Below are 49,563 nucleotides of genomic sequence, written 5' to 3' on the forward strand. Positions count from 1 at the left end.
AACGCCTAAGCAAGTTAATGTTGCGCTGAAAACAGCTTTTCACATCGCTGCTTTTGCGGCTATCAAGACTAAATACCTCAGAGAATACTATGATCGTAAACGAGCAGAGAACAAGACACACTTACAGGTACTAAATGCTATCCGGAACAAACTATGTAGAGCGATCTACGCTTGCCACGAAAACAAAGTTATGTATGAAAGAAAGTTGCAAGCTTCTTTGGTTATCTCATAGCAATCGCAGGTGCAGGGTGCGTTTCTTGAGGAACAGGTATGGTCTTTAGTGATTTGCTTTACTTCCGCTTTCCTTCTTTCATCTCGAAGTTAAAACCTTCTTCTTCGAGTTCGCGGTAGCGTTTTTCGTCGAAACTGTAAAGCTTAGCCGGCCGGTGCGCGACGCCGGTCTGCGACCGGCCCAAATCGCGCAGCAAATTCATGGAAAGGAATTTCTTGCGGAAATTGCGCTTCTCCAGGTCGACTTCCCATACTGCCTCGTAAAGGTGTTGGAGGTCGGTGAGGGTAAATGCGGGGGGGAGCAACTCAAAACCAACCGGGCGGGTCCGGATTCTCCGTTTCAGGCGATTCAGGGCTACCTGGACAATGTCTTCGTGATCGAAGGCAAGCACACTGATGTCTTCAACGTTGTGCCACGCTACTTCTTCGGCGATGCTGGCGGCGTGGAGCTCGAAATCGGCCACTTTCACCAGGCTGTAATAAGCAACGGTTATTACCCGGCCGAACTCATGGCGGCCCGGTGCACCAAAGGAGCGTAACTGCTCGAGGTACACGTTTTCCAGTCCGGTCGTCTCCCGGAGAACACGTTGGGCGGCATCATCGAGATCTTCGTGTTGTTGGACAAAGTAGCCGGGCAACGCCCAGAAATCGGCGTAAGGGTCCTCGTTACGCCTGATGAGCAAGACCTTAAGCTTGCCATCGTCGAATCCGAATATTACATTGTCGACGGTGAACGCCGATTTGAAGAAGCTGTCAAAGCTTTTCTTTGCCTGAACCAAAGTATTGGGGGGTGTGTGAGTTGGAGGGCAAAGATAGTGCTGCCAGCCCAATATTAGTCCGCTTTCTGGTAACGGAGGTATTATCCGGCACGCAAAGCCCGGAGCGCAAAAATGATACTGCCCGAAGACCGGTCTTAAATTATGTTGTAGATTCTGCCGTGTATATCTTGTTGAGCACTTCGGGCGTTTACAGATAAAGTATAAGACGTATTCCTGTTTCAGAACATTGCTTCTCTTCCGTACGCTACAGATTTATCCTACTTTTAATCAGCTATCCAATGAACTCTCCCAAAACCAATGATCCTATCCTGACGGAACGCCAGCTAGCTGTTCCGGAACTGAAATGGATCGACGGATTCAGTCGCCTCCTCGATACCCGTTTTCGAATTCCCGGTACGGATATGCGTTTCGGTGTCGACTTCCTTTTGGGTCTTGTACCTGGTGCCGGAGATTTGATCTCTCTCGGTATGTCTGGCGTGCTGGTCGCAACGATGGCTAAAAACGGTGCCAGCGGTATGCTGGTAGCCCGCATGCTCTTTAACGTTGCGCTCGATGCACTCGTTGGTACCATCCCCGTTTTGGGGAATATTTTCGACCTGGTCTATAAAGCCAATTACCGCAATGCCGTGCTGATGCGCGAATTTTACGGAGAGGGCGAACACCAGGGCAGCGCCTGGCCAGTTGTGCTGGGCGTGATTGTTGCGATCATTGCCATTTTTGTGCTGGCCATATGGGCCACCGTAGAGGTTCTCGGATGGCTCTGGAGCTTGCTGTAGCAGGTTGCCCGCAACTACAGTTTAACGACCCGGAAGGTGCCACCCGCCACCCTCACCAGGTACACGCCGGCAACTCTGGTGTCAAGGCTGATAGTACCGCCTCCGGTAGCGAGCAGGCCTTTTTCCAGGATTCGGCCGTTGATGTCGATCAGCTCATAGGGTAAATCTGCATCTGCCCCCACGAGCCGGTACTGTATGTTCCCGGAAGTGGGGTTAGGAAACAGGTTTACCACATCTGATGATTCTCCGAAACGGGCGGTACGCACCTCGCTGTAGGTTACCCGTCCGTCGAGATCCTGCTGGCGAAGCCGGTAGAGGTAATCGGTATGAGGCAGTGCGGTACGGTCGTCGTAGCGGTAATCGGTTCCGGCCGCAACGAAGCCCAAAACGTCCCATGCACCTGCGTTCGCGCCCTGTTGGCTGCGCTCTACGAAAAAGCCGTAGTTGCCTGATTCCGATTCGGTCACCCAGTCAAGTGCGACGTAATTTTTTTTGCCCTCGGCGTTGAACTCAAGGAAGCTGACGGGTAGTGCTGCATTTTCGAGGCAGATTTTCACAGAAAATCCGTTTAGGAAACCGCCATCCCGGTTCGCATTGTCGGTAACGCTGAGCGTCCAGGTTCCGGCCGCGTCTTTATTGTCAAAGTCGGTCAGTGGATCAGCAGAGGGTGGGAAAAAACCGCCAGCCACCGGTGGGCAGGGGTAGGTGGTTTCGGTGCTTTCGTCGTCGAAGCTGATGAACATATTATTTTGTCCGTCACACTCTCTTGCCCATACGCGTACCTCGGTACCGTCGGGGTGGATAAGGTCTACGTTCAGGTCTTCAATGTAGGTGTGCTCAACGTCGAGTTGGTAGAGATCGACATCGGTGATGGTGCCGGCAACCGGCACGGTCAGATCCATTGTTGCGATCTGGACAGCGGGGCCATCGTCGATTACTGCAGGGGCGGCGGTACTGCCGAAGACCCGGCAGTCTGCGGTAACAAAGCTCGCCTCGGACCACTGGGAAATTCCACAATCGACCCTGGTCCGCACGCGCCAGTAGTAAACAGTATTACCTGACAGGTAATCAGGTATGCTCAGCTCGGGAGTAGTGGCATTGGTGACGCTGTAGAGCAGGGTACTGAAGTCAGGCGTATTCGCCAACTGGATATCGTACGTGGAACTGCCAACAACGGCTGACTGAAGCACGGGGCGGAGGTCTACGTCAGCACCAGTCGGAGCTATGGTCGTTGGGCCTGCTACGCTGCCGCCCGATGTTTTTTCGATAGTGATGGACTCAGACAGCTGCCCGTCGGTGCTGTTGCCGACCAGAGTCAGCTGCGATGTTCCGTTAGGAAGAGAGGAGAGTCCGTCGAGCGTAAGCGAAAACGAACCGCCGGGGCGAATGGGGTTGAGTGAGTAGCTTTGGCTGACGCCCGCCGGCAGGTTGGTTACCGACCAGGTGATTGGTGCAGTCGCACCACCAGCGGAGCTGGTGACGAAGTCGAAGGTTAATTCCTCACTGTCGGTAAAACACTCCGTGTAATTGAGCGGGCTGAGGCTGGTAAGGCCAATCGCGGGAGCCCCGGCACTGGAGACGATCGAGAAATCCTGCTGACTAACGTTGTAAAAAACATTGTCTTTACTCCGCACCATGATGCGGGCGTTGCTGCTGGTTTGAGCCGGCACCGTGACCTGGGCCAATCCGTTGTTGCTCGCATCAGTGAGGAGGGTTTGAAAGGTGGCTCCACCATCGGTGGAGAGCAGTACGTCAACGATCTGCGAGTTGTAAGGTGCGCCGTTGGTTTCGGCGACGTCCCATTGTACCTGAGCGGTTTGGCCCGCACTCCACTGGTTACCGTTGTTCGGGTCGGTAACCACGAAGGGGCGGTCTGAGGCGTCCACCGTGATGTTGATGTCGTCCTCGCTGGCGCAACCGTAGCTTGCGTTATAATTGATGACCGTTGCCCGGAAGCTCATGTTGCGGCTAACGGTTGGTGTGGCTTCCCAGGTAGGGTCTACGCCGTCGATTACGTCGGGAAGGTTGGGGAAGAAGCGCTCGGTGGAGGCTACCGGGTCGAAACTGCGGAACAACGGGCCTTCAACGTTGGTGCCCACCGGCGGCATCACATCGCCTTGTTCGGCATCGTATTGCTCCCAGTTGTAGCTCAGTGTTCCGTTTCCGGTAGCTGCTGACTTTAGCACGAAAGGCGTCCCGGCAGGAATGGTCTCGTCAGACTGCGCGGTTACTACCGGGTTGTTGAGGCTGGTATTGATGATGGTGCCACATCCGCCGCTGCCCAACTCAAAATGAGTGGTCATCTCCTCGATGCTGCGACCGTGAAAATAGTCGTCGCTCTGGTTCTGAACGTTCGGAGTACAGATACCGGCGTAACCCATGATCGAGCTGGCACTGCCGGGTTCCATGCCCGCACTGCTGCTGTAGTTGCAGCTGTTGTTCTGGGTGTGGTTGCCGCCAAAGTTGTGTCCCATTTCGTGGGCTACGTAGTCGATGTCGAACGGATCGCCTTCGGGGTTGGGGCGGCTGGTGGCACCAGCCGCTTTGCGGCTGTCGATGCAGGAAGCGCGGAGACTGGCAATACCGCCGCCGTTGGCCTGGGTTACGATGTGTCCGTAGTCATAGTTGTTATTGCCAATGATACCGGTCGTGTAGCTCGTATTTTGGTTGATCAGGCTGCTGACGTCGTTCACGGGGAATGGGTCCGTATCGGGGTCGTAATTGTACAGCAGGTCATTGTTGCCGACGAGGAGGAGGCGTAGAGAAATGTCGCGCGTGAAGACCTGATTGACGCGATTGACGGTGGTAACGATGGCGGATTGGACGAGTCCCGATTGTGCGGAGGAAGTTGCTCCGTGGTAGTTGCTGTATTCTCCGGTGGCCGTCATGGTGGTCCGGTACTGCATCAGTTCGCAGTCGCCGAGGGCTTTATTGGTTGTTTCGGGGAGGTCTTCTTCCACCAGGTTACCGTGCTCGGTATGGCAGGTAAAAGGGGCTACCTGATCGGGGTCGAAATCAGATTTGCGGTAAACCTGGTACTGATCGGTGCTTCGACGGTGCAAAGGGTCTACGAAAAAGGCTTCGGTGCCACCGCCGCGCACGGAGGCGTGGAAGCCGCGCTCCGTCCAGTCCAGGAAGATCGATTGAGCTGGATTGTCGACATTCAGGCCGTACCAGGTACGGATGTTAGGGTATTTGGCCAGGGCCGGAGCTTCGGCGATATCGTAGGCTACGATACGGTAGCGGGCTGACCCGCCATCGGGCAGTGGTAAAATGAGGGTGGCGTTACTGTTATCGGCGGGTACATTTCTTTCATGAGGCGCGTTGAAGAGGAGGTTGCGGAGTGCTTCGCCGTCGGTGCTCACGGTAAGTGAGGTCTTGGGGTGAATCCGCCGTTGACCGGAGAAGTTATCGGTTTTGAGAGGTTCCCATGTTTGGGCGAGGACGCAGGATGCAAGGGCCGCTGTAAAAAGCAGAGTTAAAAATAACCGCATGATTGAAGTAGTAACAGTGAAAAGTTCCAGATAGCAAGGACAAATATCGCAAAATCGGGCCACTGTCAAATCTATGTTTGGAGGAGTGTCTCCGGGGCGGCATTTCGTAAGGCGAGGTGCTGGTCTTTCGATCGGTTAGCTTAGTAACCGGGAATGCCTTGGTTATCAAGTCTCCATTGCACCTGCGTCTGCGCCATATGAGGTCGCAGCCGAAAAAACGAACATCTAAATTTTCGAACTATTTGACCGCCGGACTAGGTTACTGTTTGAGTTACTTCCGTACCTTTGCGCTTTCCTAAACAGGACCTCCCCTACATGAGCGATGCAATACACCACGAATGCGGCCTGGCGATGATTCGCCTCCGTAAACCGCTGAGTTATTACCACGAAAAGTATGGCACCAGCCTGCACGGCCTCAAAAGCCTGCAACTACTGATGCGTAAGATGCGTAACCGCGGCCAGGATGGTGCCGGAATGGCCACCATTAAGCTCGATCACCCACCCGGGAAGAAATTCATCAGCCGGAAGCGCTCGAACAAAACGGATTACCTCGACGACCTCTGGCGCGGCGTCTACCGCCGCTTCGATGAACTTACGCCCGAGCAACTCGCCGACGGCGAATACCTGAAAAGTAACCTCCCTTACACGGGGGAATTAATGATGGGGCATCTCCGCTACGGTACCCACGGCAGCAACGACATCGAAACCTGCCACCCTTTCCTCCGCCAGAGTAACTGGAAAACACGCTGCCTGATCGTAGCGGGTAACTTCAACCTTACCAACGTAGGGGAGTTGTTCGAAGAATTGGTGGAACTGGGACAGTTCCCGAAGGAAAAATCCGATACCGTTACCGTGCTCGAAAAGATCGGACACTTCCTGGACGACGAGGTGCAGCGCATCCACCAGTGGCACAAGCCCGACGGCTATTCGAACATCCAGATCAACGACATCATTGCCGAAGAGTTGGACGTACAGCGCCTGCTGAAGCGAGCCTCCAAAAAGTTCGACGGGGGCTACGTGATGGGCGGGATGATCGGCCACGGAGACGCATTTGTGATGCGCGACCCCGCCGGCATCCGTCCGGCCTTTTACCTGGAAAACGAAGAGTTTGTAGCGGTTGCTTCCGAGCGCCCTGCACTGCAAACGACCTTCAACGTTCCCTTCGAGTCTATCCGCGAAGTGGAGCCCGGGCACGCTCTCATTATTAAGAAGAACGGCGACGTAATGATGGAGCCGTTCATCAAGCAGTTGCCCCGGGCAGCTTGTTCCTTCGAGCGCATTTACTTCAGTCGCGGTACTGACCGCGACATCTACCTGGAGCGCAAAGAACTGGGTCGCCGCCTGGCTAAAGCCGTTACCAAGGCGATAGATTACGACTTCGACAATACCGTTTTTAGCTACATCCCCAACACCGCCGAAACCGCCTACATGGGTATGGTGGAAGGCCTGGAGCAGGAGCTGACTGAATGGAAGCGGAAAGCCATCAAGAAGAAGCAGAAAGCCGGTAAAAACGGGATAGGGAAAATCCTGAATACTAAAGTCCGCAACGAAAAGATCGTCGTAAAGGACGGTAAAACACGCACCTTCATCGCTGATACAACGAGCCGTGACGATATGGTTAGTCACGTGTATGATGTCACCTACGGTATTGTCCGCAATCACGTGGATACGCTCGTTTTGCTCGACGATTCGATCGTCCGGGGCACTACGATGCGCGACTCGATCATTAAGATTGTCAGCCGTTTGCTGCCCAAGCGGATCATCATTGTCTCTTCCGCTCCTCAGATTCGTTACCCTGATTGCTACGGCATCGATATGTCGCGGATGGGCGAGTTTGTTGCCTTCAAAGCGATGGAGGCGCTGCTGAAAAAGAAAGGGAAGCAGAAACTGATGAAGGTTGTCTACAAAAAAGCTCTCGAAGAGCTTAAGAAGCCGGTGGCGAAGCAGCGCAATGTAGTCAAAGAACTGTACGATCAGTTTGAGTACGAGGATGTATCGGACATGATTGCAGAGATCATTACACCCAACGGGACAAAGCCACAGGTGGATGTGATCTATCAGACCATCGAAGACCTTCGGCTGAGTTGCCCGGACAACAACGGGGATTGGTATTTCTCTGGCAATTACCCGACTCCGGGTGGTTTCCGGGTGGTCAACCAGGCCTTCGTTTACTACATGGAAGGGGTCGACAAGCGGGCGTACTAGACTAAACCCCCTTCCCGGTTTTTCCCATCGGGGAGGGGGTTAGTGAAAACGCTGCGCGTTTTGGAAGACCGAACGGATCATTGAGATTCTAATTGACTGGTAATGCTGTTTTGGCGGCCTTCACCTCCGGTGAGTAGTGGGGATGATGGACCTCTGGTCGCGGATTTGCCACGTAGAGGTTTAATCGGCGTGAAAATCCTCTTTCGGTGCCCGAGGACTGCGCTTCTTCCCGTTTTGCCCGTTCATTTTTTCTTGATAAAAAACGAACCAAAAAATCAAGGCTGTGCCACCGGCTGATCGTGGAATCCAATTCTTAAAGCCTAAAATGGAAAAACTCGCGTCGGCGTTGGTCGGGGTGTTTCCTGGCTTGTTGGTCCGTCGAAATCTGTGATGTTGATTTTTGGGCTTCGGGAACGCTCAGACAGTTTCCATTTTTAAACGGCTTCAAAAACCGGATTCCACTGCCGGTGCCAAGGCCGAAGGCGGAGGGACTGAACTCTGCGTTCTGCACTCTACACTTTGATTGCTGAGCGAATATTTAGAATCCCGATCCGGTCCGACTCTCCTGAAAAGTTGAAGTTCGGCAATGAAGGCCGCCGGCAGGCAAGGTGAGACGGGATGTAGCGCGGGCTCAATCGGAATGAAACTCCTCCACCGGTGCCCGAGGACTGCGCTTCTTCCCGTTTTGCCCGTTCATTTTTTCTTGATAAAAAACGAACCAAAAAATCAAGGCTGCGCCACCGGCCGATCGTGGAATCCAATTTCTGAAGCCTAAAATGGAAAAACTCGCTTCGGCATTGGTCGGGTCGCATCGGGATTTAATGGTCCGTCGAAATCTCTGGTGCTGATCCTGGGGCTTTGGGAATGCTCAGACAGTTTCCATTTTTAAACGGCTTCAAAAACCGGATTCCACTGCCGGTGCCAAGGCCGAAGCAAGAGTGTCGGAGCTCTGTGCGTTGCTTTCAATTACGGAAGTTGGAGCATCAAGGATAAGCTTTCAGTTCGGCCGCCTTCACCTCCGGTGAACAGCAGGGATTAGCGACTTACGGTCGCATAATTTTCCTGTTGAGTTCAGTCGGAGTAGAACTTATCTACCGGTGCCTCTGACTATTTTCATTGCGCAGCTACTTCGGCCTTGGCCCCGGCCACTAATGCGGTTGCTGGTGGCCGTTAAGAAAAGCAAGTTGTATGAGCCAACACAGAGTTGCTGCGTTTCCGAAGGGCTTCGACTCCCGACAGTTCCAGACTTCGAAGGATCAGTTTGAGGCGAGTTTTTGCTTTTTAGGCCAGCAGTGACCGTATTAGTGATCAGCCGGGGACACAGCCTGAGGGGTTTGCTTCTTTGCCCTGACAAAGAAGGCCGCCGGCAGGCAAGGTGAGACGGGATGTAGCGCGGGCTCAATCGGAGTAAGACTCCTCCTCCGGTGCCCGAGGACTGCGTTCCCTCCCGTTTTACCCGTTCATTTTTTTCTTGATAAAAAAAAACGAACCAAAAAATCAAGGCTGCGCCACCGGCTGATCGTGGAATCCGATTCTTGAAGCCTAAAATGGAAAAACTCGCGTCGGCGTTGGTTGGGGTGTTTCCTGGCTTGTTGGTCCGTCGAAGTCTTTGGTGCTGATCCTGGGGCTTCGGGGACGCTCAGACAGTTTCCATTTTTAAACGGCTTCAAAAATCGGATTCCACTGCCGGTGCCAAGGCCGAAGGCGGGGGGACTAAACTCTGCGCTCTGCACTCTATACTTTGATTGCTGAGCGAATATTTAGAATCCTGATCCGGTCCGACTCTCCTGAAAAGTTGAAGTTCGGCAATGAGGGCTGCCGGCAGGCAAGGTGCGACGGGATGTAGCGCGGGCTCAATCGGAGTAGAACTCCTCTACCGAGGCCTGAGGACTGCGTTCCCTCCCGTTTTGCCCGTTCATTTTTTTTTGATAAAAAACGAACCAAAAAATCAAGGCTGTGCCACCGGCTAATCGTGGAATCCAATTTTTGAAGCCTAAAATGGAAAAACTCGCGTCGGCGTTGGTTAGGTTGTTTCCTGGCTTGTGAGTTGCTCGAAGTCTTTGGTGCTGATCCTGGGGCTTCGGGGACGCTCAGACAGTTTCCATTTTTAAACGGCTTCAAAAACCGGATTCCACTGCCGGTGCCAAGGCCGAAGCCGGAAGGACTGAACTCTGTGCGTTGCTTTCGAATACGGAAGTTGGAGTATCAAGGATAAGCTTTGGCCCGGCCGCCTTCGCCTCCGGTCGCGTAATATTGAGAGAGAGAATTTGCCTGGAACTTTCCAGGCTTCTGAAAGACTGCGGAGCTGAACTGAATTAGCTATTCAACTGCTTGGCGAACAAGCGTGAGATATCCCGGAACGCTTTAAACTCCAGCGCATTGCCGGCAGGATCATAGAAGAACATCGTGTTCTGCTCGCCGGGCAGACCTTCAAAGCGGACGTAAGGCTCGATCTCGAACTTCACGCCGTGATCACGCAGTCGTTGGGCAAAATCTTCAAACTGTTGCCATTCCAGCACGACACCGTAGTGCGGTACGGGCACATGCTTTCCGTCAACTTCGTTGCGGTGATCGTCTTCCTGCTTTTTAGGGGCGAGGTGAGCAACGAGTTGGTGGCCGAAAAAGTCGAAGTCGATCCATTCGGTATCGGTGCGGCCCTCGGCGCAGCCGAGGACCGTGCCGTAAAAATGACGGGCGGCTTCGAGGTCGTCCACCGGGGCTGCAAGGTGAAATGGTTGAATAGGCATAAGTAATCGTTTAGTTATGAACTGGATTTGTTTGCAGTGGCAAAATACAGGTTTTGAGATTTATCCGGCTTCCGGGGTTTGTGCGACGGAGCGCAGGTGCAAACCAAGGTTCTTAAGAAAGCCTTAAAAGCGTAATGCCGTGGCCGCGAATGCCAGCTGTTTTCGTTGTCGATTCAAAACTACTAAAACCCTGAATATGCCTTATTTTTTTCTACTTGCTCTGTTGCTCACCGGAACCAGCAGCTATGCACAGACCGAACCCAAACCCACCTCTTTTCACTTCGAATTAGACTTCTTTCTTACCCGGCCGACAATGGTTAGGGCCGATAACGATCTCAAAAACAGGGTTGAAAAAGGAGGAGCCATAAGCTTTGCCATGCGCAGAAATCTCTCGCCACAACTTTCTCTGGAGGCAGGGTTAGGAGTTCAATTTCTGGGGCTCCGGCAACGGAAAGAGGATTTACTTTTTGGTTGTAACCTTCCCCCAGAGTTTGGCGGAGATAATGCTCCGTCCTCTTACCTCGACGCTACGGTTGCCCTGACGAGCGCGACTGTTCACGTAGCGCCAATCTTCCACCTTGAAGGTGACCGGGATGGCGTCTACCTTAAGCCTAAGCTCCGTTTCAACTATAACATCGGAGATACAGTAGATGGCGACTTACACGAGTGCGGCAGGGATGAAGGGACTGCAATCAACGTAGGCAGCGTTACGGCCCGTAAGCTCACACTATTCCCCGGGATCGGGTTCGGCTACCAGGGAGAAAACGAGAACGGTAAGTTCTCCTACATCGAGGTGAACTTCGCAATGTCGGCAGGGAAGACCTTCACTAAAGAGGCTGGCGGTCCCGCCGAACCGATAGGCTTCTGGCAGGAAGGCGGAGCCATGCTCGGTGGAGTAACCATCGGCTGGCAAATAGGGGGCGGAACGAAAAAGAAGAAACGGATGAAGAAAGTACAACCAGCACCGGAGCCGGGCTATTATTTTTTCCAGTAAGCTGCTGAAAACCTTGTCTGGATTTTGTCCAAATAGTATTAGCTTTGCGCCAACTGGTAATCAACAAACATTATGGACAACAAACGCCCCCTCTCCTTTAAGATGCGCATTATTCACCGTTACCTCGGCTTTTTCCTGGCCGGGATTATGGCGATTTATGCGGTTAGTGGAATCATCCTGGTTTTCCGTAGAACCAATTTTTTGAAGCAGAACGTCAAAACGGAGCGTGTAATCGCGGCCAATCTTGCGCCTGAAGCAGTAGGGGAGGCTTTGAAGATCAAGGACTTCGAAGTTAAAAAGACCGAAGGCGACGTCATCAGCTTCGGCGAAGCGAATACTTACAATCTTGCAACGGGAGAAGTGGTGACCTACAAGAAGCAGTACGGGTACGTGGTCGATAAGATCGTCCACCTGCACAAGGCAACAACCAACGACCCGATGTACTACCTCAACATCTTTTTTGGTTTGAGCTTACTGTTCTTCGTGATCTCCGCTTTCTGGATGTATCTCCCGGACGGAAAAATTCTGCGGAAAGGATTAATTTTTACCGCCGGGGGAATCATTTTGACGTTGATAATGTTGTTCGTATAACGAACGAACCTCCTGAGTTCAGTAAAGCCAATTTTTTTGGCTTCTTTGCCTGTGGTTCCTATTATTATCTACCCAATAAGCCCCGTAAGCCATCACAGTACTGACCCACTCCCAGATCGGCGCCCACCATACCGATCACAACGAAGACGCCTACGTCACCGCTGAGATTTCCGATCGCCACCTTCTGGTGGCGGTAATGGATGGTTGCTCGATGGGTAAAGACTCGCATTTTGCGTCTTCGCTGATCGCAAAGGTGCTCCGCCGAATCGCGAAGCAAACCAACCTGCGCAGCTTTGCCGAAAGAACGCAGCACACCACCCGTGATCTGCTTAAGGATACACTCCGCACTCTTTTCAGTGACCTGGTGCGCCTCAACGCCGATCTCGACCTCGACTACGACGAGCTGTTGAGTACGCTGGTGCTCGCTATTGTAGACACCCAGGAGCGCAACGCCGAAATTCTGGCAATCGGTGATGGTGTAATTGCCTGCGACGAGGAAATAGTAGAGTTCAACCACGACAACAAGCCCGATTATCTCGGTTATCACCTGCACGAAGACTTCGAGGACTACTGGAATGTGCTTACCCAGCGGGTCTCGGCGCAGGACTTTCAGGACCTCGCACTGGCGACCGATGGAGTACTTTCCTTCCGGGCCTTCAGCCACGATTCTTACCGGCCGGTTACCGATGATGAGTTGCTTACGTTCTTGCTCGTCGACCGGGAGGAAGGAGCAGAAGACACTGCTTACCGCAGGAAGGTGATTTACATTAAGAACACCTTCGGTCTGGAGGCCACAGATGATTTGACGGTGGTGCGTCTTTCGGTGTAGAGATACTTTGGTTTGTTGGGGTGGCGGTCACTTTTTCCCAAGTAACCCAACGGCCAAAAATCTGTCCGGATTAGACTGCATATGGCTCAACAGGCGCCCTACACGCTCTGATGCTTCGATATGTACTGCATGAACTTCTGGCGAAATGTGCCCGCAGTCTAAGGAGAAATCGAGCCAGGCTTGAGTTTCAATGTTCTCACTTGCGCAATCAGCAAGTTGAGATTGAAAGTGCGTGGGATATGCTCTACGCCCAAAACTCTCTGCAAGATTTGCAGTAACTGACCGCGAGGAACGACGAATTTGATCGGTAAGGCTGTAATCCTCTTCTTTGGGGAATTGATTGATCATGCGAAAAATGGAGCTGACCAGCTTAAATGAATGGTCGTATGCCTGCAGTCCTTGAAACGAGATCGTGCCATGGTACTATTATTGGTGAGCAGCAAAGTTGAGAATGGCCCAGCCAACTAGTCTTCATTTATACGTATATAAGCGTTTGAAAATGGATGGGGTGTTTAACTTGCTTACTTTCAATCAATTGCAAATTCGATGTTTCCCCTCCAACGCTCCAGAATTCCAACGAACTAACGAACCAACCTTCCAACGATCCAGTATACCATCATTCCCGCCGCAACGGCGACGTTAAGGCTGTGTTTGGTGCCAAACTGTTCGATTTCGATCGTCCCGTCGGCAGCATCGATGACGGCCTGGTTGACGCCGTTTACTTCGTTTCCAACTACAAGGACCAGAGGCTGACCGGCCGGAGGAGCGAAGTTTTTCAGCAACGTACTTTGCTCCGTTTGTTCCAGGCATTGCACCTGCGCGCCGTCGCCCTTCAGCTCCTTCACGAGCGCCAGCGCGTCATCGTGATGGCTCCAACTCATGGATTCAGTAGCGCCGAGTGCGGTCTTCAAAATGTCACGATGGGGCGGGGTTGCGGTGATTCCGCAGAGGTAAATGTGCTCGAGAGCGAAGCAATCTGCCGTCCGGAAAAGGCTGCCTACATTGTTGGCGGAACGTATGTCGTCGAGCAGGAGCGAGACCGGATTCTTCTTCGCGGCGGCAAATTCGGCAGGAGAGAGGCGGTTGAGTTCCGCCATAGATTTTTTCTTGTGCATGCTGAGCAGGGTAGGACGTCGTTTTTATTCATCCGCTTGAGGCGAACATGATTATGGGGCGCAAACGCAGGTGCAAAGAAACGCTTTTTGAAAAGCAACGTAACAACCGTATTGCAATGAATTGAGCTTCAGGGTGTAACAAGTGCTACCGTGCAGTGATAGAAGGATGAGTCTCGGAAATTGATCCGGGACCTGAAATTAACTCACCATGACCAACCGATCCACTTTCATACTGGCCACTTTTGGCTTCCTCCTCGTCCTGCTAAGTTGCGCCTGCGACCCTTGCGACGACCCCGGCACCATCGAAATCGACTACTCCGACCGTAGCGCACCAGACCTTTACTGGCAAATCGTTACCCGTACCACAACTCCATCCGGTCCGATCAGTGCGATCACTTTAGTTAGCGACCCGAACTCCTCTATTGGAATTACCAGCAATGACGTGGTGGAGGTTACTTTGTTTGGAGAAGACAACCAGAGCGGAATGAAATGGCTTAATCTGCAGGGTGGTTTTGGCTACTTATGCTCGGCCGCAGATGGTGCAATTGCCCTTGACGGCATTATCCCCGGCAACCGTATTTTCTTTGATCTTGCCGAAGGCGAGTGCGCCGTGGCTGAAGCGGAATATCCTGTTTTCGTTGTGGATGGAAGTAGTCTTTGCCCGGGGAACTTTCCTGGTCTGTCCAACGGAGGCTACGAACTACTGGGTTCAGGTGCTAATTCCAACGATTACATCAGGCAGAATTTTCGTCTGCTGATCAACATTCTGGATTCAGGCATTTAAGTCACAGACCGGCGCTCAAAAAGACAGCCACCGCTTCGGATCCGAAGCGGTGGCTGTCTTTTCAGTACTGTTTTCTGATTTTGAGACTCCTTAGTTACCCAGGTAGTTTTTCAGAAGCTTGGAGCGGTTAGCACCGCGGAGCTTATTGATGGCTTTATCCTTGATCTGGCGAACCCGCTCGCGGGTAAGGCCGAACTTTTCGCCGATGTCTTCGAGGCTCATGGGGTGCTCTACGCCGATGCCGTAGTAAAGCTTGATTACGTCGCACTGCCGTTCGGTAAGGGTTCCGAGGCTGCGATCGATTTCGCGGCGGAGGGATTCTTTGTACTCCAGTGCGGAGTCTGTTCCGGGGGTAGCGGTGTTAGCGAGTACGTCGAGAAGGCTGTTGTCTTCTCCTTCCACGAAGGGAGCATCCATGGATACGTGACGTGCGGCAACTCCGAGGGTGGTTTCTACTTCTTCGGGAGCGATTTCGAGCTGAGCGGCGAGTTCTTCGCTGCTGGGTTCACGTTCGTAGGTCTGCTCCAGCATAGAGAAGGCCTTATTGATTTTGTTGAGGCTACCTACCTTATTGAGCGGCAGGCGGACGATCCGGCTCTGCTCGGCAAGTGCCTGAAGGATAGATTGGCGAATCCACCAAACGGCGTAGGAGATGAATTTGAATCCACGGGTCTCGTCGAAACGTTGGGCTGCTTTGATCAGTCCAAGGTTGCCTTCGTTGATCAGGTCGGAAAGAGAGAGGCCCTGGTTTTGGTACTGCTTAGCTACGGAGACAACAAAGCGGAGGTTAGCTTTGGTCAGCTTTTCAAGGGCCAATTGGTCTCCTTGCTTGATCCGCTTGGCCAAATCAACTTCTTCTTCGGGGGTCAGCAGGTCGACCTTACCGATTTCTTGCAGGTACTTTTCGAGCGACTGACTCTCACGATTGGTTATCGACTTGGTTATTTTAAGCTGTCTCATACAGAAAGGATAGTTTTTGAAATTGGGCGCAAAATTACGGGTAATTTCCCTAGGAATCAATAGCTTATCGCTACTTTTCGCGCCTACCTTTACCCAAACACCACAGAGGCCCATTAGGTTGGGTTGAAAAAGAATTTTGGTAGTCTCGTTTTATTTACCTTAATTGCCCGCCATCATCCCTCCCAAATCACTGAAATGGAACGTGTTAAGTTTACCTCTGAGTTTATCTGTCGGGCTTCCCCCAACATCGTGTACCAATTCCTTACCGATCCGGCGTGTCTTACGCGCTGGTTTTGTGACGAAGTTGACATAAACGACCAAACCTACACCTTCGTGTGGGAAGGATCGGCCGAAGTCGCAGAGCTCATAGAAGACAAAGAAGGCGAAATGGTACGCTTCGCCTGGGAAGACGCCGACGACGACGACGAATACCTGGAGTTCGACATCAAGAAGAGCCCGGTAACCGGCGAAACGATTGTGAACGTTACTGATTTCGCCGACGACGACGAAGTAGAAGACCAGCGTGCGCTTTGGCTGACCCAGCTTACGCGCATGAAAGGCGTTATGGGCGGATAGAAAAGATCTGTTAGCTTTGGTATTCTCTAACCTTGTGGTGCTCTTCGTGAGTTACTACTTGGCCGCTGTATTCACAACTACTAAACTAAGGTGCTACCTTCGCGCTTATGCAGAAAATGTACCAACTATCCACCTGCTCCACTTGCAAACGCATAATCGGAGAGCTTGGCGAACAGCCCGATCTTGAGGTTGTCAATATTAAAACCGACCCAATCACCGGGGAACAACTCGATGAGATGGCTCGTTTGGCGGGCAGCTACGAAAAGCTGTTCAGCAGGAACGCCCGTAAGTATCGAAGCCAGGGACTTAATAAAAAGGAACTGACTGAGGACGACTATCGTCGCCTGATTCTTGAAGAGTATACCTTTTTGAAGCGTCCCGTTACGATCATAGGTGATCAGATTTTTATCGGGAACCGGGCCAAGGCCATAGATGCTACAAAGTTAGCTTTAGGTATCAAGTAGCCTTAAGGCAGTCAAGTTTGTCAGGGAAGTGATTGGTGAGTAGAAACACGAATCGTAAACCCCATTGCTCCGAAAAGGTCGATGGGGTTTTTCTTGTGCTTTTAAGGGTTTAAATGTACTGTTTTGCTGTAAGAAAGTGGTTTTATCCCTGAGTTTAGCTGAATTCGGAGGTGAATTGGCTTTTGTTGAAGGTTGAAACCTTCAAATGTACCATAATATCCTTTTTCTATGCTAGGGCGCCCTTTGCGGCGGCTTTACTTTTGTCGTGTAATTAAATCATTAATAACTAAAACAGAAATTACGATGAAAGCAATGCTGATTAATACCTACGGAGAAACCGCAAAGTTTGAAGCTACGGAAGTAGACAAGCCAAAAACGAAGGAGGGGCATGTTCTCGTGAAAATTGCGGCGTCGAGCATCAATACAATCGACCTTATGATCCGTAACATGGGGAAAGACCTACCGTTGTCTCCGGATCTTCCGGCAAGCCTGGGAATGGACTTTGCCGGTGTGGTCGAAGAAGTTGGCGAAGGCGTAGACGGTTACTCCGTTGGAGATGAAGTGTATGGCTGCGCTGGAGGCCTGGCCAATCTGCCCGGAACGCTGGCGGACTACATCGTTGCCGACAGCAACCTGATCGCGCTTAAACCCAAAAACCTTTCTATGCGGGAGGCAGCGGCTTTGCCGCTGGTAGGTATAACGGCCTACGAAGGTCTTACCCGCGCGGGCGTGGGTGAAGGACAGAAAGTGCTGATACACGGTGGTTCCGGTGGTGTTGGCCACCTGGCGGTGCAACTGGCGAAGTACTTCGGTGCTGATGTTTACTCGACGGAAGGCGATGAAACAAGACTGAAGCTGGTAGAAAAACTGGGAGCGACAACAATAAACTACAAAGCTGAAGCCGTAGAAGATTACGTGGCTAAGCATACCGGAGGAGCCGGGTTCGATGTAGTGTTCGATACCGTTGGAGGACCAAACCTGACGAATTCGTTTGATGCTGCCGCCCTGAACGGTCAAGTAGCAACCACTGTCTCTTTGCTGGAAATCGATTTGTCGACGGTACACTTCAAGGGCCTGTCGTTGCACGTTGTCTTTATGCTGATCCCGATGCTGAACAACTTCAAAAAAGAGAAGCACGGAGAAATTCTCAGTAAACTGGCAAAAATCATCGAAGCAGGTCACGTAACACCTGTAGTCGATGAGCACAAATTCTCTCTTACTGAGGCTGGCGAAGCACACCGTTTTCTTGAGAGTGGCCAGGCTATAGGTAAAGTAGTGGTTGAGAATTAGTGAAAGGTGATTCCAATCGGAGGATGCCCCGCAGCGAAGTCGGGGCATCCTTTTTTTTTGCGCGGCCAGAGTATAGTGAGCAAAATAGCCGGGATGTCTGTTCTTCAACCGATCGAAATACATGGCAGTAAGGTTCAATTCATACGGGCGCCGCAGGGAACGGAGACATGAAATTGTAAATTCAGGACAACCCTTATCGCACTTAATGGTTTTTCTGAGGACCTTCCGAATTGATTAGTTTTGGCGAAGAGGGTCATTACCATATACACACGACTTCCCCCCCGATATGCCCAACCGCCAGGAAATAACCTCATACTTTCAATCTTTGCAGGACGAAATCTGCGCAGCCCTAAGTGCAGCGGACGGGAGTTCCTTTCAGGAAGACAGTTGGGATCGTCCGGGTGGAGGAGGAGGTCGCGCCCGCGTGATAAGAGGCAACTATATCGAAAAAGGCGGAGTCAACTTCAGTGCGGTGCACGGTGATTTGCCGCCGCAGGCGGCAGCAAGCCTCCATGTCGATCCCGAAGAAACAGGCTTTTATGCTACGGGAGTAAGCATAGTGTTGCATCCTAAGAATCCGCACGTCCCGATCATCCATATGAATGTGCGCTATTTCGAGTTGGACGGTGGCCGCTTCTGGTTTGGAGGAGGGATAGACCTTACACCCCATTACATCGTTCCTGAACAGGCGGCTTACTTTCATCAACAGCTCAAAGACACCTGCGATCGTTTTGATGAAGCCTACTATCCGAAATTCAAGAACTGGGCGGATGATTACTTCTTCATTCCTCACCGGAATGAAACCCGCGGTATTGGAGGAATATTCTTTGATCGCCTGGAGCCAGGCACAGAAGGGAAGGACAAGCAGGCACTTTTCGACTTTACCGCAGCGGTAGGGGAGACCTTTGTGCCCACTTATCTTGAGCTGCTGAAAGTTAATAAAGACAAGCCCTTCACGGAGCAGGAAGCTGCGTGGCAAAAGCTTCGTCGGGGGCGTTATGTCGAGTTCAACCTGGTCTGGGACCGGGGTACTAAATTCGGCCTGACCACTAATGGCCGTACCGAGTCTATTCTTATGAGCCTGCCGCCGTTGGCTGGCTGGGAGTACGATTTTAAGGCAGCGCCGGGAAGCCGGGAGGCTGAGACCCTGGCCGCTTTGGTTAAGGGGAGGAATTGGCTTGAGAAGGACTTAGTTTAGTTTTTAAACACGGATATATCGACATGTCGATTTGTCGACTTGTCGACAAGTCGGTATTTCCCAAAAAGCCACCCCATCCCCTCCCTCCAGCCCAACCTTGCACCTGCGTCCCCGCCGCATGATAATTACTGCTGGAGCAGGGTTTGAAATCCCGGAAAAGGTCTTTCACCTTTCGGTATTTCGATCAACCAATCTCCCCTAAGCTGGTTACCTTTGCGCCGACAACGATTACCCGGCCAAATAACCACCACATATGCCAGTTCTTACCCCCCGTTTTGATCAGTTTCAGGACCGCCACCTGGGCCCAGATGCAACCGCTACTGAAGCTATGCTGAAGACCATTGGCGCAGCCTCGCTGGAAGAATTGATGGACCAGACGGTTCCTGCCAACATCCGTGACCGAGAACCCCTGGATGTCGCACCCGCCATCAGTGAGTACTACTACCTCCAGCACCTTAAGTCGATTGCCAAGCGCAATAAAGTGAATCGCTCCTTCATCGGAATGGGGTACTACAATACGGTTACACCAAGTGTTATTCTGCGAAATGTCTTCAGTAATCCGGGCTGGTATACCCAGTACACGCCCTACCAGGCTGAAATTGCGCAGGGACGACTGGAGGCCCTCCTCAACTACCAGACGATGGTGTCGGACCTCACTGGTCTGCCCGTTGCCAACGCGAGCCTTCTCGACGAAGGAACTGCTGCTGCTGAAGCAATGAGCATGTTTTACGGACAGCGCAATAAGCGGGTGAAAGGGGATCCGGTAAGCGTGTTCCTCGTTTCGGATCAGGTGTTGCCGCAAACCATTGCGGTGCTCGAAACCAGAGCAGAACCTCTCAATATCACCGTAGAGGTTAAACCGGTAAGCGAATTCGAGTTCGCAGAAAACCGCGTCTTCGGAATGCTGCTGCAGTACCCTGGCGCAAATGGTATTGTTGAAGATTACCGCGAGGTGGTAGAGCAGGCAACCGCAGCGAATGTATTTACCGTGGTGGCTGCCGACCTTCTGGCACTGACCCTGCTGACTCCTCCCGGAGAATGGGGCGCCGATGCCGTAGTTGGTAATTCGCAGCGCTTTGGCGTGCCGATGGGCTTTGGTGGACCGCACGCAGCTTACTTTGCTACCACCGACAAATACAAACGCCAGATTCCCGGCCGGATCATCGGTGTGAGCCAGGACCGGTTTGGAAACTACGCACTGCGTATGGCGCTGCAAACCCGCGAGCAGCACATCCGCCGGGAAAAGGCAACCTCAAACATCTGTACCGCCCAGGCACTGCTGGCCAACATGGCCGGCTTTTATGCCGCATACCACGGTGCTGAAGGCTTGAGCGCCATCGCTCGGCGCACCCATCACTTTACCGTATTGCTTGCTAACGCACTGGCTTCCGCCGGGTATACGCTCGCAAGCGAGTCTTTCTTCGATACACTCCACATCGGAGCCAGCCCCGAAAAAGCAAGCGAAATCCGCCAGAAAGCAGAGATGGAAGGCTACAACTTCTTCTACCCGACCGAAGGAGGTATCCGTCTCAGTTTCGATGAGTCTGTAGCTACAACCGACCTGACCGCCATATGCCGGATTTTTGGTGCTTCGCTGGATTACCAGGGAGCTGAACTGACCGAAAACGGTGGCGTCGGGGGAGTAGAAGATCGTATTCCCGAAGGGCTGAAACGAACCAGTGATTTTCTTACTCACCCCAATTTCCGCAAATACCGGACCGAGACCAAAATGATGCGCTACCTCAAGCGCCTCGAAAATAAGGACCTCAGTCTCGTGCACAGCATGATCCCTCTGGGCAGCTGTACGATGAAACTGAACGCTGCGACGCAGTTGATCCCTGTATCCTGGCCCGAATTCGCAGATATTCATCCTTTTGCACCTATTGAACAAGCTCAGGGCTACAAACAGATCTTTGCCGAGTTGGAAAAAGACCTGGCCGAAATTACCGGTTTTACTTCCTGTAGCCTGCAACCTAACTCAGGAGCAAGCGGAGAGTACGCCGGCCTGATGGTAATCAGAGCTTACCACCACGACCGCAACGAAGAGCACCGTGATGTAGCGATCATTCCTGAGTCTGCACACGGAACCAACCCCGCAAGTGCAGTAATGGCGGGTATGAAAGTAGTCGTAGTTAAATCCGACGATGCTGGTAATATCGACATCGATGACCTCAAAGAAAAGGTAGCGGAAAATAAAGATAATCTCGCCTGCCTGATGATCACCTACCCCAGCACTTTTGGTGTGTTTGAAACCGGAGTAGTTGAAATCTGCGAGGTTGTGCACGAGGCCGGAGGTATGGTTTACATGGACGGCGCCAATATGAACGCTCAGGTCGGGCTTACCAGCCCCGGCCGTATCGGAGCCGACGTTTGCCACCTCAACCTGCACAAAACATTCGCCATTCCGCACGGCGGCGGCGGGCCTGGAATGGGCCCGATCTGTTGTAACGAAAAACTCGCCCCTTTCCTGCCCGGACACCCGCTGCAGACTACGGGAGGCAGTAAGGCAACTAAGGCCGTATCTGCCGCTCCGTGGGGGTCGGCTTCCATCCTGCTGATTTCTTACGCCTATATCAAGATGCTGGGCGCCAAAGGACTCAAAGCAGCAAGTGAGTACGCCATCCTGAATGCAAACTACATCAAGGCTCGTATCGAGAATGATTACGACGTACTGTTTACCGGAGAAAATGGCCGGGCAGCACACGAGCTGATCATCGACTTGCGTCCGTTCAAGTCTGTAATGTCGGCCGGAGACCTGGCCAAGCGCCTGATCGATTATGGCTTCCACGCTCCGACCCTCAGCTGGCCGGTAGCCGGCACGGTGATGATCGAGCCTACCGAATCCGAAGGAAAGGATGAACTCGATCGTTTCTGCGATGCCCTGATCGCTATCCGGGCCGAAGCCGACGCGATCGCCCGGGGTGATGCTGATGCCGAAGACAATGTCCTGACCAATGCACCGCACACCATTGCCGAAATTACCGCCAATGAATGGACACACGCATACTCGCGCGAGCAAGCTGCGTTCCCACTGCCATACCTGCGTGAAGGGCTGAAGTTCTGGCCATCCGTGGGCCGCGTAGACGACGGCTACGGTGACCGGAATTTTGTCTGCACCTGCCCGCCCATCGAGGCCTACGCAGAATAGAAAATTCCAGATTGTGAAAAAAAACTGACAGCCAGGTAGCCAGATTGCTGCCTGGCTGCTTTTGTTTGTGTGGGACCGGCTGTAGCAGGCGAGGCCGCAGGTGCCAGGGCGGTTGAATGTCAGTGCTATCCTACCGGAACCATGTCCGTTCCCACTGCTTGCCGGACGAAGTGTTTCAGCATGTCTACCTGCTCAGCGCCAAGCTTTTCCCCGAATTTACCGGCCTGATAAGCCGTAAGCATAAAAAGCGCCGCAATGGGTAAGCCCCATACCGCCAGGCTCGACTCACCCATCATGTAGCGCGATATCCCATAAGAGGTAATGAAAAAACCACCGATGCCGACACTGAAGTAAATGAACATGAATAGTGTCCAGACGGAGGGCCGGGGGCCAATCAGACCCGCAATTACGGTAGGGCCATCAGCCTCCTCGTTTTCTTCTACCCTGAAATTCAGCTGCGGAGACCAGAAATGCACCTCGTCGCCGGTTATATCAAGAATGATATGATCGCCAATTACCCGGCCGGTAACGTGCGGCGGTGCCTTCGCCAGCAGCAGACGAATCCGTTCCATCACCTCCGTCGGGCTGCAGCGAACGTGGAACTTGAAGCGGGGGCGAATGTGGGTAATTGAAGTATCGATGAGCGACGGATTGTAAGGGCAATTTACTGATTATCTGCCAATGAAGCCCGGATTAAAAGCGGGAAACGAACCAACATTTCTCCGTTTCGATACAACCGCTTTTGCCTCTGAGCTTTTATCTTTTAAGCGGTAAGTAGTCTTACTTTTCATTCTTCCTCAACGTAAACGCGCCTACAGTGCCTCTTCGCAATACCCTTCTTTACAATAGCCTTGGTCTTCCCGCTTACTGGAAAGCCTGCCGTAAGGCCAGGGCCGAAATGGAAGCCGTCGTGGAAAAGGTCCGGTACGGAGAACACCGCCGGCAGTACGTTCTGGTTGTGAAGGGCAGGAACGCCATCCCCGGCCGCTACGCCTTCTATTTTCACGGTGGAGCCTGGACGTTCGGCCAGCCAGAGAGCTTTGTTCCGGCGGCGAATCCGTGGTTGGAGCTCGGCTTCACGGTCGTGCTGCCCAGTTACCGCCGCCCACCGCAGGTGGGATTGGACGGGGTGGTGAACGACTGCCGGGCCGCCATCGGAGCGATAGAGCCCGCCGGACAGGTGACCCACCTCCACGCAGGGGGAATCAGCGCGGGCGCTCATCTCACCGCTCTGTTGAGCCTCCACCCGGAGTGGTGGAAGGAGGCCGGCTGGCCCGGCGGCCCGCAAAAGGCATTGCTTTGCGCCGGACCTTTATCATTGGAGCTTCTCTCTCCGCGGGCAATTTTCAGGAGATACGCCCATCTGGATCCCTGCCAAACAATCATTCCTGACCTGCCCGACTTAGATTGGCAGTTGCTACACGGCACCCATGATGGTATGGTAGACAGTAATCACTCAGAAAATTTCTACGAAAAGTTGTTGGCGGCGGGCCATTCTGCGGACCTTCACATTCTCCCCGGTGGTACCCATCTGGATGCCGGCCGGTGGATGTTCGGAGGGCAAGGAGCGCAAACCGTTCGTGATTTCCTGGGCGCAGGCGCAGGTGCAGAGTAAGGCTGCTTAACGAGCAGAGCTGAACGCTGTAACCAATCTCTCTCTAATCCGGATTTTGCATCCTGCGGCCGCGCCCCGATCCTGTAGCTATTGGCCTAAACAGAGAATCTCAATCGGGTCTGTTTGGATGACGTTGCTGAAATTACCCGCCCGGTCGCGAATCTGGATGGAGTAAGAAAAGGTGTCGATAGGGTAAGTTTCATCTTCGGCGCAAAGGCGGTTGTTGAAGATGCAGCATACACCCGTTTCGTTGATAAGGTTTATGAATATGTCCCCACTAATGCCATTCCCCGTTCCTTCCTCCGGGATGAGCGGGAGACTCAGCGGTGTTTGCAGGCCGATTCTGCTGTCGGTCAGGAAAATATCGATACTGTCGGTATTCGGCAGGCTGAGGTCTCCGTCTCCATCCGTGAAGGAAAAATGAATCTGGATGCTGTCCAGCGGACCATTCGTAAACTGATAGATCTGGTTCTTGTTGAGTCCCTCGAAAGTCAGTACCGGCTCGTTGGGGAATTCGGGCGGGTTCACGCAGGCAGCAAGGAACAAAACGGGCAGCAAATAGAGAAGGATACGAGGCATAGGACAGGACTTTCGGGACACAATAGCAACCACCAGAGCAGCTATTTGGTTTATTGCAGGCTGCTTGCGTTGTCGGCTTTGGCCAACAACGTAAAACAGATGCAGCAGCCAGGCAAATTACCCAAATGGAAGAACAGCAACGCGAACGATTACTGAAAGACATCCGGAACGTCACCCCCGAAAGCTTCGGAAAAGTAGCCTTGAGCGTCTTCCGGTACCAGGCTGCGCACAATGATATTTACGCTCAATTTCTTGATTTGTTGCGCGTCGACCCCTCCTCCGTCTCCTCCCCGACGGATATTCCGCATATGCCCATTGCGTTGTTCAAAAAATACCGTTTGCAGAGTGGAGACTGGGACCCCGTCCGTACGTTTACCAGCAGCGGTACAACGGGCACCGCAACCAGCCACCACCCTTTACGCAATGAGGAATGGTACCGCGAGAATGCCCGGAAAGCTTTTGAATTGCAATACGGACCGCTCAAAGACCGGCCTGTCCTCGCCCTGCTCCCCGCCTATCTGGAGCGCACCGGCTCCAGCCTCGTCTTTATGGCCGATGACTTCATTCAGCAATCCGGGCATCCCGAATCCGGATTCTTTCTGGATGACCTGCCCGAATTGAGCCGGAAGTTGTCCGCGTTGAAGAATAGCCCCGTCCCACCTCTGTTGATTGGCGTCAGTTTTGCTTTGTTAGACCTGGCCGAAGACCACGCACAGCCACTTGGTGGCACCATAGTCATGGAAACGGGCGGCATGAAAGGCCGCCGCCGGGAAATGACACGCCCCGAGTTGCACGGCGTTCTGTCCCGGGCCTTCGGGGTAGAGCACATCCATTCGGAGTACGGAATGACGGAACTGCTCAGCCAGGCTTACGCCCCCAAAGATGGCCTTTTCCTGCCTGCGCCAACCCTTCGCGCGCAGGCAAGGGATATCACCGATCCGCTGGCGCTCGTAGGCGCCGGTAAGACAGGTGCACTCAACCTCACAGACCTGGCCAACTTCGATACCATTTCGTTCATCGCAACCGATGATCTCGGACGCGTTTACCCCAACGGATCATTTGAAGTGCTCGGCCGGCTCGACGCGAGCGACGTAAGGGGGTGTAACCTTCTGGTACTTTAGGGCGCAGCCGGGGAATCACTTTACCTGAAAACGCCGGACAACAGAGGTCCCGTCGCCCAGGGCGACGCGCAGGATAAAGACACCTCCTTTCAGTGTGGTCGGTATCGCTACGTACCCACCGTTCACCGTAGATCCGGTGGCTACGTTTCGTCCGCTGAGGTCGTAGATGATGTATGTCTGTTCTTCAGCAGAAAGGCCGCTGAGGTAAAGCTCACTGCCCGGCTGAACGGGGTTAGGGGAGAGCATGATTTCCGGCCGGTCTGCAGGGTTACCCAGGCTTACGGGGAAGGAATTACTGAAACTCTGAAAGAAACGCAGGGTTCGTACGGCCGCTGGGGTAGCACAGTCGGTATGGCTGAAGGCCCCACCGTCTTCAAGCAACAGTGAATCTGCACCGTTGGTGCGGAGGGCTACCTCTGCTTCGATGGAGTTGCCGGGGGCTACGGTCATGTCAGCGTTACAGTAATAGAGCAGGGTGGGGGCGGCGGGAGCGTAGTCCAGCAGATCGTTGTCGTTATAGGCATTCATGAGGTCTGCGTCGCTGTCGAGAACATCCGTAACGAATTGTTCTGCGAAAATTTCCCCGATAACGGCGTTGTTTGCCTGCAATAGTGCGTTCACCTCGGTGCCCATAGTGTAGAGGTCGGTCTCGCGGTTGATGTACTGCAGGATCGGGGTGAGGTACGGTTCGTTGAAAAACTCCTCTGGCGTGCCGTACAGGTCGTAAACATAATTGTAGCTGATGGCGGTGTTAAGGAAGAAGGACAAGACTACGGAGTTGACATCGTTGAGGGCGAGCAGGCCGGGGGATGGCGGAGTGATGTCGTAGACACCGGAAAGGTGGGCGGCAGCGGTAAGCTCAAGTCCGTCGTCGCTCCCGTCCGCCTCGATACTGCGGGCGAGGGCCATCGATGCGTGGCCACCCTGGCTGTAACCGGTTACGAACAACTGTTCGTTCTGAGGGATATTCTGTTGCTCTAGCCAGGCTTTTACCGCGACGACCATGTCGCGACCAGCACTTGCCTCGGTATCGGCGTGGAGGTAAGGGTGTATACCGTCGTTGTCTCCAAGGCCAAGGTAGTCCGGAGCCAGGGTGATGAATCCGCTGCCGGCAAAAGCCTGCACGATGAACCGTTCCACCACACCAGGGACGCTGGGAGCGAGTTCCGCCGAAGCGATCGTACCGTGGTTGTAAACCGCCAGCGGCAAAACGAGGTCTTCCTGAAGGGGCAGCGAGAGCAGCCCCGTAGCTGTGTCAGGCTGGCCGAACGCGTCTTCGGTCGTATAAGTGATTTTGTAGTTCTGAACGTCGTACTGGACACTGATGGGAAGAGCAATGTTGAGGACGAAAGCGAGTGTAACTCCTTGGTCTTCTGCGGTAATTACTTCCTGAGCAGTTGCGTAGAAGGAAAACAGACAAAGCAGGAGGAGGGTAAATATTTTCTTCATGTCATTATAAAGCGCAAAAACGGGCACAAGGTTTCCAGTACCCCGCATTTTGCCAATGTGACGCAATACAGACCATAGGATTCCGGACGGTTCGCGTTTTCGTGACGTTCAGCTTAACACTATACCTGAGACAACTCTGACTTAGGTGCAAACACAATAAAGGCTGAAGGGCCAAACCAGGGGCCGGATAAAACAGAAGGCTCGTAAACGACGACTCATCCTCCTCGTCCGACGTTCCATGTAAGCTGACCTTGCACCTGCGACCGCGCCGGCTAATATTTGTAAAAATCCAATTATATATATGATGAACTTTACTCAACAAGATCGTGCCAACTTAATCAGCAAGATTATCCTGACGTTAATATTTCTGACCGCTTTAACGGTCAGTATTTTTGCTCAAACCAATTACGGAGAGCTCTTTGCCGATGAGCAAGAAACTTCTCCGGGCTTTCCGGGGATGCAATTGATCGCGGGAGACCTGCAGGCAGAAGCAGTAACGGACTGAAGCACGTGACGTTCCTCCTCCCTAAAAACAGTGCTTCTGAGGCACTTTTTTCACGGGAAGGCGCCCGCTACCGTAAATTTGTAATCTATGAAGTTGTTTTTCAGTAAGGCCGAACGTATTCAGTACCTCGGATTCGATGACCTGTGCGTGATGCTGGTGGGCCTGTTCCCTCTGGCCGGAGTCGGGAACATACTTTTTGGTGGCTCCACACCCGGGATAAGTGTTGAAGAGGGGGTCAATTGTTACGGAATTGCGATGGTGTTTACGATACTCTACTGGGTTACCGGCCGGCTGGTTACGATCAATATGCGCCGCAGCCTGCCCGAGCAGCACCAGACCGCCCGGCGCATTGTAAGCACGCTGGCAATTCTGGCGGTGGCCGTCCTGTTGCTTTCCGCATTGGCCGAACCGCTGGTTATGAGTGTGTTCCCCGAACCGTCTATTCCGCAGCCACCACTGAGTTACAAAATTGTAATGGCTTATACCCTGGTCGTGATGGTTCTGTCTATGTACGAAGGAGTGTACTTTTTTACGAAGTACCGGCAAAGCAGCCTGGACCAGGAGCGCCTGGCTAAAGAAAATATGCAGAGCCAACTGGCAGTACTGAAGCAGCAAATGAATCCGCATTTTCTGTTCAATAGCCTGAACACTTTGGTCAACATCATCCCGGAAGACAGCCGCAAAGCCACTTTGTTTACCCAGCGCCTGTCCGCGGTTTACCGCCGCATACTCGAATGGCGCCACAAAGAACTGATTACCCTGGAAGACGAGGTGAAGGCGTTACAGGATTATGTGTTTCTGATGCAGACCCGTTTCGAGGATAAGCTTCTGGTGTGCTGGCACTGGGAGGCGGGAGCGCAGGTGCAATGGGAAGGTAGCGGACAAGGAACCGTCGTGCCGGTTGCGTACCGGGGCTATCGTGTCGTTCCGCTTTCGGTCCAGTTGCTTGTGGAGAATGCCATTAAGCACAACATCGTTAGTCAGGATGCTCCCTTACGGATCGATATCACATTTTCCAATAATCGGATTACCGTCAGGAACCCGCTCAACTTACGCTCGGGGCGTAAGCTCGACTCTACGGGTTGGGGGCACCAGAACCTTAAAGCCCGCTACGAAATGGTCACCGAAGACGAGGTTTACATCCGGCAAACGGCAGAAACTTACGAAGTCAGCATTCCTGTCTTTCCGGTTAAGTACATGGCAAGAGTCGCAACGGCTTAGCTTCACTTTCTTCCCGTCAATTTCCGATAAAACCGGGTTTTCAGACCCACTGATTTAGCCTATGACCGCCTGGATAATAGAAGACGAACCCCCCGCGCTACGACGCCTGACAAAGCTATTGGCGGAAGCTCGCCCCGAGCTGAGCGTCACTTTTTCAACTGATTCCATTGCATCCTGCGTCCGCGCCCTTAAAAGCATGCCGCACCCCGATGTGATCTTCAGCGATATTCACCTTGCCGACGGGTTGGCCTTCAGTATTTGGGAATACGAAACCTGCAACTGCCCCATCATCTTCACCACCGCTTACGACCAGTACGGTATCCGCGCCTTCCGCGTCAACAGTATTGACTACCTGCTAAAGCCTATCGAAGCTCCTGACCTGGAGCGCGCACTGGTGAAGCTGGAAGGACGTACCCCGGCCCCAATGGCTCAGGACTGGAGTAAGATTGCCGCTCTGATTCAGCAAGGGCAGCCGACTTACCGAGAACGCTTTCTCGCTCAGAAAGGGCAGGAGTGGCTACCCGTCCGCGTAGATGACCTGCGTCAGATTTACTCTTCCGACGGTCTGACCTTTGCTCTCTCCAGCAGTGGCCAACGCCTGCTCCTCGATGATATTCTGGACAGGATCGAAGAAGAGCTGGACCCCAAAAACTGGTTCCGCATCAACCGCGCCCAAATCATCCACATCGACGCGGTGCAGAAGATTCAGCCCTACTTCAACCACCGAATCGTCCTGGAGCTCTCACCGAAGGGAGAGCTGGAAAACATAGTTAGCCGACAGCGGGTGAAGGACTGCAAGACGTGGTTGGGGAGGTAGATTAACCTGTAATAATCTTTCGAAGCAGGAAATTAGCGCTGAATAATTATTTGAGTGCTAATCCTGTTTTTTCCAGAAAATAAGGTTAGCACATAAGTTCCATCAGGAAAATGATCTGGTACATCTCCCTGGCCATTGACTAATTTTCCGTGATTAACGAGTTTGCCTGCCGTGTCCGTTAGCTGGTATTTCGCATTCCTTAGCGAGGTTTCTTCCGTGCGTAACATAAATGTTTCGCTGACTGGATTTGGAAACAAGCTGATAGAATTTGTCTGGCTAACGTTAGCTTCAAGGGCTGTCGTATTGCCAGCGGTAGAGATGTTGCCGCCTTGTAGTTCAGGATCAACCCGGTAGGCATCATGATGGGCGAAAAAGGTACTGAACTCAGGATTGAAAATGATGTCCGCATCTCCTGTGAATTTATCGGTTAACCTGAAATGCATAGTCAATAATAAGGAGTCTGGTGCAAAAGGATCCGTTTCTCCCGCCTGACTACTTACAGCAACGGCGCGCATTTCTTGTTCTGATAGAACACTGTACATCGTTGTCGCACCATCTAAATTTGTGAGGTGCGGAGCAAATATCAAGGTATCTAATACCAGTTGTTCTGAATCCCACAGGACAGAGAGTTGAACGCTGCTCAAAGAATCAGTCACGGTTATATAGATTGGAACTTCAACCGTAGTGTTTTCGGCGTGAGTTTCAATATTGGGAATCCACAGTCGTTGCGCTTTGAGAAAACTGACAGATGTAACTACGATCAATATGAGTGAGAGACTCAGTATCTTTTTAAAGGTAGGCATAATGGTCATTGTTTGTTCTATGGTTTGCGCCTCGGTAATCCTGAAGCATATGGGGGTTGGCTTCGAACTTCGAAATAATATACCTGAACCACTTTGGTTCAGGTATAGAGCCCGTTATGGCGTTGGTGGAATCTGTATGGGTCGTATTACCTTGTTGATTGATAAGTTTGGATATTACTTTGAGCGACATCATATCAGAAGATACATTGTCTGGTAAACTCACTGATCCGGTGATGAAGTTTTGGGCTACTACTTGATTTATTAGCAAGTAGCAAGGCTTTCATTTATTCATTTTCTATGGAAAGTTAGGGGCAAAAAGATTGAAATAAAAATTGCAATCACATCTAAAGATAAGTGTGAATATTCATCTTTGCAATTAATTCCTTTGTTTCCAATGGCCCAATACAACCTCTACGAAGATAAACTCCGTAAAAACCTCGAACTTGTCGCCGATGTGGCGTCTGCTTCAGACGTAACGATCATCCTGGCCCTCAAGGCTTTTGCGTACTATCCTGCCTTTCCCATCATTGCGGAATACCTGAAGGGCGCCACGGCCAGCAGCCTGAACGAAGCCTTGCTGATCAAGAACCACTTCGGGAAACCACCCCACGTTTATGCTCCGGTTTATCGTCCGCATGAATTTGAGGAAGTGGCGGACATTGCTGGTCATCTGACCTTTAATTCCTTAACCGAACTGGAACGCTACCGCTCGGTGTGGGAGGCCAAAGGCAAAAGCGTCGGCCTGCGCGTAAACCCGGAATACAGCCCGGTAGAAACCGACCTTTACAACCCCGCCGCCAAAGACGGCAGGCTGGGGGAGACCTTGCCCAACCTACCGTCTACACCGCCGAAGGGATTGAAAGGTCTACACGTCCACACGCTCTGCGAATCAACGGCGGCAAACACAGCTACGCTCATAGAACGGGTAAAAGCCCAGTTTGGCCACTACCTGGAACAGATGGAATGGCTCAACCTCGGCGGCGGCCACCTGATGACCAAGGCGGGCTACGATACCGACTTACTGATCAAAACACTGCGCGCACTGCGCGCGCGCTACCCCCACCTCGAAGTAATCCTGGAGCCCGGCAGCGCCCACCTGTGGCAAACCGGAGACCTCCGCTGTACTGTCCTCGACGTCATCGAAAATTACGGACAGCGTACCCTGATGCTCGACGTTTCGTTCACTTGCCACATGCCCGATACTCTGGAGATGCCCTACCGGCCCCAGATTACCGGTGCCAGCACCGAAGCAAAAGACGAGTTTCCCTATGCTTACCGCCTCGGTGGAATGAGTTGTCTGGCCGGAGACTACCTCGATAACTACTATTTTGCCCAGCCCGTTCGGGTTGGCGATGAACTGGTCTTCGAGGATATGGCGCACTACACCACCGTAAAAACAACGATGTTCAACGGTGTTCCGCATCCGGATATCTGCCTGGTGGATGCCCACGGAGAAGTTACACTGCGGCGGTCGTTTGGGTATGCGGATTATGAATCGAGAATGGGTTGAGCGCCTCTGGCGCGAACTAGTGGACTAGCCAGTAAATATCGTGCCATGTAGGGCAGGTATTTTGTGTGCTGGCTAGGCGACAAAACACTTGCATAGCCGTCGCTACGGAAGTGTTTTGGTAACGACGCCAGCGCGCAAAAGACAAAGCTAGAAGGTAACGATATTTGCTGGCTGGTCCACTAGTGTGCCAAATACATCAGTTTAAGGTCATAACCCTATGCATTAACTTTATGGGGCCTATTCAAATCGCGCCAGAGGCGCTCAACCCAGAACCATGCCCGCGAAAATTCCCCATGACCCCATAAGGCAGGATCCAATCCATATTACTTATCGACTCCTCGGCAGTATACCCAAGTCAGTAAAAGCGCAACTCAAATTGAGAAGAGATAAAGCGTTATCGGAAATGGAAGCAGAAATCATGGGATTACCGGAAGAACATCGCATTCAGGAGAGACACAAACAAAAGTTTCTCATCGAGGGCAAGTACGAACTTGAACTGGAAGAAGCAATCCACCAAGCGGCCATAACTAATCCAATGTTTTTGGCGGATAAAGGCATTGCTGAAATAATTATTGACTCCTGGCTTTTCTTTCGGAAGTCAGGCCTGTATATCTATGCTATCTGCGTAATGAGCAATCACGTACATTTAATTGTAAGAGCTACGGAGGGAGTGGAGGAAATTCCAATCGGACCAATCATCGGCCGACACAAGAGCTTTACCGCGCATAAAGTCAATGAACAGCTTAAGCGCGGAGAACAGGGTGTGTGGAATCGAACATATTTTGATCGCCGTATCCGAACGGGGAAGTTCACTACTGTTATGTGGTACGTCCTGAACAATCCGGTCAAAGCTGGTTTGGTAAGTCATTGGCGGGACTGGCCGGGCACTTATTTGAATCCTGATTTTGAAGAATTATTTCGAGCGTAGCGCTTATTCCGAATTTTTGCGCCTGACGGCGTGACGGATCGCGCCAACGGCGCTCATCCCAATAGTGCCTTAGCTTCCTTCAGGGCCGCCTCAATCCCACCGGGGTCCTTACCTCCTGCGGTAGCAAAAAACGGCTGTCCGCCGCCGCCGCCTTTGATGTTCTTTGCCAGTCCACGAATCATTACACCTGCGTTCAGCGCCCCTTTGTCGGCCAGATCTTTTGAGAGGGCCAGGGTCAGTAGTGCTTTGCCGTCGTTTTCTGAGCCGAGTAGTACAAAGCTGTTCTCGTTCTCGCCCGTAAGCTGAAAGGCGAGGGACTTGATCGCAGCGGCGTCACTCAGTGGAACTTTTGCGGCCAGGAAGTTGACTCCGTTGACCATTTCGAAGGCCTTTACCAGGTCTTCTTTTACGTTGCCCGCGGCCGCGGCTTGCATCTTTTCGAGCTCTTTCTTCAGGGCGCGGTTTTCGTCTTGTAGCGTCGCAACGGCCTTGGCGGGGTTGCTGGAGCCTTTCACCAGTCCGCGGATTTCTGCGAGCGTCGCCAGACGCTCATCGACGTAAGCGATGGCCCCGGCTCCGGTAACGGCCTCGATTCGGCGAACGCCGGCGGCAACGCCGGTCTCCGCTACAATTTTGCACAGGCCGAGCTCGCCGGTGTACTTCACGTGAGTACCGCCGCAAAGCTCGGAGCTGAAGCCGGGCTCGAAGGTGATGATCCTAACTGCATCGCCGTATTTTTCGCCAAAGAGCATCATCGCGCCCGAGTTGCGGGCTTCGGCAATCGGTACGTCTCGCTGCTCCAGCAGCGGAATGTTCTGGCGGATTTTTTCGTTTACGAGGGTTTCAACCTGCTGTACCTGCTCGTCCGTCATCGCTTCGTAGTGGCTGAAGTCGAAACGCATCCGCTTAGCGCGTACGTCTTGTCCCTTCTGGACGGCGTGGTCGCCAAGCACTTGGTGCAGGGCAGCGTGGATGAGGTGAGCAGCGGTGTGGTTCTGGCTGGTGGCCTGGCGGTCGTCTTCACGCACCTGGGCGATCACGTCGGCATCCGGATTGTCGGGTAGCTGCTTGACGATGTGTACCGTCAGGTCGTTTTCCTTGATGGTGTCGAGGACGGAGATCTTCTGCCCGCCGACCGTCAGCAATCCGGTATCTCCGGCCTGCCCGCCGCTTTCGCCGTAGAAGGGCGTGCGGTCGAGTACAATGTGGTACTGCGGCTTATCTTTCACCTTTACGGTGCGGTACTTCGTGATTTTCGCGCCAGCATCGGAGAGGTAATCGTAACCGATGAAGACGCTGTCTTCGTCGGAGAGGACCGTCCAATCGCCAACCTCTTTGGCGGCGTCTTTGCGGCTACGGGCCTTCTGCTCGGCCAGGGCGGCATTGAAGCCTTCTTCGTCAATTGTCAAGCCTTGTTCTTCGGCAAGGAGGCGGGTAAGGTCGATCGGGAAACCGAAGGTGTCGTAGAGTTCGAATACGTCCTGACCGCCAATTACGCCATCTTTAGAGTCGAGGTTAGCAAAGCGGGTGAGTCCGTTTTCCAGCGTCTGCAAAAACGATTTCTCCTCGCTCTCGATGATGCGGGTGATCTGTCCTTCCTGTTGTTTCAGTTCGGGGAAAGCATCGCCCATTTCCTGGACGAGCACTTTCATCAGTTTATTGATGAAGGGGGTTTTCTGATCGAGGAAAGAGTAGGCGTAGCGAACGGCGCGGCGGAGGATGCGGCGCACTACGTAGCCGGCTCCTCCGGAGCCCGGCAGTTGCCCGTCGGCGATGGTGAAGGCCACGGCGCGGAGGTGATCGGCGATCACGCGCATGGCCATGTCTGCTTTCGCGTCGGTGGCGTAAGAGCCGCCGTAGGTCTTACCGGTAAGGCGCTCGATTTCGGCGAGGATTGGGGTGAAAACGTCCGTGTCGTAGGTTGCATCCTTATTTTGCATCACCATGCAGAGACGCTCGAAGCCCATGCCGGTATCGACGTGCTTTTCGGGCAGGTTTTCAAGGCTACCGTCGGCCTTGCGGTTGAACTGGATAAATACGTTGTTCCAGATTTCGACGACGCCGGAATCGTCGACGTTGACCAAATCGCGGCCGTTCACTTTGGCGCGCTCTTCGTCGGAGCGCATATCGAAGTGAATTTCGGTACACGGCCCGCAGGGGCCGGTTTCACCCATTTCCCAGAAGTTATCTTTTTTGTTTCCGTTCAGGATGCGCTCTTTCGGCAGCACCTTTTGCCAGAAGCCGTCGGCCTCGTCGTCGCGTGGAATGCCATCGGCCTCATCGCCTTCAAAAACAGTGGCGTAAATGCGCTCGGGGTCAACGCCCATTGTTTCAGTCAGGAATTCGTAGCTCCACGCGATGGCTTCCTCCTTGAAGTAATCACCTATCGACCAGTTGCCGAGCATCTCGAACATGGTGTGGTGGGTGCCATCGCGGCCCACGTCTTCCAGGTCGTTGTGCTTCCCGGAAACGCGCATACACTTTTGGGTGTCGGCGATGCGGCGGCGGTCGGGCGTTTTATCGCCCAGGAAGAAATCTTTGAACTGGTTCATGCCTGCATTGGTAAACATCAGGCTGGGGTCGTCCTTATTCACAATCGGTGCGGAGGGCACGATCTTGTGGTCTTTAGAACGGAAGAAATCAAGGTAGGCCTGGCGGATCTGAGCAGAAGTCATGGAGTAATCGTTAGTTCGTTGGTCTTGTCGTGCGTTGGTGGCGGGTGCCAAAAGACCAACGAACGAAGAGACTGTTTTTCGGGTCGGCAAAGATACTATTTTGGCGCGGACGCAGGATGCAAGGCGCGGTATAAAAGCAAAGTACCCCCAACAATGTTATTCCATTATTTACTGCTGCAGCTTTGTTTGCGGCCGCCGGCCAGGATTACCGGTACTCCGGATTGCCAAAGCCCCACCGGCTGCCTTTGTCCCAGTCTTCTTTCGAGTTGCCGTAGGCAGGGTAGCCGCCCTGTTGCTTCAGCGTGTTGGCCAGGTGCAGCAGGTTGTAGGTCATGAAGGTCGTATTCCTGTTCGTGAAGTCGTTGTTCTTTGCGTCTGACTCATCGTCGAGGTAGCTGGGGCCGGGGCCTACCTCACCGATCCAGCCACAATCTGCCTGGGGCGGAATGCTGTAACCCACGTGCTGCAGCGAGTAGAGCAGGCCCATGGCACAGTGCTTTACGCCGTCTTCGTTGCCGGTGATGATGCAGCCACCAACTTTGCCGTAGAAGAGATACTGCCCTTTATCGTTGCGCTGGCCCGATTGTGCGTAGATGCGCTCCACCAAACGGGTGGCGACCGAAGAGCGCTCCCCCAGCCAGATCGGCGTGCCGATCACGAGGATGTCGGCGGCGAAGATCCGTTCGAAGAGGGCTGGCCACTCGTCTTTGTCGGCTCCGTGCTCGGTCATGTCGGGCTGTACGCCGGGCGCGACGTCGTGGTCTACCAACCGGATGAATTCTACGTCTGCTCCTTCGGCTTCCATGATCGCGCTCGAGACGCGCATCAGTCCTTCGGTATTACTCACGGTAGGGGAAGGCTTAAGGGTACAGTTGACGTAAACAGCTTTGAGGTCGGAGAAATCGGGCTTGCTCATGGGGATGGTTGTTTGGTTGTTTGCCTGTATTACCCTGATTTGGATGCAGTTGTGCGGTTTATCCGTTCCAAATGTCGCGTAAGGTCACCAGCCTGTGAATTCGAATTAGCGGGGTCAGGTGGCGATTCCTGACGGGATACCGTGCCCTTAGTCTTCCCTCTGCACCCGCGCCCGCGCCCAAAACATTCGTCGTCTCCCGCCTTGGATAAATCGAAGAAGTTTCTTCCGGAACGCCTGACCCCGCATATTGGATACAAATTATTCAACCATGCACAACTACGAGTACAAATCCCTTTACGTCCCCGGAAAGTTTAAGGGCCGAGAAGACATCAATCTGTTTGATAAAACGATTAACGATTCGGCGGCAAAGGGGTGGGAGCTGAGCGCTACCACACCTCTGGCTAACAGTATCTGGGATCACGGTAAAACCTCAGGTGTCATCCTGACTTTCCGGAGAGAGAAAAAAGCCGGTTAGCGCTGAGAAAAAACGTAGTCAGATTTGTGGCTCACTCTCAAATCACCTATCTCCCGACTCCCGACTCCCGACTCCCGACTCCCGACTCCCGACTCTACTCCCGCCAAAGCCAATCCTCCCGCGCTTTTTTAGCCTTACGGTTGCCTTCTTCGAAACGGATTTTCAATTCCGGGCTGACCGCAGCGGTAAACCGTCCGGTTTTCTGCTGGCCTAACTGCTCGAAACTGATCTCGTAGGTTTTACCGATCTCCAGGCTGCTCACGATTGCGTCCCAGGAATCCTGAGAGTTGACGGGCTGACCGTTCAGGCTAAGGATTTTGCTGCCCTCATCCAGACCGGCTTCGTAAAGCGGAGAATTCTCCGCAACAGGTCCGCGTACCGTAACCACATCGCCGCCGTCGCGCAGGCGAAGGCCCATGAAGCCGGCTGTGTCGGGGTGGGCGGGCTCGACCACAAATCCGTAGTTGTCCAGCAACGCGCCGATGTTGGGCAGTTCACTTTGGTAGACGTAATCTGCGAACCAGTCTTTGGCCCAGGCCTGATCACCGACCACTTCGCCGAGCGCAAGCTGCAGGTCGCGGATGTGGTACGGAATCTCCGTTTTGCCGTAGCGCTGCCAGATCAGTTTCATCACCTCGTCGAGGGTGTGGCCGCGCTCCCGCAGAGTGAGGTCGAGCGCCAGGCCGATGGTGGCACCGTAGGGGTAGTAGCTCACGAAGGTGTTGCCGAAGTTGTCCGGATCGTTGGCCGTTGCTGCGTCGACGAAGGGCGCTTGCTGGCTCATTTCAATAGCGTTGCGGTGGTCGCGGCCGGGGCGCAGGAGAACGTAATTTAGCTGTCCGGTCAGTCCTTTAGCGTAGTCTTCCGGGCTGAGGATCCCGGCGCGTACCAGGCTCAGGTCGTCGTAGTAGCTCGTGAAACCTTCGGCGAACCACAGTTCTCCGCTCATATTGGCGTGATCGAACGAGAAAGGCTCGAGGCTGGCGGGGCGGATGCGCTCTACGTTCCAGCAATGGAAAAATTCGTGGCTTACGGTACCGATCAGCCGGTCGGCGTGCTGGCCGAGGTTGCCGGTCGAAGAGCAAATGGTGGAGTTGCGGTGCTCCATACCGTCTCCGCCGATCCAGGGGTTGTAGGAGCAAAGGAAGGTGTATTTTCCGTAGTCGAAGGTGGGAATTTCACCGTAAACTTTTTGTTGGGCCAATACTACCTTTTTGGTCCACTCAACGTAATCATCGAACTCCTCCCGGGTACCTTCGTGCATCATCGCTACTTCGATTGTTTGGGTGTTGCCGTCGGGGTTAGTGACCTCGAACTGGTCACGCATGATTGTTCCAACGATCGTCGGTGAATCGAAGAAGTAGTAATAATTCGGCGCGGCGTAGGCGCGGTTGCCGACCTCTACCAATTGGGTGGCTACCGTCCAGTCGGTGCGTTGTCCGTCTTTGATCTTCAGCATCACCGGGCGGTCGTTGAGTACATCGCCGTAGAGGAAGCTGGCGGGCATATTGAGGTGGAGCTTGCGATCGTCGATTCCGGAGTAGGTTCCGTCACCGCCGTTGGCGAAGAGGGTGTACTCGAGCGTCACGGCTCCGCCGTGGCCCGCAACGGCCCATGCTGCAATACCTTCCTGGTAAACATCCACTGCTGCTCCGTCCGCGCCGAATGCCTTCAAATCATAAACGTTCTTAGCGAAGTTGTGCTGTGCGTAGCGGCCGGGACTGCTCTGCGGCATTTTCACCCGGAAGATACCCGGGCCTACGGCCGGGAAATCGACCGTAATCCGTAACTCGTGCTGCTGCACGTTTTCGAGGTCGAGGGTGTAGGTGATCGTGCCCGGGTGCTGAGGTACCCACTCCAACTGGGCGAAGGCGGTAAGGGAGGAAAGGATTAGGGTAAGTGAAAGGAAAAATTGACGCATAAAATAGGTTGAGCGCCTCCGGCGCGATTATGTTGGTTGGGTTAAGTGCCTCCGGTGCGACTATGACATCGCGCCAGAGGCGCTCAAACCACTGTTCAGATCATTACTTTCTTGCCGGTTTCTGCACTTTCGATGATGGCGCGAATCACCCGGATATCGGCCATGCCCATCTCGCCGGGGGCGAGCACCGGTGTGCCGTTCATGATGGCAAGGGCGTCATCGTCCATCTGCAGGGTTTGTTGTTTCCCGTCGATGGGCGGCCCGAGCACGGTTCCGTCGCTGGTCATGCCTTTCACGCCGCCGTAGGGCTGCATGGGTTCCATCTGGTGCCAGCCGTTTTGGCCTTCGATCCTGAGGAGGTTGTATTCGGTTACCACACTGGTTTTGCCGGTGGCGGTCATGCCGTTGGCGTATTCTAGGGTGTATTCAGTCGTGACGTCAACTTCCGTAGGGCGGTCCTGCATGGCTTTTACCACGGCTACCGGAGCCATTTGGGTGCCGTAGCGAAGACCGTTCACGGTGTAAACACCCATATCGTAGAGGGCTCCGCCGCCCATTTTGCGCTGACCGCGCCAGTAATCGGTGGCAGGGTCCTGGCCGGCGTAACCGGCGTAGGAGGTGGCACTGGTGAAGTCTCCGAAGGCTTTTTCCTTGCTCAGCGCGATGAATTTTTGGGTGTTCGGCTCGTGCAGCATCCGGTAGCCTATGCTCAGGCGAACGTTGTTTTTGGTACAGGCATCGATGATGGACTGGCAATCTTCGGGCGTCATGGCCATCGGCTTTTCGCACCAGACGTGCTTGCCGGCGTTGGCTGCCCGGACGGCAAAATCTTTGTGGGTCGCCGTAGGCGTAATCACGTAAACAACGTCGATGTCAGGGTTGTCGGCGATGGTTTCAAGAGTGTCGTAGGTATAAACGTTTTCGTCTTTGATCCCGTATTCTTCCTGCCAGGCTGGTATTTTTTCGGGGCTGCCCGTGATGATGCCACGCAACTCGCAGTGTTTGGTAAACTGTAGCGAAGGCGCAATCTGACCTTTCGCGTACCCTCCCAGACCGAGGATCGCAATCCCCAGTTTACCTGTTTTTTTCGCGGGCGGGGCCGCAGGTGCAGTGGCTGTTGAAGAAGCGCCGCTCTTGTTGCCACAACCAATAATGGTTGGCGCAAGGATCAGCCCCGTCGCCGCAACTGCGGACTGACGGAGGAACTTTCGGCGGGAATTTTTGAGGTCTTGCATAGGTTTTGGTTTTAAAAGGGGGGGATAGCTTATTGCGAATATTACTCCGACTTGCGCATTTCCAGAACACGTTTGGTGCCGACGCCCAGAAGCATGGCAACCAAAATCAGTAAGCCGTTGGTAAGGGGTTTCATCTCTCCTCCCATCACACCGTACTTGATGCCGAAGTAGGATCCCAGAGAAACAAGGGTCATTATGGCAAATACAGCGGGGGTAGGGCGGTCTTTTCTAATCGGTTCCATGGTTGTCGGTTTGTTTTGGGCGGAAGGATTTACGGTACTGCCATAACGCCACCTCTGCCAGGATAACAAAGCCAATCAGCAGGTAGGTTTGGTTTCTGGTAACATTTTCGGAGCCAATGATCAGGTACTTCACCGCGAAGTAAACAAGAACCGGGATCCAACTGGCAAAGCCGAGCCAGGCGGGTGGGGTAGGATGGTCAGACATAGGGGGCAAGTTAATTCTTATTCCCCGAACCCGGATGGCGGGGCTTCCGTTGCGAGCAATATGAAGAATATTATCTACCTCCTACTCCTGAGCCTTTCGTTTGCCTGCGCCGAAAAGGTGTCTTCTGAACGAAAAGAACAACTCGCCAGCCGATCTTCCGATATCGTGCAAACGGCTATCGGCCCTCTGGAACTGCCCAGCCCTTACTCTACTGAGTCTGCGGTGAAAAGAAGCGAAATCGTCGACTGGCCAGCAGGCCAAACTCCGGTTGCGCCGGCAGGCTTCCGGGTTGAACGCTGGGCTGATAAATTGCAGCATCCCCGGAGCACTTACGTCGGCGAAAACGGCGACGTATTTGTAGTGGAAAGCAATACCCGTAATTCCGCAAACCGGATCATTCTGCTGAAAACCGATAACGGGCGCGTTCTCAGCCGCCATATTTTCGCCGAAGCCCTTAACCAACCTTTCGGAATGTTGATCCTTGATGGCTACTTCTACGTCGCCAATACCGATGCTACGTGGCGTTACCCTTATAAGGCGGGGCAAATGAAACTGGACACCTCGGCAGGAGAGAAAATTCTGGCCACTCCGCCCCGGGGCTACAATAACCACTGGACCCGAAATCTACTGGCAAGCAAAAACGGTGACAAAATCTACGTTTCCGTCGGGTCGGGCAGTAATGTCGGTGAAAACGGACTGGAAGCCGAGAAGAACCGCGCGGCTATTCTTGAAATCAACCCCGACGGATCGGCGATGCGCCAGTTTGCTACGGGCATTCGTAATCCGGTAGGGATGGACTGGAACCCCGTTACCGGAGAACTCTGGGCCGCTGTAAACGAACGAGATAAGCTGGGTGATAACCTTGTACCTGATTATATGACAAGCGTAAAGGAAGGAGGCTTCTACGGCTGGCCCTTCAGTTATTACGGTCAATTGCAAGATCCGCGCTGGGCAGAGGACCCGCACTCCGACCTGGTCGCCAAAGCTATTATGCCCGATGTACCACTCGGGCCTCATACCGCGTCTTTAGGGCTGGCATTCTACACTGCGGATGAGTTTCCTGCAAAGTATCAGAACGGCGCTTTTATCGGACAGCACGGCTCGTGGAACAGGGCGAAATTCAGTGGCTACAAGGTTGTTTTTGTACCGTTCGATGAGCAAGGCAAGCCGCAGCCTCCGCAAGATTTTCTTACCGGATTCATCGCCGATGCTGAAGCCGGTGAGGTTTGGGGACGGCCCGTTGGGGTTACCGTTGGCCCTGCCGGAGGTTTATTGGTCTGTGATGACGACGCCGGAATAGTTTGGCGTGTTTCGGCCGAATAGTCTCCGGTTGCTATACCTTGCTTCACGTTTGCTGCCTTTTCACCGTATCAGGAGTGTCTTCCTTAATCGTAAAGGTTCAACTCGGTTTTTGGGTAGCCTTTCCGGGCAGCTGGCTCTTGTTTTTTGGATTGAAGACAGGTACGACCTTGGCATCATTTTTCGGCGCAAACGCAGGTGCAGTGCGATAATTAGAGGGCTTTTCTGATTTTTATTGAAAAAAATAATTATTTTTTTCGTGCAAGAAAATTTCCCCCGGAGGGGATGTTCCGGATGCTTATTCTGATCCGGTACATCTTCTGTGCATGATAATTAAGTCAAAGGGGCCAGGGCCAGATTCTTAGCTAAAATGCCTTAACATACCTTAAGGGCTCTTAACTGTTCCCTTGAGCAACATTCGCCGTCAGAAGCGTTATACAGCCCAAATTAAAGATTCTAATTTCTAAATCGCTTCATCATGCGTACTCTTCTGACCACCCTGGTTTTTGCCCTTCTCGGGACGTTCGTTTATGCTCAGACCGAAACAACCCCGGCTGGGGTTTCTTTCGGCCTCCGTGCAGGATACGGCAGCTCAAACATTCGTACCGATAGTGAATTCGATGCCGTTAGCGACCAGTTCGACAACACCTCGGCGCTTTCCTTCGGAGCTTTTGCTGACATCCCCTTCGGCAACGTTGTGAGCTTCCGTCCGGGAATCGAAATCAACCGTCGGGGGACGGTCCTTAATATTGCTGCCGATCAGGAAGTATTCGGAATCAACGTTCCGCTTGGTGCTCAGGCGAAGACACGGTTCACCTACGTTGATGTTCCCCTGCTGGTGCAGGCGAAACTGCCGACCACCGGTGCCGTTCAGCCCTACGCTTTTGCCGGAGCAAGCCTCGGTTACGCAACGGGCGGTAACCTGCGGACTACGGCAACGGCCATCATCGAGTTCAACCTGATGTCTTCTGATATTGATCTGGACGCCATCAATTACGAGCGTTTCCACGTTGCTGCCGTTGGAGGTGCCGGAGCAAAATTCTCCCTCGCTCCCGGCTTCGGAGCCTTTGTGGAAGGTCGCTTCGAGCAGAGCCTGACGGAACCCTACGATGTACCCCTGGCTACCGCCAAGACGGGGTTCAAAGGTCTCAACTTCGGTGCAGGAGTGACCTTCTCGCTGTAAAAGCGAAGGCGAACCGCGCCAGATCAACTAAAATTTTCAGAAAGCCCGAAACCTTTGGTTTCGGGCTTTTTCTGTATCGGTAATCTGGAGGTGCAGCGGTACGTAGCTCCCTGACGAAACGGGTGGTTTTAACTGGCTTTCAACCGTGCTCTGCATCCTGCGGCCGCGCAAAAAGAGACGTTTTTACGCACGAGCATCACCGGAACATTTTCGGCGAATGTGGAAAACTATTTGTTGGAAAAGAACGTCTGCTTTGTACCTTGTGCAAACGGTCGGGAAGCTACTGTAATGCCTCCAAAACGCAACAGTATTACCGCTGCCAACTACGTACTACCAATTAACAAAGCATGCCAGAATTTTGTCATTTACACTGCCACACCCAGTACTCTCTTCTTGACGGAGCCTCCGAAATAGGACAGATGATGGACAAGGCGGTGGAAGACGGTATGAAGGGCGTGGCCCTGACCGACCACGGCAATATGTTCGGGGCCTTCAAGTTCGTCAACGAGGCGCGTAAACGGAACATCAAACCGATGATTGGTTGCGAGTTCTACCTGGTGAAGGACCGCCACAAGAAGGCGTTCAGCCGCGCGGCGGGAGAAAAGGATAAGCGTTACCACCAGTTGATGCTGGCGAAGAACAAAAAGGGCTACCAGAACCTGTGTAAACTGTGCTCCATCGGTTACATCGAAGGGCTGTACGGAAAGTACCCGCGCATCGATAAAGAGCTGATCGAGAAGTACCACGAAGGGCTGATCGTGACGAGCTGCTGCATCGGTGCCGAAATCCCACAGCTGCTGATCGCAGGCAAAGACGAAGAAGCGGAGGAAGCCCTCAAGTGGTGGCTCAACATCTTCGAAGATGATTACTACATCGAGATTCAGCGCCACCGGGGTATCGACGATATCGACCTTGGTAAGGACCGTGAAGGCCGGACTATTTACTCCGGCAAAAGCCAGGAAGACATCAACGTGAAACTCATGGCCCTGGCTATGAAGCACAACGTGAAGGTGATCTGTACCAACGATAGCCACTACGTGGAGGAAGAAGATTACCTGCCCCACGATCTGCTGCTGTGCGTCAACACGGGTTCTCTGAAGGAAGACCCTACGCGCTTCTCCTTCCCCAGTTCTGACTTCTACTTCAAGAAGCAGGTCGAGATGGCTAACCTCTTCCATGACCACCCTGAATCGGTGGCCAATACGATGGAAGTTTACGATAAAATCGAGGTCCTTACCCTGGCGCAGGATGTACTGCTGCCTAACTTCCCCATGCCGCCCGAGTTCGAGACCCAGGATGATTACCTGCGTCACCTCACCTACGAAGGCGCGATGAAGCGCTACGGAGAGATCAACGAAGTGACCCGCGAACGACTGGACTTCGAACTCGACGTAATCAAAGCCTCCGGGTACCCGGGCTACTTCCTGATTGTACAAGACTTTACGACCGCCGCCCGGGAAATGGGTGTGAGCGTTGGCCCCGGCCGTGGTTCTGCAGCGGGTTCTGCCGTTGCCTATTGCGTCGGGATTACCAACGTGGACCCAATCAAATACGATCTCCTGTTCGAGAGATTCCTCAACCCCGAGCGGGTATCGATGCCCGATATCGATATTGACTTCGATGACGTCGGTCGCCAGAAGGTAATCGATTACGTGATCGATAAGTATGGCCAGGAGCAGGTTGCCCAGATCATCACTTACGGTACGATGGCAGCTAAGTCGAGCCTGCGCGACGTCGGCCGGGTAATGGATGTACCGCTGAGCGAAGTTGACCGGGTCGCAAAGTCCTTCCCGCAACAACTGGGTGCTTCGCTGCGTGATGTACTTGCCGACGGGGACATCAACCCCAAGCTGAAGGGCAAAATGAACGGCGAAGACGTAGACAAGGCTTATGCCTTCCGTGACCTTGCCGAACAAAACGACCAGATCGGAGAAATGATCCGGATGGCGAAAAAGCTCGAAGGTTCCATTCGGAACACCGGCATCCACGCCTGTGGCGTGGTGATTACCCCGGACGACGTGACGGATTACGTTCCCGTTACAGCCGATAAGGACACCGGGATGTACGTCTCTCAGTTCGATAACTCAGTAGCCGAAGACGCCGGACTTTTGAAGATGGACTTCCTTGGCCTGAAAACACTGACCATCATCAAGGATGCGCTCCGGATGATCAAGGAAAACCACGACGTCGATATCGATGTGGATGAACTCCCACTCGATGATCCGAAGACTTACGAACTCTTCCAGCGCGGAGAGACCAATGGTATCTTCCAGTACGAATCTGGCGGGATGCAGAAGCACATGAAGAACCTCAAGCCGACGACATTCGACGACTTGATTGCGATGAACGCGCTTTACCGCCCCGGTCCGCTGGAATATATCCCCGAGTTTATTGAGCGTAAGCACGGTCGGAGCCCGATTGTGTACACCCTCGATGCCGAGGAGCAGTACCTGAAGGAAACCTTTGGTATCTACGTCTATCAGGAGCAGATTATGCTCCTCTCGCAGTCGATCGCCAACTTCACGAAAGGTGAGGCCGACGTACTGCGTAAGGCGATGGGTAAGAAGAAGAAGGACGTACTGGATAAGATGTACCCCAAGTTCGTCGAAGGAGGAACGGCCAACGGCCACCCTGAGGAGAAGCTGGCCAAAATCTGGAAAGACTGGGAGGCCTTCGCTTCTTACGCCTTCAACAAGTCTCACTCTACCTGTTACGCATTGGTGGCCTACCACACGGCCTACCTGAAAGCGCATTATCCGGCGGAGTACATGGCTTCGGTTCTGACCCACAATAAGTCGGACCAGACCAAGATGAGTTTCTTCCTGCGCGAGTGTAGAAGCCTCGGCGTGCCTGTGCTGGGGCCCAGCGTGAACGAGAGTAAAGGAGAGTTTTCGGTCAATAAAGATGGTGCCATCCGTATTGGTATGACGGCACTGAAAGGTGTTGGCGAAGGTCCGGTAGAAGCTATTCTGGAGGCCAGAAAGGAAGGCGAATTCGAAAGTATGTTCGATATGCTCCTGCGCATCGAGCCGGGAACGGTGAACAAGCGCGTTTTGGAAGCCCTAGTCGACGCCGGAGGCTTCGACTGCTTCGAAGATATGCACCGGGCTCAGTATTACGCGCCGACGCCAAAGTTCGACTCTTACCTCGAGGATGCCGTAAAGACGGCCAACGGAACCATCGCCCGGCAGGCCGAAGCTGCGAGTTCACTCTTTGCTGCAGTACAGGACGAGATTCGCGTAGACCCACCAGCCCCTCCGGAAGCGAAACCCTTCCTGTTGCCCGAAAAACTCAATCGCGAGAAGCTCGTAACCGGTATCTACGTTTCCGGCCACCCACTGGATGGCTACAAGATGGAGATCGACAATTACGTCACCTGCTCTCTGGCCGAACTGAACCCACAGAAATACGGCCGTAGTACGGTGAAACTGGCCGGTATGATAGTTGGTGCCCGCCACCTCGTGAGCAAAAACGGAAACGGCTGGGGCATCTTTGAACTGGGTGATTACGACGAAACGATTGAGTTCAAACTCTTCGGCGAAGACTACCTCAAGTTCAAGCACGTCCTCAACCACGGAACGGCACTGTTCCTTACCGCCACCTTCCAGAAAAAATGGCAAAGTGAAGAGTTGGAACTGAAAATTTCTGAGATCAAATTGCTCGAAGGGGTAGGGGAGGAACTTACTTCCGCTATCGTCCTTAAAATGCCGCTCGAAGACCTGACGGAGGCAAAGGTTGTTGAACTCGACGATCTCTGCCAGCGGTACCAGGGCGACGCCAAACTCCGGATGGTCTTTTACGACCGTGAGGGCGACACTAAACTAAAAATGTTCTCCCTCAAACGGACCGTTCAGCCGGATACTGACTTCGTGAAGGAAATCGAACGAATGGGAATCAAGTACCGGTTGGAGGGAGCATAACCCGGTCAATACTCATTCGGTGAGAGTGGCCGCAGCGCTCTCCGGGCGCAAGAGCACATCGTGTTTTGGAACGGAGCGTGGTTTTGGCATGTAATCAGGGCGGGGCCGCAGGTGCAAGGTAAAGGTTAAAAGGCTCTGCTTTAAACCGTTCCCGGCACCTGCGTTTGCGCCGGCAAATTTCCGCTACTTGCAAAACTGCCGCAGCGGCCTTATTTTGGTAAGTGATATGAAATATCTACTCAGTTCTCTTTTCCTGACGCTACTGTTGCCTTTGCACCTCGGGGCCCAGCAACTAGCCCTGGGGCCTGAGGTGAAGTTACTGGTGGGGGGAGCCCTGGAGCTCGGTGGCGATCGCGTTGGCTGGGTAAATGCCGAAGATGGCGGAACGCAGGTCATCAGAGGTGCTCAGGGTGTTTCGCTCATGGCCGGGGCACAATTACGGATTCCTTCTTTCGAGCGGTTCATGTTACACGCCACTGTCGGCTACAAATACTGGCGGACCATTACCGACGGAGCGCACGTACGCCTGACGCGCATTCCGGTTCATTTGACGGCCCACTACTGGCTTAACGACGATTTTCGTGTGGGATTGGGTGCGCTTACTGATCGCAACATCCACTTCAAGGCCGATGGGCTGGGAGAAGACTTCAGTTATGATCCGTCTTTTGGGGTCAAAATCGAGTTTGGCTGGCGTAATATTGCCCTCGGATATACCCGGATGCGCTATTACGGGGCAACGGATCGTGATCGCTGTGCGGGCGGTTTGGGGCTTACTTACTTGGTGGCGCTTTGAGGCGTTAGCATCTGAAGCCATTCGGTTTCGTTCGGGGTGGTAAACTGCTTGGGGCCAGACGTCGTAGCCCGGAAGGATGATAGGAATGTTTTGGGAGAAAAAAGCGCTCACCGCTCAGCAGGAGGCAGGTTCTCCGCTTCCGAATTCGGTGTCCGGTCAAACTCAACCCGGATCGGGATGTCACGCTCTCCGCCGTAGAGTTTCACCTCCGTGATGTCGGCCGGCATATTGTAACCGTATTTATCGATGGCGTTTTTGACGTCGCGGATCACGATTCCGCGGGACTTTGTGGCGTTGGCCCTGAAGTCTTTGGTGTGAAGCCAGAACAGTACTTTCAGGTTTACGGTGGAAGCAGCCAGTTCGTCGGCGACAACGAAGTTTTCGTGCTCGTCGTCGTGGACAATATTGGGGTGCTCGTCGAGCACCTTTTGAATGATTGTTTTTGCCCCTTCAATGTCATCTTCGTAGGCGACCCCTACCATGAAGTCTGACCGGATGTACCCGTCTGCCGTATAATTTTGCAGCGGTTTTTTGAGCACGTCGGCGTTGGGGACGTAAATGTCTTTGCCATCGAAGGTTTTCAGGTGAGTGTAGCGGAGGCTAAGACCTCTGACTTTCCCGAAATGATCGTCGATCAGGATGGTGTCCTGAATGTCGAAGGGCCGGTTAAATGCCAGAACGATACCGGCGATGAAGTTCTCCCCGATGTCCTGAAACGCAAAACCAAGAACCACCGCACCGATGCCGGCGGCGCCAAAGATGCCGGCTGCGATGCCGCCGAGCCCCATTGCCTTCAGTGCGAGCAAAAGGACGCCAAGAACGAGCAATACCCTTAGCGTTGTGGTCAGGAAGCGCCCCATTAACGGGTCTTCCATCCGGGAGAGGATCTTTTTACCGGCAATATTGGCGATCCAGCGGGCAATGAAGAGGCCGACGATGAAAATAATCAGTGCGGTAATCAGGCCGGGGATGGCGTTGATTACCTCGTTCCAGAATTCAGTAAATACGGTTTGAATGTCTTGTACCTGAGTCTCCATACCTGTTTAAACCTCATTCTGTAGGGCTGGGTTCTTTTTCTGATTTGGGGTTGATGAACCACCAGAACCAGGTGCCTCCGACTGCATAAGCCAGGTAGTCCCACCAATCCCGCACAAAGGCGGGTTGCCAACGCGGGAATCCTTCCTCAAATAAGATGGCCAACGCAAGGCCGGCCACAACTACTTCTAGGTTGCCAAGCCGTTCTGTACTAAATAGCCATTGCCGTTCTGTAAGCCAGAGACCTAGTAAGACGGGCAAACACAACAGCGGATCGAGGTAAGCATCGAGCACCGGAATTTGCCAGTCCAGACCGTATTGCACCACCTGGTGGGCTACTACGATCATCGCTGCACTCCACCACGCTGGTTTACGGAGAATTTTCATCAGGCTACAGCGATAAACGCCAGCATTACACCCAGTAGAATCAGGGGAGAAAGTGCCAGCAGAATCAGAACGCCCAACACCCGGACGCCGATCTTTAGAGCTCCCATCCACAGCGGATCATCGGCATTGAGGGTCGCGAGGTTGTCCCACCACTGGTAAGCTGATTTGGCTTTTTCGGCGAGTGCGTCGCCTGGCTTTTCTGGTTCGTTTTTAGGAGGGGTTGAGTCAGACATAAAAATGGGAATTAGAAAGGGTGCAGATGGCGTAGCGTCGGAGGGTGGTCTGAATTTAAAACGTGGCAGCGGATAGTTCGTTCGAATGACGGTCTTCAGTTGGCGTCTGCTACTTTCATATAAGGTGAATTACGTATTCTCTGGTTTGGTGTGTATCACGAGATGCACGGAATCCCCCTCTCCCCCGGCCCCCAGGGCTAACGCATACTATCTAGAAAAACTTTATCACGGGCCTTATCGGACCACATCGCTCGCATTCGTTTATGCTTAACACCAGCTTTACTGGGTCCATCAGCGTGTAAATTGATACTCATT

The 49,563-nt window shown here is 53.2% G+C and carries 42 protein-coding genes and 1 pseudogene; 24 read left to right on the forward strand and 19 right to left on the reverse strand.

The window, feature by feature from the left end; genetic code table 11:
- Window positions 1–232, forward strand: a pseudogene (locus FUA23_RS22610) (IS110 family transposase); the annotation flags it as partial.
- Between the two features lie 58 nt (window positions 233–290).
- On the opposite strand, the gene FUA23_RS19820 reads toward FUA23_RS22610, so the two are convergent.
- Window positions 291–1,010: an NUDIX hydrolase gene (locus FUA23_RS19820; RefSeq protein ID WP_147932516.1), complete on the reverse strand. Its 720-nt coding sequence runs from the start codon at window positions 1,008–1,010 to the stop codon at window positions 291–293.
- Window positions 1,011–1,288: 278 nt separating this feature from the next.
- On the opposite strand from FUA23_RS19820, the gene FUA23_RS19825 reads away from it, so the two are divergent.
- Window positions 1,289–1,786: a DUF4112 domain-containing protein gene (locus FUA23_RS19825; protein ID WP_147932517.1), complete on the forward strand. Its 498-nt coding sequence runs from the start codon at window positions 1,289–1,291 to the stop codon at window positions 1,784–1,786.
- 14 nt (window positions 1,787–1,800) lie between these two features.
- Here the strand turns inward: FUA23_RS19825 and FUA23_RS19830 are convergent, their stop codons facing one another.
- Window positions 1,801–5,280 carry a reprolysin-like metallopeptidase gene (locus FUA23_RS19830; RefSeq protein WP_147932518.1) on the reverse strand — a complete coding sequence of 1,160 codons (3,480 nt, stop codon included), beginning with the start codon at window positions 5,278–5,280 and terminating at the stop codon, window positions 1,801–1,803.
- A gap of 315 nt (window positions 5,281–5,595) precedes the next feature.
- Between FUA23_RS19830 and FUA23_RS19835 the strand changes: the two genes are divergently transcribed.
- The gene (locus tag FUA23_RS19835; protein WP_147932556.1) at window positions 5,596–7,485 is read left to right on the forward strand and encodes an amidophosphoribosyltransferase; all 1,890 of its coding nucleotides are present in this window, start codon (window positions 5,596–5,598) and stop codon (window positions 7,483–7,485) included.
- A 2,315-nt stretch (window positions 7,486–9,800) separates the two neighbouring features.
- Here the strand turns inward: FUA23_RS19835 and FUA23_RS19840 are convergent.
- The gene (locus FUA23_RS19840) at window positions 9,801–10,232 is read right to left on the reverse strand and encodes a VOC family protein (protein WP_147932519.1); all 432 of its coding nucleotides are present in this window, start codon (window positions 10,230–10,232) and stop codon (window positions 9,801–9,803) included.
- Window positions 10,233–10,428: 196 nt separating this feature from the next.
- On the opposite strand from FUA23_RS19840, the gene FUA23_RS19845 reads away from it, so the two are divergent.
- The 3 genes from FUA23_RS19845 (at window position 10,429) to FUA23_RS19855 (ending at window position 12,646) form a co-directional block, all read left to right on the forward strand.
- Entirely contained in the window at window positions 10,429–11,226 is a 798-nt protein-coding gene (locus tag FUA23_RS19845) for a hypothetical protein (protein ID WP_147932520.1), read from the forward strand.
- Between the two features lie 72 nt (window positions 11,227–11,298).
- Window positions 11,299–11,817: a PepSY domain-containing protein gene (locus FUA23_RS19850; protein ID WP_147932521.1), complete on the forward strand. Its 519-nt coding sequence runs from the start codon at window positions 11,299–11,301 to the stop codon at window positions 11,815–11,817.
- 115 nt (window positions 11,818–11,932) lie between these two features.
- Window positions 11,933–12,646 (forward strand): protein phosphatase 2C domain-containing protein, encoded by a 714-nt coding sequence (locus tag FUA23_RS19855; protein ID WP_262713716.1) that lies wholly within the window; start codon window positions 11,933–11,935, stop codon window positions 12,644–12,646.
- Between the two features lie 27 nt (window positions 12,647–12,673).
- On the opposite strand, the gene FUA23_RS19860 is transcribed toward FUA23_RS19855, so the two are convergent.
- Window positions 12,674–13,057: a four helix bundle protein gene (locus tag FUA23_RS19860; protein WP_147932523.1), complete on the reverse strand. Its 384-nt coding sequence runs from the start codon at window positions 13,055–13,057 to the stop codon at window positions 12,674–12,676.
- 170 nt (window positions 13,058–13,227) lie between these two features.
- Window positions 13,228–13,761 carry an RNA methyltransferase gene (locus FUA23_RS19865; RefSeq protein WP_147932524.1) on the reverse strand — a complete coding sequence of 178 codons (534 nt, stop codon included), beginning with the start codon at window positions 13,759–13,761 and terminating at the stop codon, window positions 13,228–13,230.
- A gap of 208 nt (window positions 13,762–13,969) precedes the next feature.
- Here FUA23_RS19865 and FUA23_RS19870 point away from each other — a divergent pair, with 208 nt between their 5' ends.
- Window positions 13,970–14,545, forward strand: coding sequence for a hypothetical protein (locus tag FUA23_RS19870; protein ID WP_147932525.1), 576 nt, complete (start codon window positions 13,970–13,972; stop codon window positions 14,543–14,545).
- A gap of 90 nt (window positions 14,546–14,635) precedes the next feature.
- Here the strand turns inward: FUA23_RS19870 and FUA23_RS19875 are convergent, their stop codons facing one another.
- Window positions 14,636–15,505, reverse strand: coding sequence for a sigma-70 family RNA polymerase sigma factor (locus tag FUA23_RS19875; RefSeq protein ID WP_147932526.1), 870 nt, complete (start codon window positions 15,503–15,505; stop codon window positions 14,636–14,638).
- Window positions 15,506–15,700: 195 nt separating this feature from the next.
- Here FUA23_RS19875 and FUA23_RS19880 point away from each other — a divergent pair, with 195 nt between their 5' ends.
- The 5 genes from FUA23_RS19880 (at window position 15,701) to gcvP (ending at window position 22,181) form a co-directional block, all read left to right on the forward strand.
- Window positions 15,701–16,081, forward strand: a complete 381-nt coding sequence (locus FUA23_RS19880; protein WP_147932527.1) for an START-like domain-containing protein — start codon at window positions 15,701–15,703, stop codon at window positions 16,079–16,081.
- A 107-nt stretch (window positions 16,082–16,188) separates the two neighbouring features.
- Window positions 16,189–16,545, forward strand: a complete 357-nt coding sequence (locus tag FUA23_RS19885) for an arsenate reductase family protein (RefSeq protein WP_147932528.1) — start codon at window positions 16,189–16,191, stop codon at window positions 16,543–16,545.
- Between the two features lie 303 nt (window positions 16,546–16,848).
- A complete protein-coding gene (locus FUA23_RS19890; RefSeq protein WP_147932529.1) occupies window positions 16,849–17,835 on the forward strand; it encodes a zinc-dependent alcohol dehydrogenase family protein in 987 nt (328 codons plus the stop codon).
- Window positions 17,836–18,121: 286 nt separating this feature from the next.
- A complete protein-coding gene (gene hemF / locus FUA23_RS19895) occupies window positions 18,122–19,033 on the forward strand; it encodes an oxygen-dependent coproporphyrinogen oxidase (RefSeq protein ID WP_147932530.1) in 912 nt (303 codons plus the stop codon).
- A 253-nt stretch (window positions 19,034–19,286) separates the two neighbouring features.
- Entirely contained in the window at window positions 19,287–22,181 is a 2,895-nt protein-coding gene (gcvP, locus tag FUA23_RS19900; RefSeq protein ID WP_147932531.1) for an aminomethyl-transferring glycine dehydrogenase, read from the forward strand.
- A gap of 125 nt (window positions 22,182–22,306) precedes the next feature.
- Here the strand turns inward: gcvP and FUA23_RS19905 are convergent, their stop codons facing one another.
- Window positions 22,307–22,753: a hypothetical protein gene (locus FUA23_RS19905; RefSeq protein WP_246144395.1), complete on the reverse strand. Its 447-nt coding sequence runs from the start codon at window positions 22,751–22,753 to the stop codon at window positions 22,307–22,309.
- Window positions 22,754–22,998: 245 nt separating this feature from the next.
- On the opposite strand from FUA23_RS19905, the gene FUA23_RS19910 reads away from it, so the two are divergent.
- Window positions 22,999–23,796, forward strand: a complete 798-nt coding sequence (locus FUA23_RS19910; RefSeq protein ID WP_147932533.1) for an alpha/beta hydrolase — start codon at window positions 22,999–23,001, stop codon at window positions 23,794–23,796.
- Between the two features lie 87 nt (window positions 23,797–23,883).
- Here FUA23_RS19910 and FUA23_RS19915 read toward each other — a convergent pair whose 3' ends face one another.
- Window positions 23,884–24,375: a hypothetical protein gene (locus tag FUA23_RS19915; protein WP_147932534.1), complete on the reverse strand. Its 492-nt coding sequence runs from the start codon at window positions 24,373–24,375 to the stop codon at window positions 23,884–23,886.
- A gap of 125 nt (window positions 24,376–24,500) precedes the next feature.
- On the opposite strand from FUA23_RS19915, the gene FUA23_RS19920 reads away from it, so the two are divergent.
- Entirely contained in the window at window positions 24,501–25,496 is a 996-nt protein-coding gene (locus FUA23_RS19920; RefSeq protein WP_147932535.1) for a long-chain-fatty-acid--protein ligase, read from the forward strand.
- A 15-nt stretch (window positions 25,497–25,511) separates the two neighbouring features.
- Here FUA23_RS19920 and FUA23_RS19925 read toward each other — a convergent pair whose 3' ends face one another.
- Window positions 25,512–26,945 (reverse strand): T9SS type A sorting domain-containing protein, encoded by a 1,434-nt coding sequence (locus tag FUA23_RS19925; RefSeq protein WP_147932536.1) that lies wholly within the window; start codon window positions 26,943–26,945, stop codon window positions 25,512–25,514.
- A 301-nt stretch (window positions 26,946–27,246) separates the two neighbouring features.
- Here FUA23_RS19925 and FUA23_RS19930 point away from each other — a divergent pair, with 301 nt between their 5' ends.
- The 3 genes from FUA23_RS19930 (at window position 27,247) to FUA23_RS19940 (ending at window position 29,488) form a co-directional block, all read left to right on the forward strand.
- A complete protein-coding gene (locus tag FUA23_RS19930) occupies window positions 27,247–27,450 on the forward strand; it encodes a hypothetical protein (protein ID WP_147932537.1) in 204 nt (67 codons plus the stop codon).
- An 87-nt stretch (window positions 27,451–27,537) separates the two neighbouring features.
- Window positions 27,538–28,671 (forward strand): sensor histidine kinase, encoded by a 1,134-nt coding sequence (locus FUA23_RS19935; protein ID WP_147932538.1) that lies wholly within the window; start codon window positions 27,538–27,540, stop codon window positions 28,669–28,671.
- Window positions 28,672–28,732: 61 nt separating this feature from the next.
- Entirely contained in the window at window positions 28,733–29,488 is a 756-nt protein-coding gene (locus tag FUA23_RS19940) for a LytR/AlgR family response regulator transcription factor (protein WP_147932539.1), read from the forward strand.
- Between the two features lie 32 nt (window positions 29,489–29,520).
- Here the strand turns inward: FUA23_RS19940 and FUA23_RS19945 are convergent, their stop codons facing one another.
- Entirely contained in the window at window positions 29,521–30,291 is a 771-nt protein-coding gene (locus FUA23_RS19945; RefSeq protein WP_187271145.1) for a T9SS type A sorting domain-containing protein, read from the reverse strand.
- Between the two features lie 394 nt (window positions 30,292–30,685).
- Between FUA23_RS19945 and nspC the strand changes: the two genes are divergently transcribed.
- Window positions 30,686–31,801: a carboxynorspermidine decarboxylase gene (gene nspC, locus FUA23_RS19950; RefSeq protein ID WP_147932541.1), complete on the forward strand. Its 1,116-nt coding sequence runs from the start codon at window positions 30,686–30,688 to the stop codon at window positions 31,799–31,801.
- A 274-nt stretch (window positions 31,802–32,075) separates the two neighbouring features.
- Window positions 32,076–32,729: a transposase gene (locus FUA23_RS19955; RefSeq protein WP_147932542.1), complete on the forward strand. Its 654-nt coding sequence runs from the start codon at window positions 32,076–32,078 to the stop codon at window positions 32,727–32,729.
- 53 nt (window positions 32,730–32,782) lie between these two features.
- Here FUA23_RS19955 and alaS read toward each other — a convergent pair whose 3' ends face one another.
- Both alaS and FUA23_RS19965 read right to left on the reverse strand, forming a co-directional pair.
- Complete coding sequence (gene alaS / locus FUA23_RS19960) at window positions 32,783–35,404, reverse strand: alanine--tRNA ligase (RefSeq protein WP_147932557.1); 2,622 nt, start codon at window positions 35,402–35,404, stop codon at window positions 32,783–32,785.
- Between the two features lie 205 nt (window positions 35,405–35,609).
- Complete coding sequence (locus FUA23_RS19965) at window positions 35,610–36,320, reverse strand: flavodoxin family protein (protein WP_147932543.1); 711 nt, start codon at window positions 36,318–36,320, stop codon at window positions 35,610–35,612.
- Between the two features lie 268 nt (window positions 36,321–36,588).
- On the opposite strand from FUA23_RS19965, the gene FUA23_RS19970 reads away from it, so the two are divergent.
- Window positions 36,589–36,795, forward strand: coding sequence for a DUF4177 domain-containing protein (locus tag FUA23_RS19970; RefSeq protein ID WP_147932544.1), 207 nt, complete (start codon window positions 36,589–36,591; stop codon window positions 36,793–36,795).
- Between the two features lie 94 nt (window positions 36,796–36,889).
- Here the strand turns inward: FUA23_RS19970 and FUA23_RS19975 are convergent, their stop codons facing one another.
- The 4 genes from FUA23_RS19975 to FUA23_RS19990 all read right to left on the reverse strand — a co-directional run bounded on the left by FUA23_RS19975 (window position 36,890) and on the right by FUA23_RS19990 (window position 40,398).
- Window positions 36,890–38,716, reverse strand: coding sequence for a M61 family metallopeptidase (locus FUA23_RS19975; protein ID WP_147932545.1), 1,827 nt, complete (start codon window positions 38,714–38,716; stop codon window positions 36,890–36,892).
- A 95-nt stretch (window positions 38,717–38,811) separates the two neighbouring features.
- The gene (locus FUA23_RS19980) at window positions 38,812–39,951 is read right to left on the reverse strand and encodes a Gfo/Idh/MocA family protein (RefSeq protein WP_147932546.1); all 1,140 of its coding nucleotides are present in this window, start codon (window positions 39,949–39,951) and stop codon (window positions 38,812–38,814) included.
- 41 nt (window positions 39,952–39,992) lie between these two features.
- A complete protein-coding gene (locus FUA23_RS19985) occupies window positions 39,993–40,193 on the reverse strand; it encodes a hypothetical protein (RefSeq protein ID WP_147932547.1) in 201 nt (66 codons plus the stop codon).
- Window positions 40,180–40,398, reverse strand: coding sequence for a hypothetical protein (locus tag FUA23_RS19990; RefSeq protein WP_147932548.1), 219 nt, complete (start codon window positions 40,396–40,398; stop codon window positions 40,180–40,182). Before FUA23_RS19990 ends, FUA23_RS19985 begins: the two co-directional genes overlap by 14 nt.
- 60 nt (window positions 40,399–40,458) lie before the next feature.
- On the opposite strand from FUA23_RS19990, the gene FUA23_RS19995 reads away from it, so the two are divergent.
- The 4 genes from FUA23_RS19995 to FUA23_RS20010 all read left to right on the forward strand — a co-directional run bounded on the left by FUA23_RS19995 (window position 40,459) and on the right by FUA23_RS20010 (window position 47,593).
- Window positions 40,459–41,721 (forward strand): PQQ-dependent sugar dehydrogenase, encoded by a 1,263-nt coding sequence (locus FUA23_RS19995; protein WP_147932549.1) that lies wholly within the window; start codon window positions 40,459–40,461, stop codon window positions 41,719–41,721.
- Between the two features lie 454 nt (window positions 41,722–42,175).
- Window positions 42,176–42,880 (forward strand): porin family protein, encoded by a 705-nt coding sequence (locus FUA23_RS20000; protein ID WP_147932550.1) that lies wholly within the window; start codon window positions 42,176–42,178, stop codon window positions 42,878–42,880.
- A gap of 347 nt (window positions 42,881–43,227) precedes the next feature.
- Window positions 43,228–46,800 carry a DNA polymerase III subunit alpha gene (dnaE, locus tag FUA23_RS20005; RefSeq protein ID WP_147932551.1) on the forward strand — a complete coding sequence of 1,191 codons (3,573 nt, stop codon included), beginning with the start codon at window positions 43,228–43,230 and terminating at the stop codon, window positions 46,798–46,800.
- Between the two features lie 226 nt (window positions 46,801–47,026).
- On the forward strand, window positions 47,027–47,593 hold the full coding sequence (locus tag FUA23_RS20010; RefSeq protein WP_147932552.1) for a hypothetical protein: 567 nt from the start codon (window positions 47,027–47,029) through the stop codon (window positions 47,591–47,593).
- 107 nt (window positions 47,594–47,700) lie between these two features.
- Here the strand turns inward: FUA23_RS20010 and FUA23_RS20015 are convergent, their stop codons facing one another.
- From FUA23_RS20015 to FUA23_RS20025, 3 genes are read right to left on the reverse strand one after another with little or no spacing between them, the layout of a single operon-like run.
- Window positions 47,701–48,630 (reverse strand): mechanosensitive ion channel family protein, encoded by a 930-nt coding sequence (locus tag FUA23_RS20015; RefSeq protein WP_147932553.1) that lies wholly within the window; start codon window positions 48,628–48,630, stop codon window positions 47,701–47,703.
- A gap of 13 nt (window positions 48,631–48,643) precedes the next feature.
- Window positions 48,644–49,015, reverse strand: coding sequence for a hypothetical protein (locus FUA23_RS20020; protein ID WP_147932554.1), 372 nt, complete (start codon window positions 49,013–49,015; stop codon window positions 48,644–48,646).
- The gene (locus FUA23_RS20025; protein ID WP_147932555.1) at window positions 49,015–49,248 is read right to left on the reverse strand and encodes a hypothetical protein; all 234 of its coding nucleotides are present in this window, start codon (window positions 49,246–49,248) and stop codon (window positions 49,015–49,017) included. The genes FUA23_RS20020 and FUA23_RS20025 overlap by 1 nt, the downstream gene beginning before the upstream one ends.
- Window positions 49,249–49,563: the final 315 nt, after the last annotated feature.

Source organism: Neolewinella aurantiaca, from assembly GCF_008014675.1.
Classification (GTDB): domain Bacteria; phylum Bacteroidota; class Bacteroidia; order Chitinophagales; family Saprospiraceae; genus Neolewinella; species Neolewinella aurantiaca.

Coding starts and splice junctions, on each gene's coding strand:
- FUA23_RS19850 (WP_147932521.1), top strand. CDS start 11,299: ATGGACAACAAACGCCCCCTCTCCTTTAAGATGCGCATTATTCACCGT.
- hemF (WP_147932530.1), top strand. CDS start 18,122: ATGCCCAACCGCCAGGAAATAACCTCATACTTTCAATCTTTGCAGGAC.
- FUA23_RS19830 (WP_147932518.1), bottom strand. CDS start 5,280: ATGCGGTTATTTTTAACTCTGCTTTTTACAGCGGCCCTTGCATCCTGC.
- FUA23_RS19940 (WP_147932539.1), top strand. CDS start 28,733: ATGACCGCCTGGATAATAGAAGACGAACCCCCCGCGCTACGACGCCTG.
- FUA23_RS19965 (WP_147932543.1), bottom strand. CDS start 36,320: ATGAGCAAGCCCGATTTCTCCGACCTCAAAGCTGTTTACGTCAACTGT.
- FUA23_RS19845 (WP_147932520.1), top strand. CDS start 10,429: ATGCCTTATTTTTTTCTACTTGCTCTGTTGCTCACCGGAACCAGCAGC.
- FUA23_RS19825 (WP_147932517.1), top strand. CDS start 1,289: ATGAACTCTCCCAAAACCAATGATCCTATCCTGACGGAACGCCAGCTA.
- FUA23_RS19885 (WP_147932528.1), top strand. CDS start 16,189: ATGCAGAAAATGTACCAACTATCCACCTGCTCCACTTGCAAACGCATA.
- nspC (WP_147932541.1), top strand. CDS start 30,686: ATGGCCCAATACAACCTCTACGAAGATAAACTCCGTAAAAACCTCGAA.
- FUA23_RS20000 (WP_147932550.1), top strand. CDS start 42,176: ATGCGTACTCTTCTGACCACCCTGGTTTTTGCCCTTCTCGGGACGTTC.
- FUA23_RS19985 (WP_147932547.1), bottom strand. CDS start 40,193: ATGGAACCGATTAGAAAAGACCGCCCTACCCCCGCTGTATTTGCCATA.
- FUA23_RS19920 (WP_147932535.1), top strand. CDS start 24,501: ATGGAAGAACAGCAACGCGAACGATTACTGAAAGACATCCGGAACGTC.
- alaS (WP_147932557.1), bottom strand. CDS start 35,404: ATGACTTCTGCTCAGATCCGCCAGGCCTACCTTGATTTCTTCCGTTCT.
- FUA23_RS20010 (WP_147932552.1), top strand. CDS start 47,027: ATGAAATATCTACTCAGTTCTCTTTTCCTGACGCTACTGTTGCCTTTG.
- FUA23_RS19935 (WP_147932538.1), top strand. CDS start 27,538: ATGAAGTTGTTTTTCAGTAAGGCCGAACGTATTCAGTACCTCGGATTC.
- FUA23_RS19925 (WP_147932536.1), bottom strand. CDS start 26,945: ATGAAGAAAATATTTACCCTCCTCCTGCTTTGTCTGTTTTCCTTCTAC.
- FUA23_RS19990 (WP_147932548.1), bottom strand. CDS start 40,398: ATGTCTGACCATCCTACCCCACCCGCCTGGCTCGGCTTTGCCAGTTGG.
- FUA23_RS19955 (WP_147932542.1), top strand. CDS start 32,076: ATGCCCGCGAAAATTCCCCATGACCCCATAAGGCAGGATCCAATCCAT.
- FUA23_RS19875 (WP_147932526.1), bottom strand. CDS start 15,505: ATGAGACAGCTTAAAATAACCAAGTCGATAACCAATCGTGAGAGTCAG.
- FUA23_RS20025 (WP_147932555.1), bottom strand. CDS start 49,248: ATGTCTGACTCAACCCCTCCTAAAAACGAACCAGAAAAGCCAGGCGAC.
- FUA23_RS19890 (WP_147932529.1), top strand. CDS start 16,849: ATGAAAGCAATGCTGATTAATACCTACGGAGAAACCGCAAAGTTTGAA.
- FUA23_RS19880 (WP_147932527.1), top strand. CDS start 15,701: ATGGAACGTGTTAAGTTTACCTCTGAGTTTATCTGTCGGGCTTCCCCC.
- FUA23_RS19835 (WP_147932556.1), top strand. CDS start 5,596: ATGAGCGATGCAATACACCACGAATGCGGCCTGGCGATGATTCGCCTC.
- FUA23_RS19905 (WP_246144395.1), bottom strand. CDS start 22,753: ATGGAACGGATTCGTCTGCTGCTGGCGAAGGCACCGCCGCACGTTACC.
- FUA23_RS19930 (WP_147932537.1), top strand. CDS start 27,247: ATGATGAACTTTACTCAACAAGATCGTGCCAACTTAATCAGCAAGATT.
- FUA23_RS20015 (WP_147932553.1), bottom strand. CDS start 48,630: ATGGAGACTCAGGTACAAGACATTCAAACCGTATTTACTGAATTCTGG.
- FUA23_RS20020 (WP_147932554.1), bottom strand. CDS start 49,015: ATGAAAATTCTCCGTAAACCAGCGTGGTGGAGTGCAGCGATGATCGTA.
- FUA23_RS19840 (WP_147932519.1), bottom strand. CDS start 10,232: ATGCCTATTCAACCATTTCACCTTGCAGCCCCGGTGGACGACCTCGAA.
- dnaE (WP_147932551.1), top strand. CDS start 43,228: ATGCCAGAATTTTGTCATTTACACTGCCACACCCAGTACTCTCTTCTT.
- FUA23_RS19980 (WP_147932546.1), bottom strand. CDS start 39,951: ATGCAAGACCTCAAAAATTCCCGCCGAAAGTTCCTCCGTCAGTCCGCA.
- FUA23_RS19970 (WP_147932544.1), top strand. CDS start 36,589: ATGCACAACTACGAGTACAAATCCCTTTACGTCCCCGGAAAGTTTAAG.
- FUA23_RS19915 (WP_147932534.1), bottom strand. CDS start 24,375: ATGCCTCGTATCCTTCTCTATTTGCTGCCCGTTTTGTTCCTTGCTGCC.
- gcvP (WP_147932531.1), top strand. CDS start 19,287: ATGCCAGTTCTTACCCCCCGTTTTGATCAGTTTCAGGACCGCCACCTG.
- FUA23_RS19865 (WP_147932524.1), bottom strand. CDS start 13,761: ATGCACAAGAAAAAATCTATGGCGGAACTCAACCGCCTCTCTCCTGCC.
- FUA23_RS19975 (WP_147932545.1), bottom strand. CDS start 38,716: ATGCGTCAATTTTTCCTTTCACTTACCCTAATCCTTTCCTCCCTTACC.
- FUA23_RS19870 (WP_147932525.1), top strand. CDS start 13,970: ATGACCAACCGATCCACTTTCATACTGGCCACTTTTGGCTTCCTCCTC.
- FUA23_RS19945 (WP_187271145.1), bottom strand. CDS start 30,291: ATGCCTACCTTTAAAAAGATACTGAGTCTCTCACTCATATTGATCGTA.
- FUA23_RS19995 (WP_147932549.1), top strand. CDS start 40,459: ATGAAGAATATTATCTACCTCCTACTCCTGAGCCTTTCGTTTGCCTGC.